Origin of the sequence: Pseudomonas sp. Irchel s3f19 (assembly GCF_900187555.1) — a bacterium.
In the GTDB taxonomy this organism is placed as follows: domain Bacteria; phylum Pseudomonadota; class Gammaproteobacteria; order Pseudomonadales; family Pseudomonadaceae; genus Aquipseudomonas; species Aquipseudomonas capeferrum.
Genome location: NZ_FYDW01000001.1, coordinates 300,570 through 357,552, shown reverse-complemented (window position 1 = coordinate 357,552; position 56,983 = coordinate 300,570). Strand labels below are relative to the sequence as shown.

Genomic DNA, 56,983 nt, shown 5'->3' with positions numbered 1-56,983 from the left:
TCACACATAAGCCACGTTCGCCCAGCCAGGTGATCGTCTGTTCACGCAGGCGGGCGTTTTCGGCCTTGCGTTGGGGGATCAACTGGCGGTCTTGCAGGCTGGCCAGGTCTGCCATCAGCGTGGGGGCAGCGGATAGATTCTGGCCGTTTCAGCAGCGGCGGCTGAGCAATGGCCAGGCTCAGGCCGCACCTGTCATGCCATAGAGTTTGCAGAAGGTCTGCAGTACCAGTAGCTCAGGCTATTCCTTGACCGCGCCGATGCAGATCTGGGCGTCGTTGAAATAAATTTAGGCCTAGTCCACTACATACCACGCTGCCGACCGGTTTATGCGTGAGCAATCGTTCGATGGCCTAGCGTGGTGTCAAACTACCAGTTGGGTTGTTGGGGTTGCACAGGCAGATTAGCCCCGGTGAGCGGTCGGCCGCGAGCATAGCGTCTATGTCGTGAGCGTGGCTGGCGTTCAGGTTGATGCTGTGCACAGTGGTACCACGACCTTCGGCGGCTTGCGCCGTCGCTTCATAAGACGGTTCGGCCACCACCAGGCTGCGCGTCCCGGTAAATACCATCACCGCATGCTGCTGGGCCAGTTTGGAGCCACAGAACCCCTGCTCCTTGTCCAGGCCCATGCTAGCCGGCGAATACATCAATCAGTCGATACAGTGCGTAGTAAGGATAGCATCTGTACAGGCTGATACCCTCGCTCATCGCCTGGCGGGCTGCCGAGTTTGGGGCCAAGGGGCTTTCGTTGTAGTTGATACATACCGGGCGAGGGCTGGCAGCCGTTGGGGTTCACTGGCCCAACTTAGCTAGCCGAGCAGCGGTAGGGACATGCACAGGCCTACCAACGATCGACGTGTCATATCGGTCATGCAGCAACTTCTTTGTTTTCTAAGGTTACAGCAGGGGAAGACCCGTCTGAAAGGGACTTACTAGTGGCAAATAGCCTAGGTGGTGCATCTTGTTGCAGAAAAAAACATCATCGCATGCTAAACCATTTGCCCCCGCCTGCCATGAAGGAAGCACCGGTGAAAGCCATTCGCCTGACCCTTGTTTGCCATGCCCTGACTCAAGCCCAGAAGACCGGGCGCTTGCCCACGCCCAAAGACGGCATGCTGGCGCTGGTGCAGCCGCCTGTGGCAATCGGGCCTGCTATGCAGGTACTGACAGCGCCGGAGCGCCGAGCTTGCGAGACGGCGGCTTGGTTATCGGCGCAGACACAGGCGCGTGTCGAGCCTGCGTTGGCAGATTGCGACTTGGGGCAGTGGCAGGGGCTGTCGCTCAAGCAGTTGCAGGCGCAGAACCCGCAGGCGTTGTCCGAGTGGTTGGATAATCCGCACAGCGCGCCACATGGCGGGGAGTCTTTTGCGCAACTGTGCCAGCGCGTGGCGGCTTGGCTGGCGGCGTTCGACACGCCGGGCGAGTGGCTGGCAGTGACCCACCCTATGGTCATCCGTGCCGTGCTGGTACAGCTGTTGGGGGGCCCGTTGAGCACCCACCAGCGCATCGATGTGCTGCCGCTATCGCGCCTTGAACTCAGCTTTACCGGGCAGTGGCGGCTGCGTCTGGGCGCTTAGCGGCGGCAAGCGTGGTTCAGAACGCCAGCTTGTAGCCGATCAGCAGCAGCATCGCCGCCAGGCACGGGCGCAGCACGCGGTCAGAAATGCGCCCGGTGAGGTGGCTGCCCATGTAGATACCCGGCAGCGAGCCGAGCAGCAGGTAACCCAGCAACGACCAGTCCATGTTGCCCATGCCGGCGTGGCCTAGGCCCGCGACCAGGGTCAGCGGTACCGCATGGGCGATTTCGGTGCCGACCAGGCGGCGGGTGACCAGGAACGGGTACAGCAGGAACAGTGCCACGGTGCCCAAGGCACCGGCGCCGATGGAGGTGAGGGTGACCATGACACCCAGCACCACGCCAGTGAGCACGGTAAGCGTGTTGAGGCTGCGGTCGCTGAGGTGGTAGTGATCACCGGCATGGCGGCTGGCGAAGGCCTGCAGGCGCGACTTGAACAGAATGGCCAGTGCGGTGAGGATCAACACCACCGCCAGGCCCTGTTTGATGATGGCGTTGAGCGCCGAGGTGTCGGTGTGCAGGGTACTGAGGAACCACAGGGTGATGGCGGCGGCGGGTACGCTGCCCAGGCTCAGCAGGCCGGTGATTTTCCAGTCGATGTTCTTGTTGCGGGCATGCACCCAGACGCCACTGGCCTTGGTGATGGCGGCATACAGCAGGTCGGTGCCGACAGCGGTGGCCGGGTTGATGCCAAACCACAAGAGGATAGGGGTCATCAGCGAGCCGCCGCCCACGCCGGTCATGCCGACGATGAAACCTACAACCAGCCCGGCAAGGGTGAAACCGAAAGAACCTACATCCATACGCTACTCGACTGCCCAACTTTGCCCGTTATCGGATGGAAGCCAGCATATAGAATTTTTTATAGCCAAATAGACTTGTTCGTTATTAGGTTATAACCGCGTGGCGTCTGCACAGGTGCGTGAAAGCGCGCCTTAACGGTCTGTCATGACCACCATCACATGCGCATCCCCGCCATCCTCGCTTTCCGACAGATAGATATGCCCCACCTGGCTGTTGAAGTACGCGGTCTCCTGCGGGCCGATGCTGACCGCTTCACCGGTCTCGAACTCGATACGCACACGCCCGCAGATGACCAAGGCGAACTCCTGGCCAGGATGGCGGATAAAATCGTCGAACTGCCCGCGTTCGCGGGCGATGATGCGGGCATAGGCCGGGGTCATGCGGCGCTCGGGGAAGGCGCCGGCAATCGGGTGATAGTGGTAGGTGCCGGTCGCATAGCCCGCAACGGCCGCCAGTGAATCAACCACCACCGTCACCGGTACTGGCGTATCGGCCGTGCCGCTGGCACGAAACAACTGGGCGATATCGACATTCAGGGCGCGGGCGGCGGCGGCCAGTTTTTCGTAACTGACCGAGACTTGGGCGAGCTCCATTTTCGACAACGTCGACACCGGCACGCCGCTGGCTTCGGACAACTGTTTGAGGGTCAGCTGGCGGGCCTTGCGCACCTGGCGCAGGCGCCTGCCTACGGCGGCGCGGTCTAGCAGGGGCAAAGCATCGGGGCGGTCATCGGGCATTCGGTGCACTCGGCATACGGCGTTGGTCGGGCATATTACCTTGGACACTTGCGCATCTCTAAATTCTCATATATTAGAATTCTCATAAATGATAATTATAGGGGCGGGAGCGCGCATGACCACGATCTACGACACCTTGATCATTGGCGCCGGAATCGCCGGCGCCTCGCTGGGCTATCGCCTGGCGGGCCAGCAACGGGTGCTGCTGCTCGAGCGCGAGTCGCAACCGGGCTACCACTCGACGGGGCGCTCGGCCGCGATGTTCATGGAGGCCTACGGGACCCCGCAGATCCAAGCCCTGACCCGCGCCAGCCGCGCGTTCTATGAAGCGCCGCCACAAGGCTTCTGCGAACATCCCCTGCTTGAACCGCGCGGCTGTCTCTATGTCGCCAGCGTCGAGCAACGGCAACTGCTCGAACAGGCCCACGCGCAGAACTTGGCCAACGGCACCGACGTCAGCCTGCTCGACCGCGATGCGGCCCTGGCCCTGGTGCCGAGCTTGCGCGCTGAAGTGCTGGCGGGCGCGGTGCTGGAGCCGGGCGCCATGGACCTGGACGTGCACGCGCTGCACCAGGGTTTTTTGCGCGGCTATCGCGCTGCCGGCGGCGAGCTTCACTGCAATGCCGAGTTGGCCCAGGCCTGCTACCTAGACGGGGTATGGCAGGTGCAACTGAGCGATGGCAGCCATCTCCAGGCACGTCGACTGGTCAATGCCGCCGGTGCCTGGGCCGACCGTGTCGCCGAGCAGTGCGGCGTGGGCGCCATCGGCCTGCAACCGTGCCGGCGCAGCGCCTTTACCTTCCCAGGCCCGGCAGACCAGGACTTCGCCCGCTGGCCGGCGGTGATCGGCGTTGACGAGAGCTTCTACTTCAAGCCCGACGCTGGCCAGCTGCTTGGTTCGCCGGCCAACGCCGACCCGGTCGAACCCCAGGACGCTGCGCCCGAGGAGCTCGATGTGGCACTGGGCATCTACAACATCGAAGCCATGACCACGCTAAGTATCCGCCGCCCGAGCCACAGCTGGGCCGGTTTACGTTCATTCGTAGCCGATGGCGACCTGGTGATCGGTTTCGATGCGCGCAGCCCCGCGTTCTTCTGGCTGGCGGCACAAGGTGGTTATGGCATCCAGTCGGCCGCAGGGGCTTCACGCCTGGCGGCCGACCTGCTGCTCGGTCAGCCGTTGTGCCCTAGCCTTGTCAGCCAGGGGGTGGCGCCCGAGCGCTTGTCCCCGGCACGTTTCCAGCAACCTTGAAAGGAGCTACTCATGAGCAATGACATCCAGCGTTTCCCCAGCAGCTTGCCGTTTCCGTTTTCGCGTGCGGTGAAGGCGGGCGGTTTTCTGTTCCTGTCCGGGCAGGTGCCGATGAGTGCCGGCGGTGAAGTGGTACGGGGGGATATTCAGACCCAGACCCGCGCTGCCTGCGAGCGCATCGGCGAAAGCCTGGCGGCCTGTGGGGCGAATTTCGACCAGGTGGTGAAGGCCACGGTGTGGCTTTCGGACATGAGCCACTTTGCCGGTTTCAACGAGGTTTACAAAGAGTTCTTCGGCGCCGCATTGCCTGTGCGCTCGACGGTGGCCTCGGCATTGGCACTGGGGGTCGATGTAGAAATCGAAGTGCAGGCGTTTATCGGGGAGTGACAGGTCGCCCTGGCAAGGCCGCTTCTATACAGGAATGCGTGGCGCTCAAACACACCTAACAACAATAAATACAGAGGTTCACATGCAAGAGCAGCTGAAAATCGCCGGCGCCTTTGTCGGCGTGATCGTAGGGGCGGGCTTTGCTTCGGGGCGGGAACTGCTGTTGTTCTTTGTCGATTTCGGGGTCTGGGGGTTGGTTGGCGCGATGGTCAGCGCGGTCTTGTTCACCTTCCTCGGCATGGCCCTGGCGGGGTTGGGCAACCGCCAGCGGGCCACTTCGCACAAAGATGTGATCCAGGCCATCTGTGGCCGTCACCTGGGCCTGTTCGTCGATTGGCTGATCACCTTCTTCATGTTCGCCGTCACCGTGGTCATGCTGGCCGGTGGCGGTGCTTTGCTGGAGCAGCAGTTCGGCATCCCGGCATTGACCGGCAGTGTGCTGGTAACGCTCGTGGTGGTGGGCATCGTGTGCCTGGACGTGCGCAAGGTGATCCTGGCCATCGGCGCGATCACCCCGTTGCTGATTCTGGTGGCTTCGGCGATTGCACTGTATGCCGTGTTCACCCGTGAACAGAGTTTCGCCGACCTCGACCACCTGGCCAGCCAGCAGCAGGCAGGCACGCGCCATTGGCTGCTGGGCGCGTTTCTGTATGTGTCCTACAACATCGTTGCCGGTGCGCCGATCCTGGCCATTCTGGGGGGCTCGGCCAAAGGCGAGAAGACGGCGGTGTGGGGTGGCTTGCTGGGGGGGGCGGCGCTGGGCGGCTTGATGCTGGTGATGACCGCCGGGCTGTTGTCACGCCTGGACAGTGTCGCCGACCTGCCGATGCCGATGCTGTCGATCGCTAATGAGGTGTCGCCGGTGTTGGGGGTGGTGATGTGCCTGATCATCTTCGGCATGATCGTCAACACGGCGGTGGGGACGATGTTCTCGTTCCTGTCGCGGCTGTTGCCGGCGGGTACGGCGAAGTTTCGCTGGGGCTCGGTGGTGACCGGGGTTGTGGCGTTCGGCTGCAGCCTGGTGGGGTTCATCAGCTTGGTGGGCGAGGTGTATCCGCTGTTTGGGTACCTGGGGTTTGTGCTGATGGCGGCGGTGTTGGTGGCTTGGGTGCGGCGGGGTAAGGCTGGGAAGGTGGTGGTGGTGGTGTAGGGGGGGCTGCTTTGCAGCCCATCGCGACGCAAGGCCGCTCCTACAGGAGCGGCCTTGCGTTACAGCGGCACTCAGATTCTGAAGCTGCCTACCAGCTGCTTCAAGCGGCCAGCCTGTTGGGCCAGTTGATCGCAGTGCAGCAATGTTTCGTTCAGGTTCTCGACGCCTTGCTGGTTGAGGGCGTTGATCTGGGTAATGTCCAGGTTGAGGCTCTCGACCACGGCGGTCTGTTCTTCGGTGGCAGTGGCCACTGACTGGTTCATGCCATCGATCTCACCGATACGCTGGGTCACGCTGGCCAGGCGCACGCCGGCCTGGTTGGCCACCTGCACGGTCTGCTCGCTGGAGACCTGGCTGGTGTTCATGGTATGCACCGCCTCGCGTGAACCCACCTGCAGGCTGGTGATCATGCGGTGGATTTCTTCGGCCGATTCCTGGGTGCGGTGCGCCAGGTTGCGTACCTCGTCGGCGACCACGGCAAAGCCTCGGCCGGCCTCACCGGCACGGGCTGCCTCGATGGCAGCGTTGAGCGCCAGCAAGTTGGTCTGCTGCGAGATGCCCTTGATCACATCGAGGATCTTGCCGATCTCATCAGTGCTGGCATTGAGCGTTTCGATCTGCGCGCAGGACTCGCTGATGCGCTGCGACAGGGCGGTCATGGCACTGATCGCTTCCTCGACCACTTCGCGGCCGCCATGGGCCTGCTCGCTGGCACCGCTGGCATGCTGCGAGGCGTCGGCCGCGTTGCGGGCGATCTCCTGGGTGGCGGCGCCCAGCTCGTTGATCGCCGCCGCCACGCTGTTGGTGCGCATGCTTTGTTCTTCGGAGCCGGTGATCGAAGCGTTGGAGGCATTGACGACCTTTTCCGACAGGTCATGCACCAGGCGGGTGGCCGAGGACACTTCGCTGATCGAGGCATGGATGCGTTCGACGAAGCGGTTGAACGAGGTGGCCAGTTCGCCGAACTCGTCCTTGTTCTGCACGGCCAGGCGGCGGGTCAGGTCGCCTTCGCCTTCGGCGATGTCGCGCATGGCACGGCCCATGGTGGTCAGCGGTTGCATCAGCACCGGGATCAACAAGCCCAACAGGCCGGCGATGGCCGCTACGGCGATGAGCATGGCGATGATTGCCGACGTGCGGAACTGGTCAAGGGCGGCGTAGGCCTTGTCCTTGTCGATCGACAGGCCGATGTACCACTGTGCGGAAGGCAGGCCGGAAACGGGCGCGAAGGAGATGAGGCGTTCCTGGCCGTTGAGGGTGACATCCTGCATGCCCGACGCGACGCGCAGGCCACTGCCAGGGTAGATGTCTTTGAGGTTTTTCATCACCTGGTCTTTATCGGGGCTGACGATTACCTGGCCATTGCTGTCGGCAAGGAAGGCGTGGCCGATGCCGCCGAAATCGACCGAGTTGATGATCTCTACCAGGGTATCGAGGGTGACGTCACCGCCTACCACGCCGATCAGCTCGCCATTGGCCTTGCTTTTCACAGGGGTGGCAATGGTCACCACCAGGCCGCCGACGGCGCCTTGGTAGGGCGGGGTCAACACGGTTTGCCCGGCGCTCGCCGCGGTGCTGTACCACGGGCGCTGGCGGGGGTCGTAACCGGCGGGCATCTGCGCGTCGGGGCGCTGGGTGAATGCGCCGTTGGACTGGCCCAGGTAGGTGAACAGGAAATTGCGCGTGTAAGAAGGCTGCTCGATAAACCCGGCCAGGGTGTCACCGGCACCTTGCTGGCCGATGTCCTGGGCCAGGTTTTCCAGCACCAGGATGCGCCCGCTCATCCAGTTCTGCACGCTGCTGGCGGTTAGCTCACCGGATTGCTGCACCGAAGACTCGATGTTTTGGCGAATGGTGTTGCGTTGCAGGTAGTCGTTGTAGAGCGTGAACAGGGCAAAAGCCAGGACCACGACGCCGCAGGCGCTGAGCAGGATCTTGTGGCGAAATTTCAGGTTCATGTTTCGAGACCTTGGGCCAATGAGGGGAGGGCGTAGCGCGCTCATGACGCGCTGCGCCCTGTCGATTGGCTATCGGCTTGCGGGCTAAAAAATTGAAACACTTGGCGAAATTTCTTTAGGACGTTTCGACGAACGGCGTTCAACGCATGGACAGCTGCTCAATCAACAAACGCGCCGCCTGCTGCAGCGGCTGCTGCTTGCGCCACAAAAGGTGCACGGGCAACTGCAACTCGTTGCGGGTATTGCGAAAGCCCAGCCGCACCAGACGCCCGGCCGCTAGCAGCGGTGCGATGCGCGAGAGTGGCAGGTCCCCCCAGCCGAGGCCGGCCTCGACCATCTGCAGGGCGACATCGAAGCTGTCGGTGGACCAGTGCGTGGCACCAATCAGTGCGCGCGGGTCGGTCAGCGGCAGGTCGCGGCTGCGCACCAGGATCTGGCGCACGTTGATCAGGTCTTCGAGGTAGTGAACGCGGTCTTCGAGCACGGCCGGGTGCGCGGGTGACAGCGTTGCCACCAGCGATTCCATGCCGATGTGCTGAAAGCCGCGGCGGGCATCCACCTGCAGGCCGGCGAAGGCCACGCAGAGGTCGGCGCGGCCACTGTCGAGCAGGTGCAGGGCGTCTTCCTGCGGGGCGCTGAGCAGTGCGATATCGAGCAGCGGGTAGCGTTCACCAAGCTGGGCGATGGCGGCCAGCAGCGGGCGATGGTCGATGTCCGGGATCACGGCGATGGTCAGGCTGCTCTCAAGCCCTTGGGACAGCTCCAGGGCATGTACTTGCAACAGCCCTAGCTGTTCGGCGATCAGCCTGGCATGGGGCTCCAGGGCCAAGGCTTGGGCGGTCGCGCGGACTTCGCGCGGGCCACGTTCAAACAGGCTGTAGCCGAGCTCTGCCTCCAGGTTGCCGATGGCCATGCTTACCGCCGAGGGCACGCGGTGCAACGCGCGCGCGGCCGCAGAGAACGAGCCGCGATCGAGCACGGCGAGAAACAGCTGGATGTTGTCGCTGGAAAAGTTCATGGCAGCCTCCTGTCAGTTGATCTGACAGCTGCTGACTTTTACTGTCAAGAAGATTGAAGCATTCTCCCGCCCCATCGTTGTTAGTCAAATAGAGGTAAAACGGGGTGCAGGGCGTTAAACGCAAATTGGTCTACGTGACGTTTTATGAATTGATCGGGCTGTGCATGTCGACCCTCGGGCTGGCGTATCTGTCAGACACTGAGGCGTCCCACACCGGGCCACTGGCCGTGATGATCACCACCATCGCCATGCTCTGGAACCTGATCTACAACACGCTGTTCGAGCGCTGGGAGAGCCGCCAGGCCAAGCGCGGGCGCAGCGTGGGGCGGCGTGTGGCACATGCCATCGGGTTTCAGCTGACCTTGGTGGTGTACTTGATTCCGCTGATTGCCTGGTGGCTGGGCATGAGCCTGGTGGAGGCGTTTGTGGTGGACCTGGCATTCATCATTCTGGTGCCGTGCTACACCTTTGCCTACAACTGGGCGTTCGACCGGATTTTCGGCTTGCCCCGCTCAGCGCTGGCCACTGCCTGAGGCCGGTACCGCTAACCGCTACGGCGGCAGGCGTATCAACAGTGGCGTCTGCTTCTGTTCTGCCTGCGGCTCCACGGGCTCCACCGGCCGCGGCGCGCTGGCCAGCAGGTTGTCCTCGACCTGCCCTGACAGGTAATAGACGCCGGCCATCGCCCCGCTCTGGCGGTTTTCCATCAGCTCCTGCCATTCCTGGTTCAGCGCGACATTGAGGATCACCCGCAACTGCTCGACCATCTGCGGTTGCTCACGGTCGTGGGTGATCATGCCGTAGCCTGCCGCCGCCACCGAGATCATCGCCCCGGCCACCTTGCCCACCGCCGAAGCCACGGCGCTGGCAATGCCGCGCGGGGCCAGGGTGGCACCGAGTTTCTCGCTGGCCCGCGTGGCCACCGATGACAGCCCCACGTCGGTCTGCCCAGGCCCTTTGCTGGCTTGCTCGTGCAGATGCTGGCGCATGGCTTGCCAGGCCGGTTGCTGGTCCAGCGACTTGGCGCGCAGCAGTTGATAGAGGCTGGCGTTGCGCGCATCGGGTGGGCCCAGGGCGATGGCGGGTATGCGATTGAGGCGTTGGCTGAGTTGCTCGGGCGGCGCGTTGTAGCGGGCGATGATGGCCGGCAGTTGCTGGCCGAGCAACTGCACATACAGCTCACAGGCACGGTCGCGGATGCCCTCCGGGTTGATCTGCTCGGCCACCGGCTCGATCACCCGCTCGTGGTACTGCTCCTGAAGGTACAGCGCCAGGCGTTTTTGCGCAGGCTCGCGGCCTTCACCGCTGTCGAGCTTGTACCAGGCCACCTTGAGGGTCAGCCATTGCTGGGTCCAATAACCGGTGAACCATGGGATGAACTCACTTTCGGTACGTTGCTGCACCTGGTCCTTCCACACCCGCATGGAGCGCCGGGCATAGTCGTTGGCAGAACCTGCAGCGCCCACCGAGGCATCGATCAGGTCCTGATCGATGCGCTGCCACGTGGCCGGGGTCAGCACCGCGGCAGGTGGCGGGGCAGGCGGACGCTTGCCCGCGCAGCCGCCGAGGGCCAACAGCAGGCAAAGCAGCAGTAACGGCATACGCGAGCTCACGCGGCCGCCTCCCTGGGTAGAGGCTGGGGTGGTTTCTCGAGTATAGGGCGGCCTTGAAAAAAACCTCAGCCCAGGTCGAGTTTGTCTTGCAGCCGGTCAAGATGCTCATGCATCAATGCCAGCGCCGCCGCCGCATCCCCGGCTTCCACCGCATCGATGATCGCCGCATGCTCTTCCCAGGCGCAGTGGTCGCAGCAAGGTGATTCGTAGCGGGCAATGATCAGCGAGGTCATCGGCACCAAACCGTTGAGGAACCGCGCCAGTGGCGCGTTGGCGGCGACCTGCGCGAGCTTCAGGTGAAACTCGCCGCCCAGGCGGATGGCCGCGCAGCGCTCACCACTTTCATGGTGCTGGCGCTCGCGCTCGACCAACAGGCGCAGCTGGCGGATCTGTGCCGGCCGCGCGCGCTGCGCAGCCAGGGTAATCAAGGTGGTTTCGGCCAGGCGCCTGGCACTGAGCACCTGGCGCGCCTGGTCTGGGTCGGGGGCGGCCAGGTGCGCAGTGTGGCTGGGGCGCTGGACCACCACCTGCTGGTCCGACAGGCGGCCGAGCACCCGACGGATCACCGTGCGGCTTACCCCAAAGGCATGCCCCAGGGCTTGCTCGGGCAGCAGGGCGCCGGGTGGCAGGCGCTGTTCGAGGATCGCGTCGAACAGCCGTGGGTAGATCTGGTCGGCCGACAGGCGAGTTTCGCCAGCGACGAGCAGGGCAGGCAGGTGGGGGGCGGCGTGGGCGCTGGCGGTCATGGTCGCTCTCCTGGGGTCAAGGGCGTGGGTGTTCGTCCGGGATGTTCAGCTGGATGCCCATGCGCTGGCCTTCGGCAAGGATGTGCTGACGCATCTGGGCACTGGCCTCGGCGCTGTTGCGTTCGCGGATGGCGCGCACCACGGCATTGCTTTCCTTCAGCCGCGCGGCCAGGTGCTCGGGCGAATTGCGCAGCATGTCGGCGCTTTGCTTGAGGGCATTGCTGGTCTGTTGCACCACGCTCTGGAAGATCGGGTTGGTGGTCAGGGCGAACAGCGCCTCATGCAGCGCGATGTAGGCTTTGACTCCGGCTTCGCTGTCATCGGCGTCCAGTGCTTCGCGCATGTCCATCAGCGTCAGGCGCAGTTGGCCGATGTCGTGGCTGTTGGCCGACTGCGCCACCAGGCCGACGATGAAGGGTTCGAGGGTGTAGCGCAGCTCCAGCACATCGGCCAGGCTGGCCGACGCGCTGGTGTCGATGCCCGGCTCCGGCAGGGCGGCGTCGGCATCCAATACCAGTACGCCTTTACCCGGTAGGGCGCGCACCAGGCCCAGGGTTTCCAGCACGGTGACGGCCTCGCGCAGGCTGGGGCGGCTGATGCCCAGTTGTTCGGCCAGTTCGCGCTGGCCCGGCAGCATGTCGCCAGAACGCCATTGGCCGCGGGCCAGGGCCTGGCGCAGTTTTTCCACCACAGAGGTGACGACGGTTGATGAGCTGATCACGGTTCGCTCCTGGAAGGGCCGGCGTCCAACGCCGGCCTTGTTCGATCAGAATTCCTGTTGATGGGCGTTGGGCTGCTTGCGGGGTGTGTGGGCAAAACCAGGTTTGCCAGCGAGCACGTTCTGCGCGCGTTCCAGGTCGATGTCCTTTTCCCAGCGCGCGATGGCCACGGTGGCCACGCAGTTGCCGATCAGGTTGGTCAGTGCCCGCCCGATCCCCATGAACCAGTCCACGGCCAGCACCAGCACCAGGCCTACTACCGGGATGGCCGGCACAGCGGTCAGGGTGGCGGCGAGGATCACCAACGCCGAGCCTGGGATGCCATGAGCACCCTTGGAAGTCACCAGCGATACCAGCAGGATGGTCAGCAGGTCGGTCATCTCCAGTGGCGTGCCGGTGGCATTGGCGATGAACACGATGGCCAGGGTCAGGTAGATGGAGAAGCCGTCGAGGTTGAACGAGTACCCGGTCGGGATGACCAGGCCGACGGTGGAGCTGCCAATGCCCAGGTGCTCGAGCTTGCGCATGATCTGTGGCAGCACGGCGTCGGACGAGGCGGTACCAAGAACGATGGTCAGTTCTTCGCGCAGGTATTTGATCAGGGGCAGCAGTTTCAGGCCCGACACGCGCATGACAGTGCCCAGCACGACCAGCACGAAGCCGGCGCAGGTCAGGTAGAACAACGCGACCAAGCCACCCAGGTGTTGCAGCGATTCCAGGCCATATTTGCTGGTGGTGAAGGCGATGGCGCCGAACACACCGATCGGCGCCAGGCGCACGATCATGCCCATGATGCGGAAGATCACGTGGCTGAGTTCGTTGATCAGCCGCGAAATGCCCGCCGCCGAGTCGCCCACCAGGTTCAGCGCGCTGCCGAACAGCACCGAGAACAGCAGCACCTGCAGGATGTTGTTGTCAGCGAAGGCACCGACTACCGAGGTCGGGATCAGGTCCATGAAGAACGCGGTGGCACCGTGGATGTGCTGGCCGCGCTCGGCCAGGCCGTTGGCATCGGCGCTGGACAACTGGTCCAAGTGGATGTTGGCGCCGCTGCCGATGCCGCTGCTGAAGGCAAATACCAGGCCGATCACCAAGGCGATGGTGGTCAGCACTTCGAAGTAGATGACCGACTTCAGGCCGATTCGCCCGACCTTCTTGAGGTCGCCCGCACCGGAAATACCACTGACCACGACACAAAATACGATCAGGCCGATGAGCATCTTGATCAGCTTGATGAAGCCGTCGCCGAGGGGTTTGAGTTGCAGGGAGAGGTCGGGGAAGCTGAGGCCGCAGGCAATGCCGAGGGCAAGGCCCAGCACAACTTGCAGGAAGATCGAACGCGAGCACCATTTGAGCATGGGAGTGATCTCTGATCGGTGTCCTTGCTTCGATGCCGCGGGGGTCAAAGAGCGCAGGACTTAATTATTGTGGTCTTACCGGTTTGTTCAGCGCGAGGCCATAAAAGCGCGAAAAATCCTACATTGCAAGGGTTTTTGGCCTTACCGGTCTGACCAGTTATGGTGCAATCGGCCCTGCTAGGCTCTAATTCGGTGCGTTGCCATTTGGTCGGGGCTGCACAGTTCGCCCCAAGAAAGGGAAGAATCAGATCAGGGCTTGGCCAATACCTCGTCCACTGCTGCAATCAGCTTGCCAAGGTCTTTGGGTGGGGCGTTGTGGATGACACCGAACAGGTAGGCGCGCTGCTCCTCTTCGTCGTCCGGTTCGGCGAAGAAGTCCTTGGGTTTGACGCCCAGCACGCCGGCGAACGCCATGAGCGCATCAACGCTGGGGGTATAGGTGCCGGTCTCGAAACGGCTGATAGTCTTGGGGTCGAAGCCGGTTCGCTCGGCGAATTGTGCCTGGGTCAGACCCGCCAGCTTGCGGTAGCGACGCAGGGCAAACCCCAGAGCTGATCTCGTCATCACTTAATTCCCATTTAGAATCAAGAACTTAACGATATCTATCCGCATGGCGCAACGCCATGATTGATCACCTTTGTTGGATTTATGTGATGGATTTCGTAGAATTCGCCACTTGACCGGACAGTCATCATCGAGTCTCCAGTGTCATTCGGCCTCATGCCGGTGTGGCTGGAAGCACATGTGCACATTTGAGCGGATCGATGCGGATCGGTTCCGATGGCCGTCGATGGGCAGAGTGCCGGTTCGTCAGTGAATGGAGTCTCATCGTGCGCCTCAATCTCCCGGTAACCCCGGTCGAGCAACGTTTCCCCTCGGGTCAGCGGCTTATTTCCGCCACCGACACCACCAGCCTGATTACCTACTGCAACCCAGAGTTTGCCGCCATCAGCGGCTACAGCGAGGCCGAACTGATCGGCAGCCCGCACAACCTGGTGCGCCACCCGGACATGCCCGCAGCGGTGTATGCCTTGATGTGGCGTCACCTGAAAGCCGGCAAAAGCTGGATGGGTATCGTCAAGAACCGCTGCCGCAACGGTGACTACTACTGGGTCAATGCCTATGTCACGCCGATCCTTGAAGGGGGCCGGGTCATTGGCTACGAGTCGGTGCGGGTCTGCCCGACCCGCGAGCAGGTGCGCCGTGCCGAAGCATTGTATGCGCGCTTGCGCCAAGGCCAGGCGCCGCTGTCGAACGCCCGCCGCCTGGCCCTGCTGGCCCAGGCCTTGGCGTTGCCACTGCTGGGCGGGGTATTGGCGGTGGGCGCCAACCAGCTCTTGCCGGGCTGGCCAGGGCAGGGCGTGACCCTGGCCTTGTTCGCCGCCTACGGCCTGTGGATGCGCAACGACCTGGGCCGCCAACTGCGGCGGGTGATCCGGGGCGCTGAAGGGACCTTCGCCGACCCGACCGCCGCCTTGACCTACAGCGACTTGCCCGGTGCGGCTGGGCAACTGCAACTGATCCTGATCGGTGAAGAAGCCCGCCTGAAGACCGCGTTGACCCGCCTCAGCGATCTCGCCACGCAGATGGCGGTGGCCGCCCACGATGCCGGGCGGTTGTCGCGCGGCACTGAAACGGCGCTGCTGGAACAGCGCGCCGAAACCGACCTGAGCGCAACCGCCATGACCCAGATGACTGCATCGATCGGTGAGGTGGTCAACCATGTGCAGCTCACCGCAGCCGAGGCGCAAACCGCGCACCTGCTGGCCGAGCAGGGCAGCCGCGTGGCCGACGCCAGCGGCACGGCCATTCGCGCCTTGGCCGGCACGGTGGACCAGATCAATCAGGCGGTCACCCACCTGGCCGGCCAGACCGGTGCCATCGCCGAGGCTGCCGGGATGATCCGTGGCATTGCCGAACAGACCAACCTGCTGGCCCTCAATGCCGCCATCGAGGCCGCCCGTGCCGGCGAGCAGGGCCGCGGCTTTGCCGTGGTAGCCGATGAAGTAAGGGCGTTGGCCGACAAGACCCGGCAGTCGACGTTGCATATCCAGGCCATCATCGACGGCCTGCGCAGCGGCGCCGAGGACGCCGTGGCCATTGCCAGCCAAGGTATCCAGGGTGCCGAACAGGGCGTAGCCCAGGTGCAGGAAGCACAGCAGGCACTGCACGGTATTCGTGCAGCGGTGCAGCGTATCAGTGACATGAGCCAGCAGATGGCCACGGCCTCGCAGCAGCAGTCTGCCGTGGCAGAAGAGGTGTCGCGGCAGATCAACGGTGTGGCGGGTATTGCCCAACACAGCGCCCACAGTGCCAACGCCGCCGCCTCGCGCGGTGCCGAGCTGGAAGAGGTGTGCGCAGGATTACGCGCCCTCGTGGAGCGCTTCAACCGCTAGGGCAGGATGCTTATGGACGATAACTACCGTGCGGCCGTGGACGCGGCCGCGATCTTTTCCGAAACCGACCTGCGTGGCTGCATTACCTATGTCAACCAGCAGTTTTGCAGCATCTCGGGTTACAGCCGGGACGAACTGCTGGGCGCCAACCATCGCATTCTGAACTCCGGCCTGCATGAGCCGGAGTTCTTCGAGGGCATGTGGCGGGCACTGGCCGCCGGCAAGGTGTGGAAGGGCGAGATCTGCAACCGTGCCAAGGACGGTTCGCTGTACTGGGTGGACAGTACCATGGTGCCGCTGGTCGACCCCGCGACTGGGAAGGTACGCAAGTATGTGTCGATACGTTTCGATGTCACCGAGAAGCGCCAGCTGCTGCATACCCTGCAGTGGCGGGTGGGCCACGATGTGCTGACGGGCCTGCCCAACCGCGCCTTCCTGTCCGACTTGCTCAACCAGGCGTTGGCTTTTTCGCGTCGCGAGGACATACCGCTGGCCGTGTGCATGCTCGACCTGGATGGCTTCAAGGCGGTCAACGATGGTTACGGGCATGCCACGGGTGACCTGTTGCTGGTCGAAGTGGCGCAGCGCCTGAAAGGTATCTTGCGCGGTGGGGATGCCGTCGCCCGGTTATCGGGTGACGAGTTCGTGTTGATCCTGCGCAATGTCGGTGACGACCGTCAGCTGGATGCGGCCCTGCGCCGTGTGTTGCGCGCGCTGTCGACCCCGTATGTGGTACGTGAACACACCCTTTCGCTAAGCGCCAGTATCGGCGTCACGCTCTACCCGCTCGACGATGAGGATGCCGATACACTGGTGCGCCACGCTGACCAGGCCATGTACGTGGCCAAGCAGCGGGGGCGCAACCGCTATCACCTGTTCGATGTGTCCCAGGAGCAGGAGCTCAAGGCCACCCACCAGACTGTGGCGCGGGTACGTCGGGCACTGCGCAATAGTGAGCTGTGCCTCCACTACCAGCCCAAGGTCAATTTGCGCAGCGGCCAGGTGCTGGGGTTCGAGGGTTTGTTGCGTTGGCAAAGGCCGGGTCGTGGCCTGGTGCCTCCCGGTGAGTTCCTGCCCTGGGTGGAGCAGACCGACTTGATCATCGAGATTGGCGAATGGGTGATCGACCAGGCGTTGAGCCAGCTGCAGGCCTGGCAACGACTGGGGCAGCCTTGGTCGCTGAGTGTCAACATCGCGGCGCGGCATCTGCAGCGCAATGATTTCGTCGAGCGCCTGGAGCAGTTGCTGGCAGCGCATGCGGGGGTTGACCCGACGCGGCTGGACCTGGAAATCGTCGAGTCGGTGGCCATCGACAACCTGCAGCATGTCAGCCGCTGCCTGGATGCTTGCCGGGCCCTGGGCGTGCGCTTTTCGCTGGACGATTTCGGCACCGGTTATTCGTCGCTCAGCTACCTCAAGCGCTTGCCCACCCAAACCATCAAGATCGACAAGTCATTCGTGCGTGACATCCTTCATGACCAGGACGACCTGGCCCTGACCGGGGCGGTGATCGGGCTGGCGCGGGCGTTTGGCCGCGAGGTGATTGCCGAAGGCCTGGAGAGTGTCGAGCACGGGCGGGTGTTGATGGCGCTGGGCTGTGAGCTGGCGCAGGGCTATTGCATTGCCCGGCCGATGCCGGCGAGCGAGGTGGTGGCGTGGGCGCAAGGCTATCGGCAGCCCGAGGCCTGGCGCGGCGGTTGATGGTTGAGAGGCCGATACAGGCTTACAGGTGGGAGGGTTCCAGCCCCTGTTCGCGCAGGCGTTTGTACAGGGTGGTGCGGCTGATGCCCAGCAAGCGCGCCAGCGCAGAAATGTTGCCGTCGCAGGTGTTCAGCAGGTGGGCCAGGTCAGTGGCGGGCGTTTGCGTCGCTGCGACCTGCGGGCTTGGCGTGAGTGCTCTGGCCTGGGCAAGGAAGCACGCTGAAAAGTGCTCGATGCCGATTGGCTGCGTGCCGGCCAGGGCCAGGGCTACCTGCAGTACGCTGTTGAGTTGGCGCAGGTTGCCCGGCCAGGGATGGTGCAACAACAGTTCAAGGGTGTTGGGGGGTAATTGCCGTGGTTGCCCGGGGGCGAGATGCCGGGCGTGCACCTGCTCGATCAGCGCGCGCCGATCACTGCGTTCGCGCAAGGCCGGCAAGCTGAGGGTCAGCCCGGCTACCCGGTAGTAAAGGTCTTCGCGAAATCGACCGGTACGCACGGCGTCGGCCAGGTCGCGATTGCTCGCCGATACCACGCGGATGTCTACGGTCACTGGCTCGCCGCTGCCCAGGGGCTGAATGCTGCGTGATTGCAGTACGCGCAGCAGTCGGGCCTGGGTCGGCAGTGGCATGTCGCCGATTTCGTCGAGAAACAGAATGCCGTGATCGGCCTTGCGGATCAGCCCGGGGTTGCCCTTGTGATGAGCGCCGGTGAAGGCGCCTTTGTCATAGCCGAACAGCTCCGACTCGACCAGCTCGGCGGGGATTGCCGCGCAGTTGACGGCGATCAGCGGCTGGCCGGCGCGGCTGCTGGCGCGGTGCAGGGCCTCGACGAAGACTTCCTTGCCCACCCCAGTTTCACCCTGGATCAATACCGGGATGTCCTTTTCCAGTAGCAGGCTGGCTTGGTCCAAGGCTTTGCCCAGGCGCGGGTCACCGTGACCGGGTGACGTGGGTGTGGGGCCGTGGCGGGGCGGTTGCCATTGGCAGTGGAAACGGTGGCGGCCGGCCGCCTGCAGGGCAAACGGCTGTTGCTGGGGCTGGGCCAGCAACTGCTGCAAGGGGGTTTGGAACAATTGTTCGAGGTTCTGCCGCAGCGGGTTGCCGCCGAGCAGGCTGTCGGCCCGGTGATTGGCCGCGAGCACCTGGCCGCGCTCATCGCATACCAGCAAGCCCGCCCAAGGGCTGTCGAGGTTGTCGCAGGCGCTGTTGAACAGCAGCTGGGCGTGATGGTCGCCATGCTGCGCCAGGATCAACCGGTTCTCCAGACTCTGGCCCATCATGCGCACCAGGCCGAGCGTCTGGCTGGCGGGCAGGTAGCCGTCGCTGGCCACATCGAGCGCGCCGACCAGTTGCCGCTCGGCATCGAACACCGGCGCAGCGGCGCTGCACAGGTAGCGGTTCTGCTGCAGAAAGTGTTCATCCTGGCCAACGTGGATCGCTTCGGCGCAGACCAGCGCAGTACCCAGGGCATTGGTGCCCACGCCGCGTTCGAGCCAATGGGCGCCTGCGCTGAAACCATGGCGTTGACGCGGGTCGACGAAGCGTTGCGAACCCCAGGTGTCAAGCAGGCAACCACTGGCGTCGGCCAGCATCACCAGGTAGCTGGCGTTGCCCAGCAGGTGTGCATAGTGTGGCAGCACTTCATCACGGGTCAGCCGCAACAGCGCATGGCGCCGCTCCAGCAGGCTGTTCAGTTCGGTTACGGTCAGGCAATCGAAGTCGGGTGCACGCTGAGGTTGCAGGCCATGCTCGCGGCATCGCGCCCAGGACGCCTGGATCAGTTGGGCATGGGGCGAAGCGGATGCGGCCATGGGCCTGTCCTGTGTGTTTGTTGTTATCAGTCGACCGCTGTTCAGTGTCGTCCACGGTTGTTCATTGTCAAACCCACGCCTGTTCAGGTGTTCAGGGCAGGTGTTCAGGTGTGAACGGGCAATGGCAGGCCCTGGCAGGTGAAGGCGCGGGCCAGAGCGATCAGGCAGTGCTGGCACGAAACTGGCTGTGCCCTGCGCACAACAATCAAGAAAAGGCCACGCCATGTCCCTGGTGCTGGAGCAGGTCAGCCGCAGTGTCGACAACCAGGCTTGCATCGTCGATGCGTCCCTGCGTTTCGAGCCGGGGTCGTTCAACGTGCTGCTGGGCCGCACCTTGGCCGGCAAGACCAGCCTGATGCGCCTGATGGCGGGGCTTGACCGACCGGACCGGGGCCGCGTGCTGATGGCCGGCAGCGATGTCACCGGGGTGCCGGTGCGCCAGCGCAACGTGTCGATGGTGTATCAGCAGTTCATCAATTACCCGACCCTGAGCGTGTACGAGAACATCGCTTCACCCCTGCGCCAGGCACGCCTGGCCGAGGCAGAGGTGCGCCGACGGGTACAGGAAACCGCCGAAATGCTGCGCATCGAGGCTTACCTGCAGCGCTTGCCGCTGGAGTTGTCCGGTGGCCAGCAGCAACGCACGGCGATGGCCCGGGCGCTGGTCAAGGATGCTTCGTTGATCCTGTTCGACGAGCCGTTGGTCAACCTCGATTACAAGCTGCGCGAAGGCCTGCGCCAAGAGCTGCGGGCGTTGTTCGCCCAGCGCAACTGCATTGCCGTCTATGCCACCACCGAGCCCAATGAAGCGCTGGCGCTGGGCGGTACCACCACGCTCTTGCACCAGGGGCGCATCGTGCAGAGCGGCCCAACCGCGGCGGTCTATCAGCAGCCCAACAGCGTGCTGGCCGCCGAGCTGTTTTCCGAACCCCCCATCAACCTGATACCCGGGCGCATCGCGGGCAATGAGGTGAGCATGGCGCAGGCGGTGCACTTTGCCCGCAACGCCGACCTGCAACGCCTAGGCGAAGGTGACTACCGCTTTGGTGTGCGCCCCAGCCACATCACCCTGGTGCCGACCCATGACGATGACCTGGAGCTGGCGGTACTGGTGGAGCTGGCCGAGATCAGTGGCTCGGAAACCTTCCTCCATGTGCGCAATGAGCACTGGCGGATGACCCTGCACTTGCCGGGCGTGCACGAGTACCAGGTGGACACGCCGATCCGGGTGTTCATCCCCACGCACAAGCTGTTTGTCTTCGACAATGCCGGGGCCTTGGTACAGGCCCCGGGCCTGCGCCAGGCAAGGCGTCGTTGATGGCCGAGATCCGCCTGCGCCAGCTGGCGCACAGCTACAGCCGCCAGCCGGCCTCGGAGGCAGACTACGCCTTGCACGCGCTGGAGCACGTGTGGGAGCAAGGGGGTGCCTATGCCTTGCTCGGGCCTTCGGGTTGCGGCAAGTCGACCTTGCTCAACATCATCTCGGGGCTGCTTACGCCTTCTCACGGCGAAGTGCTGTTCGACGGCAAGCCGGTCAACGCGCTGTCGCCGCAGGCGCGCAACATTGCCCAGGTGTTCCAGTTTCCGGTGGTGTACGACACCATGACGGTGTTCGACAACCTGGCGTTTCCGTTACGCAACCAGGGGGTGGACGAGGGCAGGGTGCGAGCACGGGTGGAGGAGATCGCCGAGGTGCTCGACCTGTCCGCCGTGCTGAAAAAGAAGGCGCGCAACCTCAGCGCCGATGAGAAGCAGAAAGTCTCGATGGGCCGTGGCCTGGTACGCGAAGACGTCTCGGCGATCCTCTTCGACGAGCCTTTGACGGTGATCGACCCGCACCTGAAGTGGAAGCTGCGGCGCAAGCTCAAGCAGATCCATGAGCAGTTCAACATCACCATGATCTACGTCACCCACGATCAACTGGAGGCCTCGACCTTCGCCGACAAGATCGCGGTGATGCACGCTGGGCGCATCGTCCAGTTCGCAACCCCGCGCGAGTTGTTCGAGCGGCCACGTCATACCTTTGTCGGCTATTTCATTGGCAGCCCGGGCATGAACTTCATCGACGTGCGCGCCGAAGCCGATGGGGTGAGCTTTGGCGGCCTGCACCTGGCATTGCCCGATGGCCTGCGCGAACGTTTGGCGGCAACGGCAGGTGGGCGCCTGCAAGTAGGGATACGGCCGGAGTTCGTGCAGCTCTGGGACACCCCGCTCGACCACGCCTTTGCGGTGCAGGTGCTGGATGTCGAAGACCTGGGCACCTACCGCATCGTCACCTTCACGCTCGGCGGTGCCACGCTTAAGGCGCGCCTGGGCGAGGACCGCCCGCTGCCGGTGGGCCAGGCCTGGGTGAGCCTGCCCAGCCAATGGCTGATGCTCTACGTCGATGATGTACTGCTGGAGGCCGGGCCATGAACAAGGTGCGCAACAACAAGGCCTGGTGGCTGGTGCTGCCGGTGTTCACGCTGGTGGCGTTCAGCGCGGTGGTGCCGATGATGACCGTGGTCAACTATTCGGTGCAGGACATCTTCGATCAGTCCAATCGCTATTTTGTGGGTGCCGACTGGTACCGCCAGGTACTGCGTGACCCTGCCCTGCACGATGCCCTGCTGCGCCAGTTCATCTATTCAGGCTGCGTGCTGCTGATCGAGATTCCGCTGGGGATCGGCATCGCCCTGACGATGCCGACCAAGGGCCGCATGGCGTCGATCTGCTTGATCGTGATGGCCATTCCGCTGCTGATCCCGTGGAACGTGGTCGGCACCATCTGGCAGATCTTCGGCCGTGCCGACATTGGCCTGATGGGCGCCGCGTTGGCCAAGCTCGGGGTCAACTACAACTATGCCAGTGACCCGTTCGACGCCTGGCTCACGGTGTTGGTGATGGATGTCTGGCACTGGACGTCGCTGGTGGCGCTGCTCTGCTATTCGGGCTTGCGGGCCATACCCGATGTCTATTACCAGGCCGCCCGCATCGACCGGGCGTCGGCCTGGGCGGTGTTCCGCCACATCCAGCTGCCGAAGCTCAAGAACGTGCTGCTGATCGCGGTGATGCTGCGTTTCATGGACAGCTTCATGATCTACACCGAGCCGTTCGTGCTGACCGGTGGCGGGCCCGGCAATGCCACCACGTTCCTTAGCCAGACCCTCACGCGCATGGCGGTAGGGCAGTTCGACCTGGGGCCGGCTGCGGCATTTTCGCTGGTGTACTTCCTGATCATCCTGCTGGTGTCGTGGCTGTTCTACACCGCCATGACGCACGCCGACAAGGACTAGGCCATGAGCGCGCGCAAGGCATTGCCCCTGCTGCTGTACTTCTTCTTCCTGCTGGTGCCGATCTACTGGCTGCTGAACATGTCGTTCAAGAGCAACACCGAGATCCTCGGCGGCCTGACCCTGTGGCCACAGGCATTCACGCTCGACAATTACCGGGTGATCTTCACCGACGCCAGCTGGTACAGCGGCTATATCAACTCGCTGTACTACGTGTGCCTGAACACGCTTATTTCGCTGGCGGTGGCGTTGCCGGCGGCCTATGCCTTCTCACGCTATCGCTTTCTTGGCGACCGCCACCTGTTCTTCTGGTTGCTGACCAACCGCATGGCGCCGCCGGCGGTGTTCCTGTTGCCGTTTTTTCAGCTGTATTCCTCGATTGGCCTGTTCGACACGCACATTGCCGTGGCGCTGGCCCATTGCTTGTTCAACGTGCCGCTGGCGGTGTGGATCCTTGAGGGCTTCATGTCGGGGGTGCCGAAGGAGATCGACGAAACGGCTTACATCGACGGTTACAGCTTCCCGCGTTTCTTCGTGAAGATCTTCATCCCGCTGATTGGCTCCGGCATCGGCGTGACGGCGTTTTTCTGCTTCATGTTTTCGTGGGTCGAACTGCTGCTGGCGCGCACCCTCACCTCAGTCAATGCCAAGCCGATCGCGGCGGTGATGACGCGTACCGTTTCGGCTTCCGGTATCGACTGGGGCGTGCTGGCCGCTGCCGGCGTGCTGACCATCTTGCCGGGCATGCTGGTGATCTGGTTTGTCCGCAACCATGTGGCCAAGGGCTTTGCCCTTGGCCGGGTGTAAGGAGGGCAACGCATGGAATGGATGGCCTGGACCCTGCCGACAGCGCTGTTCTTCGCTGCCGTCGGTGTGCTGCTGGTGTGCATGACCCTGCTCGAACTGCGCCACCCCTGTGTGGAGCGGCGCGGCTTTCTGCCGATCGTCACCAGCCGTGGCGACCGGTTGTTCGTTGGCTTGCTGGTCAGCGCCTACCTGCACTTGTTGGTAGTCGGGGTCAGCGACTGGCCGTTGTGGGTGGCCTCGCTGCTGTCGCTGGGCTGGCTCGTGGTGGTGCTGCGTTGGGGCTGAGCGACGGCTCCGGGAATAACTCAATCGGGAGATCACAATGTTCCATGACAATGACAAAAGGCGACATTTGACCCTGGCCGCGTTGCTGGTGCTGGCCAGCGTGCCGGGCGCGGCGTGGGCCGACCAGTACGAGGAAGCGGCATCGCGGTGGATCGGCAGCGAGTTCAAGCCTTCGACCCTGACACCTGAGCAGCAGTTGGCCGAACTCAAGTGGTTCATCAAGGCCGCCGAACCGTTTCGTGGGATGAAGATCAATGTGGTGTCGGAAACCATCACCACCCATGAGTACGAATCCAAGGTGCTGGCCAAGGCCTTCAGTGAGATCACCGGCATCCAGCTGACCCACGACCTGCTGCAGGAAGGTGACGTGGTCGAGAAGCTGCAGACCCAGATGCAATCGGACAAGAACATCTATGACGGCTGGGTCAACGATTCGGACCTGATCGGTACGCATTTTCGCTATGGCAAGGTCGAATCGATCACCGACCTGATGGCCAACGAGGGCAAGGCCTACACTTCGCCGACCCTCGACCTCAAGGATTTCATCGGCATCTCGTTTACCACCGCGCCGGATGGCAAGGTCTACCAGTTGCCTGACCAGCAGTTCGCCAACCTTTACTGGTTCCGTGCCGACTGGTTCGAGCGGCCAGCGCTCAAAGCCAGGTTCAAGGAGAAGTACGGCTATGAGCTGGGCGTGCCGGTGAACTGGTCGGCCTACGAGGACATCGCCCAATTCTTCAGCGAGGACGTCAAGGAAATCGACGGCAAGCGTGTCTATGGCCACATGGACTACGGCAAGAAGGACCCGTCGCTGGGGTGGCGCTTTACCGATGCCTGGTTCTCGATGGCCGGCGGTGGCGACAAGGGCCTGCCCAATGGCCTGCCGGTGGACGAGTGGGGCATCCGCGTGGAGGACTGCCACCCGGTGGGTTCCAGCGTTACCCGCGGCGGTGACACCAATGGCCCGGCGGCCGTGTACGCAACACAGAAGTACGTGGACTGGATGCGCGCCTACGCGCCCAAGGAAGCCCAGGGCATGACCTTCTCCGAGGCAGGCCCGGTGCCGGCGCAGGGCAACATTGCCCAGCAGATCTTCTGGTACACCGCCTTTACCGCCGACATGACCAAGCCCGGGCTGCCGGTGGTCAACGCCGATGGCACGCCGAAGTGGCGCATGGCGCCATCGCCCAAGGGGCCGTACTGGGAGGAGGGGATGAAGCTGGGCTATCAGGACACCGGCTCCTGGACGTTCTTCAAGTCCACCCCCGAGAAGCAGCGCCTGGCTGCCTGGCTGTATGCGCAGTTCGTGACATCCAAGACGGTGTCGCTGAAAAAGACCATCGTCGGTCTGACGCCGATTCGCGAGTCGGACATCAACTCCCAGGCGATGACCGACCTTGCGCCCAAGCTGGGCGGGCTGGTGGAGTTCTACCGCAGCCCGGCACGGGTGCAATGGACGCCCACCGGCACCAACGTGCCTGATTACCCGCGGCTGGCGCAATTGTGGTGGAGCCATATCGCCGAAGTGGCCAGCGGCGAGAAGACCCCGCAGGAGGCGCTGGATGGCCTGGCCCGTGATCAGGACCGGATGATGGAGCGGCTGCAGCGTTCCAATGCCCAGGCAACCTGTGCGCCGAAGCTCAACCCGGAACGGGACGCCCAATACTGGTACGACCAGCCGGGCGCGCCGAAGCCTAAGCTGGCCAACGAAAAGCCCAAGGGCGAGACGGTGAGCTACAACGAGCTGCTGAAGTCGTGGGAGGCGGCGCGCAAGTGATCGGCTAACGACCGCGCAAAGGTCGGTACAGTCAGCCGATAAACCGCAGGCAAAAAAAACGGCACCTGCAATCGGTGCCGTTTTTTATCACGCTTTCTTACTTATGCAGCTCTTCAGCTGCATACAGCGTGTTTTCCAGCAAGCAAGCCCGGGTCATCGGGCCGACGCCACCCGGCACTGGGGTGATCCAGCCCGCGCGTGGCAAGGCAGTCTCGTAGACCACGTCGCCAACCAGCTTGCCATCTTCCTGGCGGTTGATGCCCACGTCGATGACGATGGCGCCTTCCTTGACCCACTCACCCTTGACCAGCCCCGGCTTGCCGGCGGCCACGACCACCAGGTCGGCACGGCCGACGTGGCCGGCCAGGTCTTTGGTGAAGCGGTGGCAGACCGTGACGGTGCAACCGGCCAGCAACAGCTCCATGGCCATGGGGCGGCCGACGATATTGGAGGCGCCGACGATGACCGCGTTCATGCCGTACAGGTCCTGACCGGTGCTTTCGAGCAGGGTCATGATGCCTTTCGGCGTGCAGGGACGCAGCAGCGGAATACGCTGGGCCAGGCGGCCGACGTTGTACGGATGGAAGCCGTCGACATCTTTGTCCGGGCGGATGCGCTCGAGCAGCAGCGAGGCGTCCAGGTGAGCGGGCAGCGGCAGTTGCAGCAGGATGCCGTCGACGGCCGGGTCGTCATTGAGGCGGTCGATCAGCTCGGTCAGGGCTTGCTGCGTGGTTTCGCTGGGCAGGTCGAACGCCTGGGAAATGAAGCCGACCTCTTCACAGTCCTTGCGCTTGTGCGAGACATAGACTTGGGAGGCGGGGTCGGTGCCGACCAGGATCACAGCCAGGCCCGGGGTGCGCAGGCCTTGCTGGCGACGCTCCACGACACGTTGAGCGATCTGCTGGCGCAGGCTGGCGGCGATCGCCTTGCCATCGATTAGGTGTGCAGTCATAGACGCGTGATTAACCATCGAGAAGGAAACAATAAAGAGCGCACATTCTCGCACGACACGGCCCGAGGGCAAAGGCGGGTGGTCGGGCAAATCCCCTAACCCCTTAAATAATTTAAATTTTTTAGAAAAAGATGTTGACGACCTAGCAGCTCGGCTATAACATTCGCCGCACTTGTCGGGCACTGCCTAGCACTGGTTGGCAAAGTCGGGCAGAATGAGTGGTTTGGCAGTTCGCTGTTGAGTCATCGTTCGGTTAGGCTGATCGCTTATGCGCCCGTAGCTCAGCTGGATAGAGCATCCGCCTTCTAAGCGGATGGTCGCAGGTTCGAGTCCTGCCGGGTGCGCCATCAGGCAGCTTAGGCAAGCAAGTAGTTGTACCGCAATATGGTGGGCGTAGCTCAGTTGGTAGAGCGCTGGATTGTGATTCCAGTTGTCGTGGGTTCGATTCCCATCGTCCACCCCATATTTTACAGGGGCGCCTTGATTGTACGATCCGGCGCCTTTGTTTTAAGCGTTACGCGGACGTGGTGAAATTGGTAGACACACTGGATTTAGGTTCCAGCGGCGCAAGCTGTAAGAGTTCGAGTCTCTTCGTCCGCACCATGCTTCTGTAACACCCTGCATTTGTAACATACCGCAAGACCGCAATATGGTGGGCGTAGCTCAGTTGGTAGAGCGCTGGATTGTGATTCCAGTTGTCGTGGGTTCGATTCCCATCGTCCACCCCATATTTTTCGAAGGCGCCTTGATTGTAAAATCAGGCGCCTTTGTTTTGTCTACACCACGCGGGCGTGGTGGGGTGTCGAGAAAAGCCGCTGATTGCGGCTTTTTTTGTGCGCGGCGGAAAAGTGTTTGGCAATCCACCTGATCCCCCTTGTAATCCTCTGGTGGCGCCCCAATAAAAGCTGATAGATTTCAGCCGGTTGAAGCACCGGCCCTGCGGTCGGCAGAGGAAAGACCCCATGATTGCAAAAGAAGCCCGTCAGGCCATGGCGCTGCAGCGCTTCGCCGACGCCAACCCGCAACTGCTCGAAGAAATCCGCGAGCTGGATGCGCAAGAGCAAGCCCAGCAGATCGAATGGGCCTTCGAAGATGCGGCCGAGGAGCAAGGTATAGAACCTTGGGAGCTGGCGCTGCAATTGATCGCTGAAAGCCCGGAGCAGCTGCAGGCCATGCGCCTGGAGACGCACCGCGAGGTCGCTGAGGCGCTGGGCATGGCCTGGGAAGAGTACTGCCAGTTCAATGAAATCGACCCTCAATAAGGAAGGCGAATTCGTTGGCTGCAGTTGTTTGACAAGGTATTTCGGCTGCGGGTCGCCCAAGGTGGCGCGCAGCCTCAAGTGAATCGGGCTCGACGGTACGCCGTACGTGCCCTGCAAGTTAATCGACCGGCGTGGTTTCCCGTCGTCCCGAGTGGGGTGACTTCTGCTGCGCGACTCACTAGAATGCTTGCCCTTGATTCTGGAGTCGGGCTAACGCCGGCTAACGTCTGTGCAACGAGGAATATCCATGCAAGTTTCTGTTGAAAACACTTCCGCTCTCGAGCGCCGCATGACCATCGCCGTCCCGGCCGATCGCGTCGAGACCGAAGTCAACAAGCGTCTGCAGCAGACTGCCCGTCGCGCCAAGGTTGCAGGCTTCCGTCCTGGCAAAGTACCGATGAGCGTGATCCGTCAGCGTTTCGAAGCTGACGCCCGTCAGGAAGTGTTCGGTGATCTGGTCCAGTCTTCCTTCTACGAAGCTGTGGTCGAGCAGAAGCTGAACCCGGCTGGCGCTCCGGCTGTCGAGCCGAAGTCCTTCGAAAAAGGCAAGGACCTGGAATTCGTCGCTATCTTCGAAGTGTTCCCTGAGTTCACCGTTGCCGGCCTCGAGTCGATCAACGTCGAGCGCCTGAGCGCCGAAGTGGCTGACGCCGACCTGGACAACATGCTGGAAGTGCTGCGCAAGCAGAACACCCGCTTCGAAACCGTTGAGCGCGCTGCGCAGAACGACGACCAAGTCAACATCGACTTCGTCGGCAAGGTAGACGGTGAAGTGTTCGCTGGCGGTTCGGCCAAGGGCACTCAGCTGGTGCTGGGCTCCGGCCGCATGATCCCAGGCTTCGAAGATGGCCTGGTAGGCGCCAAGGCTGGCGAAGAGCGCGTTGTCAACGTGACCTTCCCAGAGGACTATCAAAACCTGGACCTGGCCGGCAAGGCCGCCGAGTTCACCATCACCGTCAACAGCGTTTCGGCACCTGCGCTGCCTGAGCTGAACGAAGAATTCTTCGCCCAGTTCGGCATCAAGGAATCGACCCTGGAAGGCTTCCGCACCGAAGTTCGCAAGAACATGGAGCGTGAGTTGCGTCAGGCGATCAAGGCCAAGGTCAAGAACCAGGTCATGGACGGTCTGCTGGCCGCCAACCCGATCGAAGTGCCAAAAGCCCTGCTGGAGAACGAAGTCAACCGTCTGCGCGTGCAGGCTGTTCAACAGTTCGGCGGCAACATCAAGCCTGAGCAACTGCCGGCCGAGCTGTTCACCGAACAAGCCAAGCGCCGTGTGGTCCTGGGCCTGATCGTCGCTGAAGTGGTCAAGCAGTTCGAACTGAAGCCAGACGAAGGCAAGGTTCGCGAGATGATCGAAGAAATGGCCTCGGCTTACCAAGAGCCAGAGCAGGTCATCTCCTGGTACTACAAGAACGACCAGCAACTGAACGAAGTCCGTTCGGTTGTGCTGGAAGAGCAAGTTGTAGATACTGTTCTGCAGAAAGCGACTGTGACCGACAAATCGGTCTCGTACGAAGAAGCCGTAAAACCCGCTGAGGCACCTGCCGAAGCCGAGTAATACGCTACTCTCGTAGGAAACCCCCACAAGCCAGCCTTCGCGCTGGCTTGTGCGTATTCAAGCCATGACTATTTGGGAGTGAGCGCAGGACATGTCCCGCAATTCTTATATTCAGCAGAGCTCTGACATCCAGGCCGCAGGCGGCCTGGTCCCGATGGTTATCGAGCAGTCCGCCCGTGGCGAACGCGCTTACGACATCTACTCGCGTTTGTTGAAGGAGCGAGTGATTTTCCTGGTGGGCCCGGTAGAAGACTACATGGCCAACCTCGTCGTGGCGCAGATGTTGTTCCTCGAAGCGGAAAACCCGGACAAGGATATCCATCTGTACATCAACTCGCCGGGTGGCTCGGTCACCGCTGGCATGTCGATCTACGACACCATGCAGTTCATCAAGCCGGACGTCTCGACCATCTGCATCGGCCAAGCCTGCAGCATGGGCGCCTTCCTGCTGACTGCCGGTGCCAAAGGCAAGCGTCACTGCCTGCCTAACTCGCGTGTGATGATTCACCAGCCGCTGGGCGGCTTCCAGGGCCAGGCTACCGATATCGAGATCCACGCCCAGGAAATCCTCAATATCAAGGCGCGTCTGAACGAGTTGCTGGCCTACCACACTGGCCAGGATCTGGAGACCATCAAGCGCGACACCGAGCGTGACAACTTCATGAGCGCCTCGCGCGCGGCCGAGTACGGCCTGATCGACTCGGTATACGACAAGCGGCAACTGGCCTCCTGATCCCAGGGGCCAGAGCAGGTGGGCGCCGAAAGCGCCTACCTGCGGACTTGAAAAAGCCCGCAATTGCCTTCATCTTGTGTTGCAAGCCTACCGGATTGGATCGATCGAATGACTGACACCCGTAACGGCGAGGACAGCGGCAAATTGCTCTATTGCTCCTTCTGCGGCAAAAGCCAGCACGAAGTGCGCAAATTGATTGCCGGGCCCTCGGTATTTATCTGCGACGAGTGCGTCGACCTGTGCAATGACATCATCCGTGAGGAGGTGCAGGAAGCCCAGGCCGAGAGCAGCGCGCACAAATTGCCTTCGCCGAAAGAAATCAGCGGCATCCTGGACCAGTATGTGATTGGTCAGGAGCGCGCGAAGAAGGTGCTGGCCGTAGCGGTGTACAACCACTACAAGCGCCTTAACCAGCGTGACAAGAAGGGCGACGAAGTCGAACTCGGCAAGAGCAACATCCTGCTCATCGGGCCTACCGGCTCGGGCAAGACCCTGCTCGCCGAAACCCTTGCACGTCTGCTGAACGTACCGTTCACCATTGCTGACGCCACCACCCTGACCGAAGCCGGTTATGTGGGTGAGGACGTCGAGAACATCATTCAGAAACTGCTGCAGAAGTGCGACTACGACGTGGAAAAGGCCCAGATGGGCATTGTCTACATCGACGAAATCGACAAGATTTCGCGCAAGTCGGACAACCCGTCCATCACCCGTGACGTATCGGGCGAAGGCGTGCAGCAGGCGCTGTTGAAACTGATCGAAGGCACCGTTGCTTCGGTTCCGCCGCAAGGTGGGCGCAAGCACCCGCAACAGGAATTCCTGCAGGTTGATACCCGCAATATCCTGTTCATTTGCGGTGGCGCGTTCTCGGGTCTGGAAAAGGTCATCCAGAACCGCTCCACCAAGGGTGGCATTGGTTTCAGCGCAGAAGTACGTAGCAAGGAAGAAGGCAAGAAAGTTGGCGAGTCCCTGCGTGAAGTCGAGCCGGACGACCTGGTCAAGTTTGGCCTGATCCCCGAGTTCGTCGGCCGTCTGCCTGTACTGGCGACGCTCGATGAGCTGGATGAGGCTGCTTTGATGCAGATCCTCACCGAGCCGAAGAACGCGCTGACCAAGCAGTATGCCAAGCTGTTCGAGATGGAAAGCGTCGACCTCGAGTTCCGCAGCGATGCACTCAAGGCCGTTGCTCGCAAGGCCTTGGAGCGCAAAACCGGTGCCCGTGGCCTGCGTTCGATCCTCGAAGGTGTGCTGCTCGACACCATGTACGAGATCCCTTCGCAGAAGGATGTCAGCAAGGTGGTGATCGATGAGAGCGTCATCGAGGGTACTTCGCAGCCGCTGATGATCTACGAGAACAGCGAGCCGCAAGCCAAGGCCGCACCTGACGCCTGATCCAGGCGATAACCAGGTGGTGGTTGCAAGCAAGAAAGAAAGGGGCCTACGGGCCCCTTTCTGCTTTTCCTGCGCAAGCGCTTGTAATTTCCCAGGCGTGCCCCCACATTAGGTCCAAGCATCATTTCCACCGGTTTCCGGCCATAAAGGCCGCTGTAGAGGCGAAATCATGAAGACCACCCTCGACTTGCCTCTTTTGCCATTGCGCGATGTCGTTGTTTACCCGCACATGGTCATCCCGCTGTTCGTGGGGCGCGAAAAATCCATCGAAGCCCTTGAGGCAGCGATGACGGGCGAGAAGCAGATTCTGCTGCTGGCCCAGAAGAACCCGGCCGATGACGATCCAGGCGAAGACGCCCTGTACCGTGTCGGTACCGTTGCCACCGTGTTGCAATTGCTGAAACTGCCCGATGGCACCGTCAAGGTGCTGGTCGAGGGCGAGCAGCGCGGTGCGGTCGAGCGCTTCACCGAAGTAGAAGGGCACATCCGTGCCGAAGTTTCCCTGATCGATGAAGTCGATGCCGCCGAGCGCGAGTCGGAAGTCTTCGTGCGCACGTTGCTGTCGCAATTCGAGCAGTACGTGCAGTTGGGCAAGAAAGTGCCCGCCGAAGTACTGTCGTCGTTGAACAGCATCGAAGAGCCTGGGCGCCTGGTCGATACCATGGCCGCGCACATGGCGCTGAAGATCGAGCAGAAGCAGGAAATCCTCGAGATCGTCGACCTGACGACCCGCGTCGAGCACGTGCTGGCGCTGCTGGATGCCGAGATCGACCTGTTGCAGGTCGAGAAGCGCATCCGTGGTCGGGTCAAAAAGCAAATGGAGCGCAGCCAGCGCGAGTACTACCTGAATGAGCAGATGAAGGCCATTCAGAAAGAGCTCGGTGATGGCGACGAAGGCCACAACGAAGTCGAAGAGCTGAAAAAGCGCATCGAAGCCGCTGGCCTGCCCAAGGATGCCCTGACCAAGGCCCAGGCCGAGCTGAACAAGCTCAAGCAGATGTCGCCGATGTCGGCTGAAGCGACGGTGGTTCGCTCCTACCTCGACTGGCTCGTCCAGGTGCCGTGGAAGGCCCAGAGCAAGGTGCGCCTGGACCTGGCCAAGGCCGAGGAAATCCTTGATGCCGACCACTATGGCCTCGAAGAGGTCAAGGAACGCATCCTTGAATACCTTGCCGTGCAAAAGCGCGTGAAGAAGATCCGCGGCCCGGTGCTGTGCCTGGTCGGCCCGCCTGGCGTCGGTAAGACCTCGCTGGCCGAGTCGATTGCTGCCGCCACCAACCGCAAGTTCGTGCGCATGGCCCTGGGCGGCGTGCGTGACGAGGCCGAGATTCGTGGCCACCGTCGCACCTACATCGGCTCCATGCCGGGCCGTCTGATCCAGAAGATGACCAAGGTGGGCGTGCGCAACCCGCTGTTCCTGCTCGACGAGATCGACAAGATGGGCAGCGACATGCGTGGCGACCCGGCCTCGGCATTGCTCGAAGTACTCGACCCCGAGCAGAACCACAACTTCAACGACCACTACCTGGAAGTCGACTACGACCTCTCGGACGTGATGTTCCTCTGCACCTCCAACTCGATGAACATCCCGCCAGCGTTGCTGGACCGCATGGAAGTCATCCGTCTGCCGGGCTACACCGAAGACGAGAAGATCAACATCGCGGTCAAGTACCTGGTGCCCAAGCAGGTCAAGGCCAACGGCCTGAAGAAGGAAGAGCTCGAGATCGATGTCTCGGCGATCCGCGACATCATCCGTTACTACACCCGCGAAGCCGGCGTGCGGGGCCTGGAGCGGCAGATTGCCAAGGTCTGCCGCAAGGTGGTCAAGGAACATACCGGGCAGAAGCAGGTCAAGGTAAAAGTGTCCAGCGAGCAGCTCGAACACCTGCTGGGCGTGCGCAAGTTCCGTTACGGCCTAGCCGAGCAACAGGACCAGATCGGTCAGGTAACCGGCCTGGCGTGGACCCAGGTGGGTGGCGAATTGCTGACCATCGAGGCGGTGGTGATCCCCGGCAAGGGGCAGCTGATCAAGACCGGTTCCCTGGGCGATGTCATGGTCGAGTCGATCACTGCCGCGCAGACCGTGGTGCGCAGCCGCGCCCGCAGCCTGGGCATCGCAGCTGACTTCCACGAGAAGCATGATGTGCATATCCACATGCCCGAGGGCGCCACGCCCAAGGACGGCCCAAGTGCCGGTATCGGCATGTGCACCGCGCTGGTGTCGGCGCTGACGCAGATTCCGGTACGTGCCGACGTGGCAATGACCGGCGAGATCACCTTGCGTGGTCAGGTCCTGGCCATTGGCGGGTTGAAGGAAAAACTGCTGGCGGCACACCGTGGCGGCATCAAGACGGTGATCATTCCCGAGGAGAATGTTCGCGACCTGAAGGAGATTCCGGAAAATATCAAACAGGATCTTCAGATCAAACCGGTCAAATGGATTGACGAAGTCCTGCAAATTGCGCTGCAATACGCCCCGGAGCCCTTGCCAGATGTGGCTCCGGAGATTGTCGCAAAGGATGAGAAGCGCGACAGCGATGCTAAGGAAAGAATCAGCACGCATTAGTAGTTTTTAGCTGGGGGGCTTTCCTTGACAGTTTTTTCGGGGCCTTGCTATAAAGCGGCACGCTATTGTTATCAGGCCACCCAGCGCACGTTACATACGCTTTTCATTACATACTTAGAAACAAACTCATTAGAGAAATAAGGGGACTTAGAGTGAACAAGTCGGAACTGATTGACGCTATCGCTGCATCGGCTGACATTTCCAAAGCTACCGCAGGTAAGGCTCTGGATGCTGTGATCGACTCCGTAACGGGTGCCCTGAAAGCAGGCGACGACGTCGTTCTGGTTGGCTTCGGTACCTTCTCGGTCAAGGATCGCGCCGAGCGTACTGGCCGTAACCCTCAAACTGGCAAGGCTATCAAGATCGAAGCCGCCAAGGTTCCAGGCTTCAAGGCTGGCAAAGGCCTGAAAGACGCCGTCAACTAAGTCGTCTCTTTCAGCCGGACCCGGCCTGGCCAGGTTCGAGCACGTGAGGCGGGTCGCAAACGTTCCCGCCTGACACGTTTGCTAAGAAAAGGCGCATCCTCGGATGCGCCTTTCTTTTATCAGGATTCTACCCACGCTCCGCGGTTGTCGACGCAGTGGTACAGCCGTTTCTGGGGGACGCATGCTGCAAAATATCAGGGACAATTCACAAGGTTGGATTGCCAAGACCATCATCGGCCTTATCGTCGTGTTGATGGCGTTGACCGGCTTCGAGGCCATTTTCCAGGCTGCCAGCCATAGCCAGGACGCCGCCAAGGTGAACGGCCAGACCATCAGCCAGAACGAGCTAAGCCAGGCGACCGACATGCAGCGCCGCCAGCTGATGCAACAGTTGGGCAAGGATTTCGACCCTGCGCTGCTGGATGACAAGCTGCTGCGTGATGAGGCACTCAAGGGCCTGATCACTCGCAAGCTGCTGTTGCAGGGCGCCGAAGACGCCAAGTTCGCCTTCTCCGAGGCCGCGCTGGATCAAGTGATCCTGCAGACTCCGGAGTTCCAGGTTGACGGCAAGTTCAACGCCGATCGTTTCGACCAGGTCATTCGCCAGATGGGTTATGGCCGCCTGCAATTCCGCGACATGCTTGCCGAGGAAATGCTCATCGGCCAACTGCGTACCGGCCTTGCCGGCAGCAGCTTCGTCACTGACAAGCAGGTCGAGGCGTTCGCGCGCCTGGAGAAGCAGACCCGCGATTTCGCCTCCCTGACCTTCAAGGCCGACCCGGCCGCGGTCAAGGTCAGCGAAGCAGAGGTCAAGGCGCACTACGACCAGCACGCCAAGGAATTCATGTCGCCTGACCAGGTTGTCATCGATTACATCGAGCTGAAGAAGTCGGTGTTCTTTGACCAGGTCAAGGTTAGTGATGACGAGCTCAAGGCCCAGTACGAGAAAGAAATCGCCAACCTCGCCGAACAGCGCCATGCCGCGCACATTCTGATCGAGGTCAACGACAAGGTCACCGACGCCCAGGCCAAGGCCCGTGCCGAAGAGATCGAACAGCGCCTGGCCAAGGGTGAAGACTTTGCCGCACTGGCCAAGGAGTTCTCCCAGGACCCAGGTTCGGCCACTACGGGTGGTGACCTCGGCTTCGCCGGCCCTGGCGTGTACGACCCGGCCTTTGAAGATGCCTTGTACCAGTTGAAAGATGGCCAGGTATCGGCCCCGGTGCGCACCGAGTTCGGTTACCACCTGATCAAGCTGCTGGGTGTCGAGGCGCCGCAAGTACCAAGTTTCGCCAGCCTGAAGGACAAGCTGACCCGTGACTTGAAGACCCCGCTGGTCGAACAGCGCTACGTCGACGCCAGCAAGCAGTTGCAGGATGCCGCTTACGAGGCTTCCGACCTGGCTCAGCCTGCCCAGGACCTGAACCTGAAGGTGCACACCTCCGCCGCGTTCGGCCGTGAGGGTGGCGAAGGTATCACTGCCAACCGTGCGGTGGTTCAGGCGGCGTTCTCGGAGGAAGTGCTGGAGGAGGCTGCCAACAGCACCGCCATCGAGCTCGATCCGGAAACCACCGTGGTGCTGCGCGTCAAGGAGCACCGCAAGCCGGAACAGCTGCCGTTGGAAGCGGTGGCCAAGAACATCAGCGAACACCTGGCCAAGGAGAAGGCGACAGCCGAACTCAAGACCAAGGCGGACAAGCTGATTGCCGGCCTGCGTGATGGCTCCATTGCCGCTGACAGCGTCCATGAGGGTCAGGGCTGGAAAACCTACGAGGCAGTGACCCGTGGTGAGGACGGCATCGACCCGGCCGAGCTGCAGGCAGTGTTCCGCCTGGGCAAGCCGCAGGCCAAGGACAAGCCGGTCTACACCAGTGTGGTGCTGGGCGACGGCAGCCTGGTGGTCTTGCAGCTCAAAGGGGTCAACGAAGGCGCTGCGGCCACCGACGAAGAGAAGCAGCAGATTCGCCGCTACCTCGCTTCGCGTGCCGGCCAGCAGGACTTCGCTGCCTACCGCAAGCAGTTGGAAGCCAATGCTGATATCACCCGTTACTGAGTGATCGTTGCATGACAAGACAGGCCGCGTAATGCGGCCTGTCTTGTTTCTGGCCTGAGCGGCCCTCTACCGCTTCACCCCTTCATAATTATCCAGCGTATCCCGCGCAATCTCCCGACCCAGGGCAATCAGCTCCGGTGCTTTGTAGAACTCGAAGAACCGGCACACGCGCTTGGGTACGTTGATCAGTACATCGGGCGGGTACCCTGCAATCTTGTATTGCGCCAGCGACGTCTGCATCACTTCGAAGCTTTGGTTGATCAGGTCCAGCAGCGACGCAGGCCCCACGTTGTCGATGATGAATGACCCGGTAGCAGACTTGGGTGCCCCTTCACGTTCGGGGGCCGCCGCAGGCTGCTGGCCTTCCGGGTCTGCAGTACCTGCCAGCCACGGGCTGGGCGGCGCCAGCCCTTCGGCGACGATTTCCTGTTCGATACGTATCAGCTCTTCCGCCGGCTTGCGCCGGAAGGGCAGGCGTGAACCCAGCGAGCTGAGCAGCGAATCGAAGCGCATCTTGAATGCCGCCGGGCGTTCGATCACCGGCAACTGGTACTGCTTCTGGTTGGTAGCGTTGAGGTTGACCGCAATGATCAAGTCGCAGTGGCTGGACACCACCGGCACGATCGGCAGCGGGTTGAGAATGCCACCGTCGACCAGCATGCGGTTGCCTTGCATCACCGGTGTGAACAGGCTGGGGATTGCTGCAGACGCGCGCATGGCCTGGTGCAGGCACCCTTCCTGGAACCAGATTTCCTGTTGGTTGGTAAGGTCGGTGGCCACTGCGGTGTAGGGGATGCGCAACTGCTCGATGTTGATCTCGCCGACGATCTTGCGGATCTGGCCGAACACCTTGTCACCGCGGATCGCGCCAAGGCGGAAGCTGACATCGACCAGGCGCAGGACGTCCAGGTAGTCGAGGCTTTCGATCCAGTTGCGATACTCTTCGAGTTTGCCGGCGGCATAGATGCCACCCACCACCGCCCCCATGGAGCAGCCGGCGACGCAGGCGATGTCGTAGCCGCGTCGTTCGATTTCTTCGATCACACCGATGTGTGCATACCCTCGGGCACCCCCCGATCCCAGTACCAGCGCAACGCGTTTACTCATGATTTTCCCTCAGCCTGTGCAACCATGGTTTAACAATGCACCCATTGCTGCCTGTGCTTCAATGTACACCGCGCTGATCTACGCTAAGCAAAGCGCCTTGGCGGGCACTTTTCTATTGCAGGTGCGTCGAACAGCCACTCTTTTCACTTTGAGGAATTACCGATGAAAGCCTGGATCTGCCTTCCACTGATTGCGCTGGCCCTTGCTGGCTGTGCGGGCAAGACGGCCTACCGTGACAGCTGCGCAACCCAGCTGGATGCCGCCTGGAAGGAGCTCGACCTGGCCAAGGCCGAGGGTTTCGCCGGTACTGTCAGTTACTCCAAGGCCTTGTCGCTGCTGACCGGCGCCAAGACCCAGCAGCAGTTCGAGGGGTTTGAAGGTTGCACCAAGAAGGCCGAGAAGGCGCGATTCTACATTCGTGAGTCGCGCGCTGGCCGCTGACCGAGGAGCTTCCCATGTCTGCCATGGTCGATCACGTGGTGTCACAGATACTGGCCTTGCAGGTGCGCCTGCTGGCCTGCCGTGAGCGCCTCGCTGCCGATACCGACAGCGAGGCATTGCATGACCTGCGCATCGCTGTACGGCGTTTGCGCAGCCTTCTGCGGCCGCTGCAGGGGTTGCCGGGGGTCGAACAGCTGGAAGGCGCAGCCAAGGCCCTGGGGGCGTTGACGACGCCGCTGCGTGACCGCGAGGTGCTGGCGGCCGAATTGTCCGGGCGGGGCTTGAATGAGGCGGCGCAGCGACGGCTGGCGGGGCGGGGCAGTACCTTTGCCAGTGTCGCGAGCTGCGCACAGCTGGCCCGTCTGCTGGCGATCGTCGATGCATTTCCGTTGTTCCTGCGCGCGGCTGATCGCGAAGGCCTGGTCGATGCGCTGGCCAAGCGCATCGACAAACGCCTCGGCAAGCAATGGCGCAAGCTGCGCAAGGCATTGGCGGACCCCGCCCATGATCGGCATCGGCTACGGTTGTTGATCAAGCGGGCACGCTATGGCGATGAGGCCTACCCGCAGCTTGAACATGCCGGGAAAAAACTGCAACGTCTGTTGAAGAAGGCACAGAGCGACCTGGGTACGTGGCATGACCGTCTGCAGTGGTTGTTGCAAGCGCGCAAGGACGCCGATCTGGCAGTGTGCACGCTCGATTGGCAGCAGCAGTTGCAGGAGGCCGAGGGCAAATCCGATGTCACGCTGGATGCCTTGCAGGTGGCGTTGAAACAGCGATAGCCCGGCAAATGACCGATATGCGGGCTGAACGGAGCCGAGTGGCTGGTTAGTATGTCCCGACGCAGGGCACGTGAAGGGCGTGCCCCGGATCGCCACGGCACAGGAGCCCACCTGCCATGAACTTCACCCAATTGCTCGAAGCCGTTCGAGCCAACCCTGAATCGGTTTCGGTACCGGCGTCATGGGCCCAGGGCCGCGCGGCCTTCGGTGGGCTCATGGCCGCCATGGTCTATGAAGCGATGCGCCTGAAGCTTGCCGATGATCGGCCTGTGCGCTCTTTGGCGATCAGTTTCGTGGCGCCTGCTGCGGCTGACGTGCCGATCCGTTTCGAGGTCGACGTGCTGCGTGAGGGCAAAGCGGTCAGTACCTTGCTTGGCCGCGCGGTGCAGGAGGGGCAGGTCGTCACCCTGGTGCAGGGCAATTTCGGTGCGGGTCGCTCCTCGGAGGTCGAGGTCCCGGCTAAGGCTGCGGTTGCCATGAAGCCGCTGGAGCAGGCTGCCCCTGAGCTTCCCTACATCAAAGGTGTGACCCCAGAGTTCATGCGCCATGTAGCCCTGCGTTGGGCGGTTGGTGGGCTGCCGTTCAGTGGCAACGATTCGCGGCAGATGGGGGGCTGGGTACGCTTGCGGGACATCGCTGACGAGCCGTTGAACGAGGCTCATCTGCTGGCACTGGTAGATGCCTGGCCGCCCAGCCTGTTGCCGTACCTGAAGCGGCCGGCGGCGGGTAGCACACTGACCTGGACCATCGAATTCATCCAGCCCATACCGCAGTTGTCGACACTGGACTGGTGCCGCTATTGCGTCGAGACCGAGCACGCTCGTGAGGGTTATGGGCATGCCGCCGCCGCGCTGTGGTCCGCAGAGGGCGAGTTGCTGACATTGAGCCGGCAGACGGTGACGGTTTTCGCTTAGCCGTAATGGGCGGCAGGGTCAACGGCGATGCTTGTGCCGCTCGCGCCAGGCACGCCACCAGGCGCCGCTCAGCACAAAGCGTGGAAAGGTGATGAACTGCTCGGTCAGCAGGCGCTGCACGGCGTCTTTGCGGTTGGCGAATGGCTCCGGTTGTTCGGCTTCGAGGCGATGCCCGTGGCGCTGCAGGCCCAGGCCGGCAATCAGGGAGATGACGCCAACGGCGATCTGCCCCAGGTCCAGGGCGAATAGGCCGGACAGCACCAGTAATGCGCCGAGAATGAACAGCGGCACGGCGATCAGGTGCAGTACCAGGTTGGCCGGGTGACGGTGATTATGGTGGTACCCGCGCCATTGCCAGGCGGGCAGGTTGGGTAGGCGTTTGCTCATGGGCAGGTCCTCTCGGTCATGTCCAAAGCTTAGTGCGGCCCCCGGAAGGGGGCCAATCGAGGCTGGCTATCGTGACTGTAAATGGGGGCTATAGCTTGAGCTGGCCTATCACCTTGTTCAGCTCACCGGCCAGCGTCGCCAGTTCGTTGCTGGTGGTGGCCGAGCCGACGGTCTGTTGCACGGTGTGTTCGGTGACGTCGCGGATACTCACCACTGCCCGGTTCATTTCTTCGGCCACCTGGCTCTGCTGTTCGGCAGCCACGGCGATCTGGGTGTTGCTTTCGCGCATCTGCGCGACCGCACCGGTGATCTCGGCCAGCGCTGCACCGGCTGCCTGGGCCTGCCGGACGCAATCGTCAGCCTTGTACGAGCTCTCCTGCATGAACTCGACTGCATCGCGGGTGCCGGACTGAAGCGCCGAGACCATGGTGGTGATTTCGTCCGTGGACGTCTGCACGCGCTTGGCCAAGTTGCGTACCTCATCGGCGACCACTGCGAAGCCGCGGCCCAAGTCACCGGCACGGGCTGCTTCGATGGCGGCATTGAGTGCCAGCAGGTTGGTTTGTTCGGCAATGCTGTGGATCACCCCGACCACGCCATTGATCTTCTGGCTGTCCTCGGCCAGTTGGCGGATCATCTCGGCGGTCTGCTGTACGCCGCTGGACAGCCCGGAAATCGAGTCCTGAACGCGGCTGACGACCTCCTGGCCGCTGCCGGCGAGGGTATCGGCGGTCTGCGACAGGTCGCGTGTGGCGCCGGCATGCTGGGCGATATGGTGCACCGTGGCCGACATCTGGTTGATGGCCGTGGCGGCCTGGTCGGTCTCGCTCTGCTGGCCGAGCATACCGTGGCGTACGTCATTCATGCTCGCCGCCAGGCGTGCGGCGCCGGCGTCGAGCTGTGCGGCAGTGTGGGCCACAGTGCTGACCACGCGGTGATAGGTGCCTTGCATGGCGTTGAAGGCGCCCGCCATCTGGCCGACTTCGTCGCCGCACGCCAGGGGTACGCGTGCCGACAGGTCGCCGGTCTTCTCCACATGGAGCATGACGTCCTTGAGGGTGTTGAGCTGGCTGAGCAGAAAGCGGATCAGCAACTGCGAGGCGCCAAGCATGGCCAGCATCAGTATCAGCACGCACACGGCATAGTTGGTGAAACGTTCGAAGAACACCTGGCGTACGCTCGGCGACTCGGCCAGCACGGCCAGTTGCTGATCGCCGTTGCGCAGCACCTGGGCGCCGCGCAGGGGGTTATCGCCAAGCAGCCAGGCAGCGGGCAGTTCGACCCAGCCCTGGGCATCGCGCAGGGCCTCCAGCGGTTCGCCGGCAAAGGTCGGGGTCTGGCCTGGCAGCCAGGTGATGACATTGGCCTGGCGGGGCAGCGTTTGCCCGAGGGGCCATGCTGCCAACAGCTGGGCCTGTGCCGCCGCTTGGGCCTGGGCGGCGTCCGCACGGGCGCGCTGCTCCAGATGCACGGCGTACAGCACCAGCAAAAGGGTCGTGACAAAGGCCACCGCGTTGACGGCCCAGAATTTGTACTTCAGGGAAATATTGCTAAGCCAGGCACCCATGGGCAGGTCTTCTCTGAGTTGAGCGGAAACAATATTGGCAAGGTGCCATCATTGTGCCTGCGCCTGCCAGAGCCGTTCTTGATATGTATCAAGAAAAAAACCGAGGTGCCTGTATCGACGGGGCCCGATGCAGCCTTAGCTCAGCCGAAAGAATGCCCGTGCCGCCGCGGTGGTATGGGTTGCCGTGTGTTCCATCGACTCGCCCCGGTGCAGCGCCACCTCCCTCAGCACTTCCAGCAGAAACGCCGGTTCGTTACGGCCATTTTTCGGCTTGGGCCTCAGGCTGCGCGGCAGCAGGTAAGGCGCATCGCTCTCCAGCATCAGGCGCCCTCCAGGGATATTACCGACCAGCGGGTGCAGGTGCGTCCCGCGACGTTCGTCACAAATCCAGCCGGTGATGCCGATGTGCAGGTCCAGGTCCAGGTAGGCGAACAACGCCTCGCGCTCGCCGGTGAAGCAATGCACCACAGCGCCGGTCAAGTGGTCCCTGTAGTCCTTGAGGATGGCCAGCAAGCGCGCGCTGGCGTCGCGTTCGTGCAGAAACACAGGCAAGCCCAGTTCGGCAGCGAGTGTCAGCTGTGCCTCCAAGGCCTTTTCCTGCTGAGGGCGAGGGGAGAAGTCGCGGTTGAAGTCCAGGCCGCACTCACCCACTGCGCGCACCCGTTGCTCATTCAACAATTGGCGCAGTTGCCGCTCGCTGCCAGCGTCCCAGGACTTGGCATCGTGGGGGTGGACGCCCGCCGTGGCGAACAGGTGTTCAGCGGCCACATCCAGCTGCTGGCACAGCTCCAGTGCCTGTTCGCTGACCGCAAGGCTGGTGCCGGTCAGCACCATCTGCGCCACGCCAGCCTCGATGGCGCGCTCGACAATGGCGGCCTGCTGGTCGTGGAAACTGCTGTTGGTCAGGTTGACGCCGATATCGATCAGTTGCATGGTGCTACCTCGTGCCGCGGGGCGGCCAGCATAGCAAAATCCGCGTTTCTCGGAAAAATCCAAGAACTTCATGCGGTTGCCGTGGTCTTCTGCCGTCATTTATCACCAGGCGGCCATGCCACATGAGTGCCGCCCACCGACCTCGGACTCGTTTTCGCATGCTGCGATACCTGCTGACCTTCCTGCTGATGCTTGGGCTGACCATGGCCGGTGCTGCCCAGGCGCGCCTGCCGGGGCCGCAGCAGAACATCCCGCCCAGCAAGCTGCGTGACCTGCAGCAGGTTCGGGCGAGCAAGGTGTTGCGGGTGCTGGTCAATCAAAGCCGCAACAGCTCTGGCGAGGTCAAGGGCGAGCCGGTCGGCATCGAATATTACCGCCTGCGTGCGCTCGAGCATTACCTGAATGCCCGCGCAGGTGACGGGCAGCAGATTCAGCTGAAGCTTATCCCTCGGGCCAAGGAGCAGTTGCTGGGTGCGTTGCAGCGCGGCGAGGGCGACCTGGCGGCGCCCGGTGAACTGCTCGACCCGGTGGTGGTGCGCGGTGTCAGCAGCAGCGCGCCGGTGCTGGACCAAGTGCCCTTGTTGCTGGTCGGGCGCAAGGGGGAGCGCAGCTTCAGCCATGTCGAGCAGTTGTCCGGGCGCACCGTGGCCTTGACCAGTGCCAGTGCTGCCGGCCCGGTGATCCAGCAGGTGAACCAGCAGCTGGCCCTGCGCAAGCGCGCGCCGATCAAGGTGGAGTGGGTCGATTCGACCCTGGCGGTGGAGGATGTCTTGGAGATGGTGCAGGCCGGCATCTACCACCTGACCGTGGTAGAGCGCCCGATTGCCCGGCGGTGGGCCAGGGTGATGCCGCGTCTGCGCCTGGACAGCCGTGTGCACCTGGGCTCGCCGCAAGCCATGCGCTGGTATGTAGGGCGCGATGCGCCGCAATTGCTGGCCACGGTCGATCGCTTCCTTCAGGGCTATCGCGCGCCGGACAACCAGGACGCAGCATTCGAGCGTATCTACCGCCGCCAGTACCGGGTACACAACCCCTTGGCGAGCAAGGATCGCCAACGCCTCAGTGCGGTGCGTGCGGTGCTGCAGAAGCATGGCCAGGCGCAGCAGATCGACTGGCTCAACCTGGCGGCGCTGGCTTTCAAGGAGTCGACACTCAACCCCGCTGCGCGCGGCACAGGCGGGGCCCACGGCCTGATGCAGATCACCGCTTCGGCCGCCCAGCGGGTAGGGGTGAGCAATACCGCCACGGTGGACGGCAATGTGCAGGCCAGTGCCCGCTACCTGGCGTTGATCCGGCGCAAGTTCTTTGCCAGCCCACAGATCAACGAGCGCGAGCGCATGGCGTTCGTGCTGGCGGCTTACAACCTGGGGCCCGAGCGGGTCCAGGCGATGCGTGCCGAAGCGCGTCGGCGTGGGCTCAACGGCAACCAGTGGTTTTTCCAAACCGAGCGTATTGCCATGGAGCAGGTCGGCATGGGCCCGGTCAATTTCGTCAACAGCGTCAACAAGTACTTCCTGGCGTTCAACCGCGAGCGTGCCGTGCTGGAGCGGGTGGCCAAGCGCTGAGCAATGCAGCTTGAGGCTTGTAACTTAGCGCTTGTAGCTCTAGCATACCGCCTGCGCCGATTTAAACAGCTACTTGCGGGGCGCAGGAAAGGCCCTCCGGTCATCCGAAATACCGCTAAAGCGCTGGTTCGGTGACGCCTCCCACCGCTGCCCAGCGGGAATCGCGAGGCTGAGAGAAGCGCCATGAGTTGCCCACGTACCAGTGTCTGTTTGAGCCCTTTGCCTGCCAACCAGGCGTCCCGCACACCGCGTATCCTGCTCGGTGGCCAGCATCAACCCACTCTTTTGCGTCACCTTGAAGGGCTTTCGCGTCGTAAAGGCCAGGCCCGTGCCTTTCTCATCCAGTTCAGCGAAACCTGCTGCCACCTTGCGCAGTACGGCAACGACCGTTTCGACCTGGCGGTGATACAGGCGCCGGCCTCTGCCGAGGCCGCCGAAGTCATCGGCCATCTCACCCGCATTGCTCGCCAAGGCCTGATTACCCGCCGTTGAGGAGAGTGCTGTTGAGCACCAATATCATCACCACCGAAGGTCATGAGGCCCTGAAGAAGGAGCTGGATCACCTGTGGCGCGTGTACCGCCCCGAGATCACCCAGAAGGTCGCCTGGGCGGCTTCGCTTGGCGATCGCAGCGAGAATGCCGACCTCGCTGTATCACCCCAACACCCCTACTATTTCGCCCGCACCCCTTGCCACGCCTGGCCTGCCTAAATAGTAGGCCTACTATCTGCGCCCTACTCTTTCGAGTAGTGCAATGTTGCGAAATGCAGCGTCGCTACGGTGCGTGGCAGCCATTTTCGGACGAATTCGGCTTCGATCGGTAATAGCATCGCCTCGCTTTTCATAATTCCACCATCCCCAGCTTCTGAAACCCTCGCATGAAGAGACGAGCCCTTGGCACCCATTCGGTCTGAAATTGACCTTGCCGAGGGAGCTTGGACGTGGAGCAGCTCCGGCCTTTCTGACCCGGGGGAGGCCATCTTCAGTCCGTCAAAAAATCGTCGATGCCGCTGGTGGGATTTCTACTGAGAGAAATTCTGCAGTCCTATCAATCGCCATAGCGACCTTTTTTCGGACGTTTGCGGAAGGTAGATTCGCTTACCAGGCCCAATTCTCCACTTGGAAAGACCCTGCATCCTGGCTCATATTCATGCTGGGTCATTGATGGCTGGTCGCCCCGGCGATCAGTCCAAATGGATCCTCAGCATGCTCAAGGGAGTGGCGCTGTGCCCAACCCCGAAAGAGTCAGGACGCTTTCTATACGACTGCTTCGAAGTGACGCAGAGGTCAATGAAGCACTCAAGGAGGAATTTGCCCCGGGGCGCTCAGCGCAACCGCCTCCAGCGTGGCGACTGGCCCACCATGGAGGGAGCTGAGTTGTTCATCGGGCATATCTATACGAGCAGGCCCGGCTGGATCTCCTTCGTGGAAGAGCAGGCAGGCATCCAGCCTGACAACTGATCGCCGGTGGCGCCGGTGCTGTGCTCTTCCTGTCAGTGAATGACCGTGTCTTCGCGATTTGCTTCGGCCACATTCACATGGCGCTGGAAGAGGAGGCCTTCGAGCGCCAGTTCGGTCTGAAGATTACGCTGAATTCGGTGCCTCGCGATGGCCTGAGAACGCTCGACCTGGCGACCCCGGATGCCGTGACATTCCAGAAAAGGGTTCAGGCGAGTAAAGACAGCGACGTCCAGGACTTTAGTGTGGACGTCCTGCGTGACCTTGCAAGGGTTGCTGGCGGCACACCAGACAGCCTTTCGATCACGTGCAAACTGGTGTCTGACGATCTGCTGGCCAAATGTGAGGAGGTTCTGCAGGTCTACCGCAGCAACACCTACAAGCAGCGCTTCCCGTGGATCGACAGCATGCAGGTTGTCCCGGAAAGAGTCACGCTCACGGCCCTGGATCGAAAGCTATTTGCTGCCTTGAATGAGCTAAGGAAGGGGAGGGACAGCGAGCTTCACATGGCCCCGCCAGAGATTGTCGATTACCAGGAAGGCTGCCTGCTGCACTACAACGGATTCGGCAGTGCTGGTACCGATTTCCACAGCCTGTCGATCGAGGATTACGTCGCAGAGCTTGAGCGCTGCGACTTCAAAGGAACGATAGACGACATCCGGGAGCGTCATTACATCAGGGCCAAGGCGCCAGGCTCAGAGGTCTTCAATACGCAGTGGCGAGTCTACAACTGCTTCACCTTTGAGACTGACACCAAGACGGCGGGTGTCACCAACAGCTACGTGTTGTTCTCAGGGCAGTGGTACTGCGTCGAACGCAATTTCAAGCGGCAAGTGGAGGCACGCTTCCAGTCCATCCCGAGAGTCCAGATCATCGGACCAACAGATTGCCGCAACGAGCGTGAACTCATTGCGCATCTGGTAGACAGCCGGGCTGATCTCGCACCTCCTATTTGGGCCTTATTATGAGGCTTGGAGGTGTCTATGAAACTAGGGGCGATTCATTTTCACCTTGACGGAAACCACGAATTCCATAGGATTCGCAGCCACATCGCTGTGGTTTCTGACAAGGATTGTTGATGCGATACCTCTTTGGCTGCCTCGGCTTGACCCTGGCGCTTCTTCCTGTAACAGCTCTCGCGCAAAGCCCCGATGGACAGTCCGCTACTAGGGCGAGTCTGCTCTCGATTTACAGCCAGGCGGCCATGAACGATGCTGAGCTGGCGGCTGCACGCCATGAGTATCGGGCGCGCACCGAGGCGACCCCTCAAGCTCGTTCGGGGCTACTGCCGAGCATCACTGCCGGAATGGTTAGCGAATCGACCCGGCTCGATAGAGATAGCCCTTCACTCGTTCGCTCGCGCAGTGGCAGTGCTTTTCGTGCAAGCCTCACCCAGCCACTTTTTCGCCTTGATCGCTGGTTTGAGCTCAAGGCTGCCCAGGCAGATGTCGCCCAGGCGGAAATGGAACTCGCAGCCAAGGAGCAGGCGCTTATTCTGAAAGTGGCGGAGGCTTATTTCGAAACCCTTCGCCAACTCGATGCGCTCGCCGCTTCACGTGCTGAGGAATCTGCTCTGCTCGAGCAGCAGGCCCAGGCGCAAGGGCGCCTCGAAGGCGGTGTTGCCAGCATCACCGACGTGCTCGACGCGCAGGCTGCCAATGATCTAGCAAAGGCGAATTCGAAGGTTCTCCAGCGTAACGTCGATGAGGCCTTCGATCTCCTATATCGGCTGACAACATGCGACTATGTTACTATCGACGGCGTAGCCCACTCGATGCCGGTATACCCACCATTCCCTAACGACGCGACGGTATGGGTCGATCTGGCTATCGAGCAAAACCTCAACCTGCTTGCGACTAACCACGCGGTGACCTCCGCTGAAGAGAGGGTTAGGAAGAGCAAGGCAGGGTTTTCACCTACCGTCGATGTAGTTGCCTCTTATCGAAAAGGTGACAACGATAGCTTTGGCTACAACAACCCCTCTGATTTTGGCCGCAGTGATTATCGCGATGATGTCGCGCAGAGCAGCATCGGAATCGAGCTCAACATTCCGCTCTACAGTGGAGGCATGACTCGCTCGCAAGTGCGCCAATCGGTAGAGCTCCTGGCTAAGAGCGAAAATGATCGCGAGAATGCCAGGCGTGAGGTGGTTCTGCTTACCAGAAGCTCACATCGAGCGATCAATGTAGGTGTAGAGCAGATTGCAGCCCGTCTACAGGCGATAAAGTCAGGCCGGATGTCGTTAGAGGCTAACGAGGTTGGCTTGAGGGTCGGAACTCGCAACATGGCCGATGTACTGAATGCCCAGCGGCTACTCTACGCGGCTGTTCGGGATTACAACGATTTCCGGTACGACTACATCATCGACAACTTCAAGCTCAAACAGGCTGCGGGACTTCTGGGTGTAGGTGATCTTGAGGAGTTTTCTGGCTATCTTAAGTCGGATTACGACCCTGATCGCGATTTTCTGCCAACGTTGAGCAGTGATGGAGTGCGCCGGTAGCCTGCTGCTTCAGGCCAGAACCGCTTCTCAAGCACCACCACCGTGATGGCTAAAGTTCGTAAAGAAATACTGTGAACCATTCGCGGTTAAGTGTCTTGCTCTAGTGTGGTGTTTCAGAAGTACCAATGAAAATTTGGTCTACGCTTCATAGAAACCCACTCATCAATAGTTGTGTATCGACATGGGCCGACCAGCAACCGTCATTACTCTTTCTGAAACTGAAAGAGCGGAGCTTCTACGCCGGATAAAGCTCCGCAAAGGCGCCCAGGATGCATCTCTGCGCGCCCAAATAATCCTCGCTTGTGCCGCCGGCGAGTCAGGCAACGACATTGCTCTGCGCCTGGGTACCAGCAAGGATGTGGTCTCACGATGGCGCCAACGTTTCTCTAAACTGGGATTGCTGGGGTTGAATGATGAACCGCGCTCCGGTCGTCCGGGCACCATTTCGGATGAACAAGTTCAGCAAGTGGTCAATCAGGTATTGCAAGGTAAGCCCGACGACTCCAGCCACTGGAGTACGCGCCGTATGAGCCGCGAGACGGGCCTTTCTCCAGCCAGCATCATGCGCATTTGGCACGCGTTCGGAATCAAGCCGCATCTGGAAAAGACCTTCAAACTTGCCACAGATCCGTTGTTTGTCGACAAGGTTCACGACATTGTTGGTCTGTATTTGAATCCGCCCGAAAGGGCGCTGGTGCTGTGCCTTGATGAGAAGAGCCAGATTCAGGCCTTGAACCGTATACAGCCTGGATTACCGCTTTCACCAGGCAGTCCCGCAACTCGCACGCACGATTACAAACGCCATGGAACAACCTCTCTATTCGTCGCTCTGGATGTGGCAACAGGTGAAGTCATTGGCCGGTTGAAACGCCAGCATCGCAGCACTGAGTTCCTCGCCTTTCTGAAAGAAATCGATGCATCAGTTCCTGATGACATGCCGATTCATCTGATAATGGATAACTATGCCAGGCACAAGACCGACAAGGTCAGAGCGTGGCTTGCTGCGCGTCCACGCTACAACATCCACTTCACGCCGACTTCTGCCTCCTGGCTGAATTTGGTCGAGCGCTTTTTCTCAACGTTGAGCGAGAAGTGGATCAAGCGACAGGCGCACGTCAGTGTCAAAGATCTCGAAGCTTCGATTGAGCACTACTTGGAGATCTACAACCAGAACCCGAAACCGTTCCGGTGGCACAAAAAAGCAGAGGACATCCTCGCCTCGGTAGCTCGTGCAGCACGAGCGTTGGGCGCGTGATTTTATCATTGGTACTTCTGAAACACCACGCTAGGTGGCAAACGCTCTAATATACAGCATCCGTCGCGGTAATATTTTTGACTTTTTTGGTGTTCGCCATCTTGTTCTGCTGGCGGTACCAAGTAAAATTCCGCCAAGCCATGGCGCTTCGACATGGCACATGCACGGATGCACAAATGCTGAACGACTCAGCTACCACCGGGCCAGCCCCTGAGCTGGATACAGGCCTTGCCTGCTTGGTTATGTTGGCGCGTTTTCATAACGTTGCTGCTTCTCCTGAACAACTCACTCACGAATATGCCGAAGATGGCCGACTGTTTGGTCGCCCTGAAATCTTGCTGGCTGCGAAAAAGTTTGGGCTCCAAGTCAAGTCCGCGCGTAGCTCGTTTTCGCGACTGACGCAGACGCCATTGCCGGCCATCGCGGTCGATACCGATGGTCGCTTTTTCATCATTGCCCGGATGGATGAAGGCAAGGCGTTGATCCATGATCCCTGCGCGCAGCGTCCTGAGGTGGTAGCTCAGGAAGAACTCGAGGCTCGCTGGACAGGGGATCTGCTGCTGATTCGCTCCGAGGCCTCGATGGCTGGGGAGCTTTCGCGCTTCGACTTCACCTGGTTCATTCCTGCGATCGTCAAATACCGCAAGCTGTTGGGGGAGGTGCTGCTCGTCTCCTTCGTGCTGCAGATCTTCGCCTTGCTGACGCCGCTGTTCTTCCAGGTCGTCATGGACAAAGTGCTGGTGCACCGCGGCTTGACAACCCTGGACGTGATTGCCATCGGCCTGCTCGGCATCATGATTTTTGAAACATTGCTGTCAGGCTTACGAAGCTATGTCTTCGCCCACACGGCCAGCCGAATCGATGTGGAGCTCGGATCAAGATTATTTCGTCATCTGGTCACACTGCCCTTGTCTTACTTCCAGGCACGCAGGGTGGGGGACTCGGTCGCCCGGGTTCGCGAGCTGGAGAACATCCGCAGCTTCCTGACCGGTAACGCGATCACGCTGGTGCTGGATGTATTATTCTCGGTGGCGTTTATCGCCGTGATGTTCATGTACAGCGACTGGCTGACTCTGGTGGTCATCCTGTCGCTGCCGCTGTATTTCATCGTCTCCTTGCTGATTACTCCGGTGCTGCGGGCGCGGTTAAACGAGAGCTTTACCCGTGGCGCGGAAAATCAGGCGTTCCTGGTGGAAACCGTCCACGGTATCGACACCCTCAAATCCATGGCCGTCGAGCCGCAGGTCAACCGCAAGTGGGATAACCAGCTTGCCGGCTATGTGGCCGCAAGCTTCAAGACCCAGAACCTGTCGAACCTGGCTAACGAAAGTGTCGGCCTGATTGGCAAGCTGGTGACGGTAGCAACACTATGGCTGGGCGCTCGACTGGTAATTGATGGGCAGTTGAGCGTGGGCCAACTGATCGCTTTCAACATGCTGGCCGGGCGGGTGTCGCAACCGATTATGCGCCTCGCTCAGCTATGGACAAATTTCCAGCAAACCGGCGTCTCGGTGCAGCGCCTCGGTGACATTTTCAACACACGGACAGAAATGTCTCAGTCCTCGCGCAGTGCGTTACCTCCGCTTAAAGGCGATATCGAGTTCGACCAAGTGCAGTTTCGCTACCGGCCAGACGGCCCCGAAGTGTTTCGCGGAGTCAGCATGAGGATCCAGGCCGGCGAAGTGATCGGCGTCGTGGGTCGATCGGGCTCGGGCAAGAGTACGCTGACACGTCTATTGCAGCGGCTTTACACCCCAGAGCGGGGGCGTGTGCTGGTCGATGGTATGGATCTCGCGTTGGCAGATGTGTCGTCGCTGCGTCGACAGATTGGCGTGGTGCTTCAAGACAATATGCTGTTCGCCCGCAGCATCCGGGAAAACATCGCACTGACCGATCCTGGTGCACCTATCGAGGTCGTGATGCAGGCAGCCAAGATGGCAGGGGCCCATGACTTTATCCTCGAATTGCCGGAAGGCTACGACACCGTTGTCGGTGAGCACGGCGCATCGCTGTCGGGTGGTCAAAGGCAGCGTGTGGCCATCGCCCGAGCCCTGATCGGCAACCCGCGCATCCTGATTTTCGACGAAGCCACGAGTGCCCTCGATTACGAATCCGAGCGCGTCATTCAGCAGAACATGCAGACCATCTGTAAGGGGCGGACGGTGATCATTATTGCCCACCGGCTTTCTGCTGTGCGCGATGCAAACCGCATCGTTGTCATGGATCGCGGCCAGATCGTAGAGCAGGGTAGCCATTCGGAGTTGCTGACTCACCAGGCAGGCCACTACTCCCGCCTACATCGGTTGCAGCAGGGGGACGTGGCATGAGCAGTTGTCTAGGGTCGTGCGTACTGCCGTTGGCAAAGGAGCAATGCGATGAGCGCTAAACGGGAGTTACTCAATCGATACCGCCGTGCCTGGCGACACTCATGGCGCGCCCGCAAGGCAATGGTTGCGCCGCCTCGGCTAAGTCACGAAGTTCAGTTTCTGCCCGCTGCTCTGGCGTTGCAGGAAAAGCCCGTCCATCCGGCGCCACGTTATATCCAGTGGACGATCATGCTCTTCGCGGCGCTCGCGTTGATCTGGGCCTGTGTCGGCGAGATCGATGTCGTGGCCACGGCGACAGGCAAGATAGTGCCAAGCGGTAAGACCAAGGTCATCCAGCCCAATGAGGTGGCCGTCGTGAAGGCCATTTATGTGCACGATGGCCAGCAAGTGAAGGCGGGCGAGCTGCTTGTTGAACTCGATAGCCAGATCACTGGAGCGGAGGTGGAAAGACTTCACAGTGAGCTGCTCGGCGTTCAGGTCGATAGCGCCCGGGCCCGCCTGCTCTTGCAGGCAATAAAGGACAAGGCCGAGCCAGCATTGGTTTCCGGCATAATTCCGAACGCCACACCCGCGCAGCAAGAAAGCCTGCAGCGATGGGTGCAAGGTCAGTATCTCGAACTGCGTGCCGCCCTTGACCAAAGCGATGCCCAGATCGAGCAGCGAGAGGCTGAAATACGCTCCATCCGAGCCTCCATCACCGCACTCAGTAAAACGCTCCCTATCTCACGTGAGCTGGCAGCTGACTACCGTGGCCTGCTCGACAAGCAATTTGTCGCCAAACACGCCTATCTGGAGAAAGAGCAGATTCTTCTGGATCAGGAGCGTGAGCTGGCCCAACAAAAAGCACGAATCAGCGAGCTGAAAGCCGCTTTGAAAGCCGCGCAACAGCAACGCACAGGTGTCTTGGCTCAGACGCGCAGGGCGATGCTCGATCTGCAGAATGATGCGGACGTCCGCGCTGCAGGCCTCACTCAAGAACTTAGGAAAGCAGAGCAACGAAATCGACTTACGCAGCTTACGGCCCCTGTAGATGGGACTGTCCAACAACTGGCGATCCATACCCAAGGCGGCGTTGTAACTCAGGCCCAACCGCTGATGGTGATTGTCCCAAGCGATCAGGCGGTGGAGGTTGATGCGAAGCTGGAGAACAAGGACGTCGGTTTCGTACGCCCTGGTCAGGCCGTAGAAGTGAAGATCGAGACTTTTAACTTTACAAAATACGGTGTGATAGATGGGACTGTAGTGAGCGTATCCAGTGATGCGATTGAGGATGAAAAGTTTGGATTGGTTTATAGCGTGCGGATACAACTGAATAAAAATATGATTCTGGTTGGCGAAAACCTGATTGCATTATCGCCGGGCATGGCTGTTACGGCTGAATTGAAGACCGATAAGAGAAAGGTGATTGACTACTTCTTGAGCCCGCTCAAGCAGCATGCAGCAGAAAGTCTGGATGAACGCTAGATATCGCCAATACGTAAGGTGTGAATCAATCGACTCATCTGGCGTCGATACCGTCCCGCTAGAGCCATTTCGCTAAGGTTTTAATCATTTGTCGATTTGTAGTTTGGCACACGGGTCGCGAAGGGGTATAAGCCTGCTCCACGTATTAAAATTTCGTTGGGCGGGTAGTGTAATCATAAGGATATGTATCGCGGCGCTGTAGAGTGGCCTCCTAGTAATCGTAAGTCTATCGATGTGTAGTGATTATGGTTGATATTTTCTGATCAAGCTCTACGGCCTTATAGTGGGAAATTAAGTAGGAAATGCGGGGTTGGTGTATTGGTTCAGGGGCTGTTGGAAGTTCCTCGTTGGTGGCAAAAAGGAGTAGGTATGGAATATATTGTTGGTGCAATAGTTGAGTATTTGTTTTTCAGGCTAGGTCGATGGTGCCTCCGGATAATTACTGTCGGGAGAGTAAATGGCGATAATCCGCATCACTTTTATTTGATCTCTCTGTTTGGATTTCTTATTACCTGTTTGTTGTTGCTTATAATTGTCCTTGTGGTTTCGTTATGAGTTTGCCTAAAAGTGCTGAAAGAATAATCGTCAACGCCTTTTTGAATGGTTCGGTAGGGGCCAAGTTCATTGGGGTGGGCGCGTTTGTGCACTCAGAGCCTTTGGGTGGTTATATTGATCCTGATAGTATAGAGAACTATAAATATAATCCGAGTGATGGAAATTGGTATGCGGCGCCTCCTCCTTACCCAGGCGCTCGCTGGAGGGAGAAGGCTACTCATGATAAAAAAATAGAATTAGATGCGCGTAGGGATCTATATATACAGCACAATGAAATAGAAGGCCGTTCTCTCGATGATCCTGATATAAAGGCGGATCCAAGCTTAGTCCGCATCGCGTTGGCGATTGTGAAGGATCTTGCTGTCGATGGTCATTTGAAAAATCTTGTCTCCAGAATCAATATTCAGGAAAATGAACTCTACAGGTCTGCCCTTAACTTTATTTTGCGTCGCGACCCTCTCGCTCTGGATCTCGATGGAGATGGGATAGAAACAGTTTCTGCTAATTCTGGTATTGTCTTCGACTTTAATGGTGATGGTCTTAAGACGGGAACAGGATGGGTCAAGGGTGACGATGGTTTTTTGGTATTAGATCGCGACGGTAACGGCAGTATCGATAACGGCAATGAGCTGTTCGGCGTAGATACCATCAAGGCTAATGGTAATAAGGCTACAGATGGCTTTGACGCTCTGAGCGATCTAGATAGTAATTCTGACAGTGTATTCGACGCTCAAGATGAACAATTTTCTAATGTTCGTGTATGGCAGGATCAAAACCAGGATGGTATTGCGCAGACGATTGAGCTGAAGAGTCTTGCCGAGCATGATATTACCGCGATCAACTTGGGTTTCAACGCTGTCAGGCATGACACCAACGGTAACCTGATTCGTGCGGTGGGAACTTTTGTCCGTGCAGATGGCAGCGAGGGGGCACTTAACGGAAATCAGAGCTTGGCCGCAAACTTGGATCTTGCTACTAACCCGTTCTACCGTGAATACACCGATACCGTTCCGCTTCACGGTAGCGTTGAAGTTTTACCAAATATGGGTGGTTCTGGCTCAGTACGTGACCTACAAGAAGCTGCCATGCTAAACGAAGGATTACGCTCTGTACTAACGCAGTATAGTCGGGCCGCTACACGTGCTGAGCAACTATCCAAGATTGATAAGCTCCTTGCTGAGTGGGCAAGTACCAGTAACTTCAGAACTTTCGATCAGCTTGTTGGTGATCTCAACTTCACGCGCGGTCTCGAAGGTATCGAATTTGAGTTTAGCTACTCTTGGGAAAAGCCGGAGAGCGCCTTCGAATTTTCGACTGGGTCAAGTTCTGGCGGTGGTGGTAGCGGTAATATTAGCGGGGCGCCCACGGCTGAGGGTGACACAGGCCCTACACCTGAGCAGTTGGCAAAAAAAACGCTGCTGGAGAAAATTAAGGTTCTTGAGGTTTTTAATGGTCAGAGCTTCTTTGGTTTTACTAAGCAGGAAACTCCAACTAAAGATGGGGGTGTTTCTATTTCGGTTGGTTTCTCGTTAGGATCAACTACGCGCAGCTCAAGTGGGTCACTCGGTTTGATGCCTTCGGGAACTCGCGCTATTTATATAACTGAGGAGGACTTAGCGCTTGGTCCTGGTCAGATAGAGCTGCTCAATAATGCATATGAAGTACTGGTTAAGTCTGTTTACAATGGGCTGCTGTTACAAGCTCGATTGAAGTCGTATGTTGACTCCGTTGAGCTCGAGTTTAGTGAAGCTGGCCTAAGTCTTAATTATGAAGGCCTAGTACAGCGGTTAGTTGATGTCGGTGCAGCTGATCCGGTTAGGGCTATTATCGACAGTGGAGATTTGCGACAAGCGATGCCCAACGGCCCAGATTACTCAAAATTAGGCTCTTTAACTGAATATTGGCTTGAACAGTTATCTAACAGCCAAATGCAGTCTTTAACGCAACAGCTTGGCGGGCAAGTGCTACAGAATGGAGAGGATTCTGGCACCTTGACTGGCGGAGTCGGAGTGGATTTTCTTTTAGGGCGCGGCGGTAACGATACACTCAATTCCGGTGCTGGTGATGACTTCCTTAGTGGCGGTGCAGGCAACAACAGCCTTAATGGTGGCAACGGAAACGACCTCCTGCTGGGGGGGGAGGGTAATGACAATTTGAAAGGGGGCGCCGGTGACGACATATTGTATGGTGGTACCGGCAACGACTATCTTTACGGCAGTAACGGCAACGACCTGGTGTTGGGCGGTGAGGGGGCTGATCAGCTATACGGTGATGCCGGTGATGACCTCCTCGATGGCGGTGCTGGTAATGACGCACTGAATGGTGGTGCTGGCAGTGATATCTACCGGTTCGCCCGTGGTTGGGGCCAGGACACGATCAACAACTACGACCAGAGCACCGGCAAGACCGATGCGATCGAGTTCAGCGACGTAGCGTCGGGCGATGTCACCGTGAGCCGCTCGACTACCGACTTGATCCTGAGCCTGAAAGGCAGCACTGATCGGGTTACTATCAGCAACTACTTCCGCGACGATGGCACCAGTGCCTACAAGCTGGAAGAGATCCGCTTCGCCGACGGCAAGTCTTGGAGCATCGAGCAGGTCAAGACCCTGGTGCTGACCGGGACTGATGGCAATGACACGGTGAGAGGTTTTGCAACCGATGACGTGATGGATGGCGGTTCGGGTAACGACTACCTGTATGGCGAAAACGGCAACGACACCCTCAAAGGTGGAGCCGGCAACGATGTCCTGTACGGCGGCAACGGCAACGACCTGGTATTGGGCGGTGAGGGGGCTGATCAGCTATACGGTGATGCCGGTGATGACCTCCTCGATGGCGGTGCTGGTAATGACGCACTGAATGGTGGTGCTGGCAGTGATATCTACCGGTTCGCCCGTGGTTGGGGCCAGGACACGATCAACAACTACGACCAGAGCACCGGCAAGACCGATGCGATCGAGTTCAGCGACGTAGCGTCGGGCGATGTCACCGTGAGCCGCTCGACTACCGACTTGATCCTGAGCCTGAAAGGCAGCACTGATCGGGTTACTATCAGCAACTACTTCCGCGACGATGGCACCAGTGCCTACAAGCTGGAAGAGATCCGCTTCGCCGACGGCAAGTCTTGGAGCATCGAGCAGGTCAAGACCCTGGTGCTGACCGGGACTGATGGCAATGACACGGTGAGAGGTTTTGCAACCGATGACGTGATGGATGGCGGTTCGGGTAACGACTACCTGTATGGCGAAAACGGCAACGACACCTTCAAAGGTGGAGCCGGCAACGATGTCCTGTACGGCGGCAACGGCAACGACCTGGTATTGGGCGGTGAGGGGGCTGATCAGTTATACGGTGATGCCGGTGATGACCTCCTCGATGGCGGTGCTGGTAATGACGCACTGAATGGTGGTGCTGGG

At 60.6% G+C, this 56,983-nt stretch carries 48 protein-coding genes, 4 tRNA genes and 2 pseudogenes; 37 read left to right on the top strand and 17 right to left on the bottom strand.

What is annotated here, in order from left to right:
* Positions 1-350 precede the first annotated feature (350 nt).
* On the bottom strand, positions 351-644 hold the full coding sequence (locus CKW22_RS01645; protein WP_143500685.1) for an aminotransferase class I/II-fold pyridoxal phosphate-dependent enzyme: 294 nt from the start codon (positions 642-644) through the stop codon (positions 351-353).
* A 381-nt stretch (positions 645-1,025) separates the two neighbouring features.
* Here CKW22_RS01645 and CKW22_RS01640 point away from each other — a divergent pair, with 381 nt between their 5' ends.
* The gene (locus CKW22_RS01640; protein ID WP_095063668.1) at positions 1,026-1,574 is read left to right on the top strand and encodes a histidine phosphatase family protein; all 549 of its coding nucleotides are present in this window, start codon (positions 1,026-1,028) and stop codon (positions 1,572-1,574) included.
* A gap of 16 nt (positions 1,575-1,590) precedes the next feature.
* Here CKW22_RS01640 and CKW22_RS01635 read toward each other — a convergent pair whose 3' ends face one another.
* Together CKW22_RS01635 and CKW22_RS01630 are read right to left on the bottom strand one after the other, a co-directional pair.
* Complete coding sequence (locus CKW22_RS01635; RefSeq protein ID WP_033699141.1) at positions 1,591-2,376, bottom strand: sulfite exporter TauE/SafE family protein; 786 nt, start codon at positions 2,374-2,376, stop codon at positions 1,591-1,593.
* Positions 2,377-2,508: 132 nt separating this feature from the next.
* Complete coding sequence (locus CKW22_RS01630; protein WP_095063667.1) at positions 2,509-3,114, bottom strand: helix-turn-helix domain-containing protein; 606 nt, start codon at positions 3,112-3,114, stop codon at positions 2,509-2,511.
* Between the two features lie 115 nt (positions 3,115-3,229).
* Between CKW22_RS01630 and CKW22_RS01625 the strand changes: the two genes are divergently transcribed.
* The 3 genes from CKW22_RS01625 (at position 3,230) to CKW22_RS01615 (ending at position 5,903) form a co-directional block, all read left to right on the top strand.
* Positions 3,230-4,366, top strand: coding sequence for an FAD-binding oxidoreductase (locus CKW22_RS01625; RefSeq protein ID WP_095063666.1), 1,137 nt, complete (start codon positions 3,230-3,232; stop codon positions 4,364-4,366).
* Positions 4,367-4,378: 12 nt separating this feature from the next.
* Positions 4,379-4,753 carry a RidA family protein gene (locus tag CKW22_RS01620; RefSeq protein ID WP_033699138.1) on the top strand — a complete coding sequence of 125 codons (375 nt, stop codon included), beginning with the start codon at positions 4,379-4,381 and terminating at the stop codon, positions 4,751-4,753.
* Positions 4,754-4,835: 82 nt separating this feature from the next.
* The gene (locus CKW22_RS01615; RefSeq protein ID WP_047581188.1) at positions 4,836-5,903 is read left to right on the top strand and encodes a membrane protein; all 1,068 of its coding nucleotides are present in this window, start codon (positions 4,836-4,838) and stop codon (positions 5,901-5,903) included.
* Between the two features lie 71 nt (positions 5,904-5,974).
* On the opposite strand, the gene mcpA is transcribed toward CKW22_RS01615, so the two are convergent.
* Positions 5,975-7,861, bottom strand: coding sequence for a methyl-accepting chemotaxis protein McpA (gene mcpA / locus CKW22_RS01610; RefSeq protein WP_047581186.1), 1,887 nt, complete (start codon positions 7,859-7,861; stop codon positions 5,975-5,977).
* 139 nt (positions 7,862-8,000) lie between these two features.
* Positions 8,001-8,879 (bottom strand): LysR family transcriptional regulator, encoded by an 879-nt coding sequence (locus tag CKW22_RS01605; protein WP_033699134.1) that lies wholly within the window; start codon positions 8,877-8,879, stop codon positions 8,001-8,003.
* 104 nt (positions 8,880-8,983) lie between these two features.
* Between CKW22_RS01605 and CKW22_RS01600 the strand changes: the two genes are divergently transcribed.
* The gene (locus CKW22_RS01600) at positions 8,984-9,412 is read left to right on the top strand and encodes a PACE efflux transporter (RefSeq protein WP_033699132.1); all 429 of its coding nucleotides are present in this window, start codon (positions 8,984-8,986) and stop codon (positions 9,410-9,412) included.
* An 18-nt stretch (positions 9,413-9,430) separates the two neighbouring features.
* Here the strand turns inward: CKW22_RS01600 and CKW22_RS01595 are convergent, their stop codons facing one another.
* From CKW22_RS01595 to CKW22_RS01575, 5 genes are all read right to left on the bottom strand, one after another.
* Positions 9,431-10,480, bottom strand: a complete 1,050-nt coding sequence (locus CKW22_RS01595; RefSeq protein ID WP_371856384.1) for a hypothetical protein — start codon at positions 10,478-10,480, stop codon at positions 9,431-9,433.
* Between the two features lie 77 nt (positions 10,481-10,557).
* Positions 10,558-11,238: a GntR family transcriptional regulator gene (locus tag CKW22_RS01590; protein WP_033699129.1), complete on the bottom strand. Its 681-nt coding sequence runs from the start codon at positions 11,236-11,238 to the stop codon at positions 10,558-10,560.
* 16 nt (positions 11,239-11,254) lie between these two features.
* Complete coding sequence (locus CKW22_RS01585) at positions 11,255-11,959, bottom strand: FadR/GntR family transcriptional regulator (RefSeq protein ID WP_033699128.1); 705 nt, start codon at positions 11,957-11,959, stop codon at positions 11,255-11,257.
* A gap of 45 nt (positions 11,960-12,004) precedes the next feature.
* Positions 12,005-13,315 carry a C4-dicarboxylate transporter DctA gene (locus tag CKW22_RS01580; protein WP_033699127.1) on the bottom strand — a complete coding sequence of 437 codons (1,311 nt, stop codon included), beginning with the start codon at positions 13,313-13,315 and terminating at the stop codon, positions 12,005-12,007.
* Positions 13,316-13,564: 249 nt separating this feature from the next.
* A complete protein-coding gene (locus tag CKW22_RS01575; protein WP_033699126.1) occupies positions 13,565-13,879 on the bottom strand; it encodes a helix-turn-helix domain-containing protein in 315 nt (104 codons plus the stop codon).
* A 200-nt stretch (positions 13,880-14,079) separates the two neighbouring features.
* Here CKW22_RS01575 and CKW22_RS28060 point away from each other — a divergent pair.
* The 3 genes and pseudogenes from CKW22_RS28060 to CKW22_RS01565 form a co-directional block, all read left to right on the top strand.
* Positions 14,080-14,475: pseudogene (locus CKW22_RS28060) on the top strand (PAS domain-containing protein); the annotation flags it as partial.
* A gap of 237 nt (positions 14,476-14,712) precedes the next feature.
* Positions 14,713-15,711, top strand: coding sequence for a methyl-accepting chemotaxis protein (locus CKW22_RS28055; RefSeq protein ID WP_371856383.1), 999 nt, complete (start codon positions 14,713-14,715; stop codon positions 15,709-15,711).
* Between the two features lie 12 nt (positions 15,712-15,723).
* Complete coding sequence (locus CKW22_RS01565) at positions 15,724-17,412, top strand: bifunctional diguanylate cyclase/phosphodiesterase (protein ID WP_033699123.1); 1,689 nt, start codon at positions 15,724-15,726, stop codon at positions 17,410-17,412.
* A gap of 22 nt (positions 17,413-17,434) precedes the next feature.
* Here the strand turns inward: CKW22_RS01565 and CKW22_RS01560 are convergent, their stop codons facing one another.
* Entirely contained in the window at positions 17,435-19,222 is a 1,788-nt protein-coding gene (locus CKW22_RS01560) for a sigma-54-dependent Fis family transcriptional regulator (protein ID WP_033699122.1), read from the bottom strand.
* A 223-nt stretch (positions 19,223-19,445) separates the two neighbouring features.
* Between CKW22_RS01560 and CKW22_RS01555 the strand changes: the two genes are divergently transcribed.
* The 6 genes from CKW22_RS01555 to CKW22_RS01530 are packed head-to-tail and all read left to right on the top strand — an operon-like array spanning position 19,446 to position 25,363.
* Entirely contained in the window at positions 19,446-20,540 is a 1,095-nt protein-coding gene (locus CKW22_RS01555; protein WP_033699120.1) for an ABC transporter ATP-binding protein, read from the top strand.
* Positions 20,540-21,637, top strand: a complete 1,098-nt coding sequence (locus CKW22_RS01550) for an ABC transporter ATP-binding protein (protein WP_095063664.1) — start codon at positions 20,540-20,542, stop codon at positions 21,635-21,637. The genes CKW22_RS01555 and CKW22_RS01550 overlap by 1 nt, the downstream gene beginning before the upstream one ends.
* The gene (locus tag CKW22_RS01545; protein ID WP_095063663.1) at positions 21,634-22,497 is read left to right on the top strand and encodes a carbohydrate ABC transporter permease; all 864 of its coding nucleotides are present in this window, start codon (positions 21,634-21,636) and stop codon (positions 22,495-22,497) included. The genes CKW22_RS01550 and CKW22_RS01545 overlap by 4 nt, the downstream gene beginning before the upstream one ends.
* 3 nt (positions 22,498-22,500) lie before the next feature.
* Positions 22,501-23,301, top strand: coding sequence for a carbohydrate ABC transporter permease (locus CKW22_RS01540; protein ID WP_033699115.1), 801 nt, complete (start codon positions 22,501-22,503; stop codon positions 23,299-23,301).
* Between the two features lie 12 nt (positions 23,302-23,313).
* Positions 23,314-23,586 carry a DUF2160 domain-containing protein gene (locus tag CKW22_RS01535; RefSeq protein WP_047581170.1) on the top strand — a complete coding sequence of 91 codons (273 nt, stop codon included), beginning with the start codon at positions 23,314-23,316 and terminating at the stop codon, positions 23,584-23,586.
* A 37-nt stretch (positions 23,587-23,623) separates the two neighbouring features.
* Positions 23,624-25,363 carry an ABC transporter substrate-binding protein gene (locus tag CKW22_RS01530; RefSeq protein ID WP_095063662.1) on the top strand — a complete coding sequence of 580 codons (1,740 nt, stop codon included), beginning with the start codon at positions 23,624-23,626 and terminating at the stop codon, positions 25,361-25,363.
* Positions 25,364-25,460: 97 nt separating this feature from the next.
* Here CKW22_RS01530 and folD read toward each other — a convergent pair whose 3' ends face one another.
* Positions 25,461-26,315, bottom strand: coding sequence for a bifunctional methylenetetrahydrofolate dehydrogenase/methenyltetrahydrofolate cyclohydrolase FolD (gene folD, locus CKW22_RS01525; RefSeq protein WP_095063661.1), 855 nt, complete (start codon positions 26,313-26,315; stop codon positions 25,461-25,463).
* A gap of 270 nt (positions 26,316-26,585) precedes the next feature.
* Between folD and CKW22_RS01520 the strand changes: the two genes are divergently transcribed.
* From CKW22_RS01520 to CKW22_RS01470, 11 genes are all read left to right on the top strand, one after another.
* A tRNA-Arg gene (locus CKW22_RS01520) sits at positions 26,586-26,662 on the top strand.
* Positions 26,663-26,702: 40 nt separating this feature from the next.
* Positions 26,703-26,778, top strand: a tRNA-His gene (locus CKW22_RS01515).
* 55 nt (positions 26,779-26,833) lie between these two features.
* Positions 26,834-26,918: transfer RNA gene (locus CKW22_RS01510), tRNA-Leu, on the top strand.
* 49 nt (positions 26,919-26,967) lie between these two features.
* Positions 26,968-27,043: transfer RNA gene (locus CKW22_RS01505), tRNA-His, on the top strand.
* A 234-nt stretch (positions 27,044-27,277) separates the two neighbouring features.
* Positions 27,278-27,577: a DUF6388 family protein gene (locus CKW22_RS01500; RefSeq protein WP_095063660.1), complete on the top strand. Its 300-nt coding sequence runs from the start codon at positions 27,278-27,280 to the stop codon at positions 27,575-27,577.
* Between the two features lie 247 nt (positions 27,578-27,824).
* On the top strand, positions 27,825-29,138 hold the full coding sequence (tig, locus tag CKW22_RS01495; protein WP_033699108.1) for a trigger factor: 1,314 nt from the start codon (positions 27,825-27,827) through the stop codon (positions 29,136-29,138).
* Between the two features lie 91 nt (positions 29,139-29,229).
* Positions 29,230-29,871 carry an ATP-dependent Clp endopeptidase proteolytic subunit ClpP gene (gene clpP / locus CKW22_RS01490; protein ID WP_027593952.1) on the top strand — a complete coding sequence of 214 codons (642 nt, stop codon included), beginning with the start codon at positions 29,230-29,232 and terminating at the stop codon, positions 29,869-29,871.
* A gap of 108 nt (positions 29,872-29,979) precedes the next feature.
* The gene (gene clpX, locus CKW22_RS01485) at positions 29,980-31,263 is read left to right on the top strand and encodes an ATP-dependent Clp protease ATP-binding subunit ClpX (protein ID WP_033699106.1); all 1,284 of its coding nucleotides are present in this window, start codon (positions 29,980-29,982) and stop codon (positions 31,261-31,263) included.
* 169 nt (positions 31,264-31,432) lie between these two features.
* Positions 31,433-33,829 carry an endopeptidase La gene (lon, locus tag CKW22_RS01480; protein ID WP_033699105.1) on the top strand — a complete coding sequence of 799 codons (2,397 nt, stop codon included), beginning with the start codon at positions 31,433-31,435 and terminating at the stop codon, positions 33,827-33,829.
* 152 nt (positions 33,830-33,981) lie between these two features.
* The gene (locus CKW22_RS01475; RefSeq protein WP_016485887.1) at positions 33,982-34,254 is read left to right on the top strand and encodes an HU family DNA-binding protein; all 273 of its coding nucleotides are present in this window, start codon (positions 33,982-33,984) and stop codon (positions 34,252-34,254) included.
* A 181-nt stretch (positions 34,255-34,435) separates the two neighbouring features.
* The gene (locus CKW22_RS01470; RefSeq protein WP_033699103.1) at positions 34,436-36,307 is read left to right on the top strand and encodes a SurA N-terminal domain-containing protein; all 1,872 of its coding nucleotides are present in this window, start codon (positions 34,436-34,438) and stop codon (positions 36,305-36,307) included.
* 66 nt (positions 36,308-36,373) lie between these two features.
* Here CKW22_RS01470 and CKW22_RS01465 read toward each other — a convergent pair whose 3' ends face one another.
* Positions 36,374-37,414: a patatin-like phospholipase family protein gene (locus CKW22_RS01465; protein WP_033699102.1), complete on the bottom strand. Its 1,041-nt coding sequence runs from the start codon at positions 37,412-37,414 to the stop codon at positions 36,374-36,376.
* A gap of 162 nt (positions 37,415-37,576) precedes the next feature.
* Here CKW22_RS01465 and CKW22_RS01460 point away from each other — a divergent pair, with 162 nt between their 5' ends.
* The 3 genes from CKW22_RS01460 to CKW22_RS01450 all read left to right on the top strand — a co-directional run bounded on the left by CKW22_RS01460 (position 37,577) and on the right by CKW22_RS01450 (position 39,551).
* Positions 37,577-37,855 (top strand): hypothetical protein, encoded by a 279-nt coding sequence (locus tag CKW22_RS01460; RefSeq protein ID WP_027593946.1) that lies wholly within the window; start codon positions 37,577-37,579, stop codon positions 37,853-37,855.
* 14 nt (positions 37,856-37,869) lie between these two features.
* Complete coding sequence (locus CKW22_RS01455; protein WP_095063659.1) at positions 37,870-38,637, top strand: CHAD domain-containing protein; 768 nt, start codon at positions 37,870-37,872, stop codon at positions 38,635-38,637.
* Between the two features lie 116 nt (positions 38,638-38,753).
* Positions 38,754-39,551 (top strand): acyl-CoA thioesterase II, encoded by a 798-nt coding sequence (locus tag CKW22_RS01450; protein WP_095063658.1) that lies wholly within the window; start codon positions 38,754-38,756, stop codon positions 39,549-39,551.
* 18 nt (positions 39,552-39,569) lie between these two features.
* On the opposite strand, the gene CKW22_RS01445 is transcribed toward CKW22_RS01450, so the two are convergent.
* The 4 genes from CKW22_RS01445 to CKW22_RS01435 form a co-directional block, all read right to left on the bottom strand.
* Complete coding sequence (locus CKW22_RS01445) at positions 39,570-39,938, bottom strand: Mpo1-like protein (protein ID WP_095063657.1); 369 nt, start codon at positions 39,936-39,938, stop codon at positions 39,570-39,572.
* An 88-nt stretch (positions 39,939-40,026) separates the two neighbouring features.
* A complete protein-coding gene (locus CKW22_RS01440; protein ID WP_095063656.1) occupies positions 40,027-41,505 on the bottom strand; it encodes a methyl-accepting chemotaxis protein in 1,479 nt (492 codons plus the stop codon).
* Positions 41,506-41,553: 48 nt separating this feature from the next.
* A complete protein-coding gene (gene gvpC / locus CKW22_RS28050; RefSeq protein ID WP_143500703.1) occupies positions 41,554-41,634 on the bottom strand; it encodes a gas vesicle protein GvpC in 81 nt (26 codons plus the stop codon).
* A 6-nt stretch (positions 41,635-41,640) separates the two neighbouring features.
* A complete protein-coding gene (locus CKW22_RS01435) occupies positions 41,641-42,438 on the bottom strand; it encodes a TatD family hydrolase (RefSeq protein WP_095063655.1) in 798 nt (265 codons plus the stop codon).
* 158 nt (positions 42,439-42,596) lie between these two features.
* Between CKW22_RS01435 and CKW22_RS01430 the strand changes: the two genes are divergently transcribed.
* The 9 genes and pseudogenes from CKW22_RS01430 to CKW22_RS01385 form a co-directional block, all read left to right on the top strand.
* The gene (locus CKW22_RS01430) at positions 42,597-44,003 is read left to right on the top strand and encodes a transglycosylase SLT domain-containing protein (RefSeq protein WP_095063654.1); all 1,407 of its coding nucleotides are present in this window, start codon (positions 42,597-42,599) and stop codon (positions 44,001-44,003) included.
* A gap of 183 nt (positions 44,004-44,186) precedes the next feature.
* Complete coding sequence (locus CKW22_RS01425; RefSeq protein WP_095063653.1) at positions 44,187-44,495, top strand: hypothetical protein; 309 nt, start codon at positions 44,187-44,189, stop codon at positions 44,493-44,495.
* 11 nt (positions 44,496-44,506) lie between these two features.
* Positions 44,507-44,647, top strand: a pseudogene (gene greB, locus CKW22_RS01420) (transcription elongation factor GreB); the annotation flags it as partial.
* Between the two features lie 836 nt (positions 44,648-45,483).
* Positions 45,484-46,428, top strand: a complete 945-nt coding sequence (locus CKW22_RS01410) for a TIGR04141 family sporadically distributed protein (protein WP_160015149.1) — start codon at positions 45,484-45,486, stop codon at positions 46,426-46,428.
* Between the two features lie 110 nt (positions 46,429-46,538).
* Entirely contained in the window at positions 46,539-47,963 is a 1,425-nt protein-coding gene (locus tag CKW22_RS01405) for a TolC family outer membrane protein (RefSeq protein ID WP_095063649.1), read from the top strand.
* A gap of 181 nt (positions 47,964-48,144) precedes the next feature.
* Positions 48,145-49,218 (top strand): IS630 family transposase, encoded by a 1,074-nt coding sequence (locus tag CKW22_RS01400; RefSeq protein ID WP_095063648.1) that lies wholly within the window; start codon positions 48,145-48,147, stop codon positions 49,216-49,218.
* A gap of 176 nt (positions 49,219-49,394) precedes the next feature.
* Positions 49,395-51,545 carry a type I secretion system permease/ATPase gene (locus CKW22_RS01395; protein ID WP_095063647.1) on the top strand — a complete coding sequence of 717 codons (2,151 nt, stop codon included), beginning with the start codon at positions 49,395-49,397 and terminating at the stop codon, positions 51,543-51,545.
* A 48-nt stretch (positions 51,546-51,593) separates the two neighbouring features.
* A complete protein-coding gene (locus CKW22_RS01390; protein ID WP_095063646.1) occupies positions 51,594-53,009 on the top strand; it encodes an HlyD family type I secretion periplasmic adaptor subunit in 1,416 nt (471 codons plus the stop codon).
* Positions 53,010-53,560: 551 nt separating this feature from the next.
* The coding region (locus tag CKW22_RS01385; protein ID WP_143500701.1) for a calcium-binding protein at positions 53,561-56,983 on the top strand (3,423 nt) is incomplete at its 3' end.

Bases quoted from the DNA above. Each gene is read 5' to 3' on its own strand.
- CKW22_RS01645 (WP_143500685.1), bottom strand. From the start codon at position 644: ATGTATTCGCCGGCTAGCATGGGCCTGGACAAGGAGCAGGGGTTCTGT.
- CKW22_RS01635 (WP_033699141.1), bottom strand. From the start codon at position 2,376: ATGGATGTAGGTTCTTTCGGTTTCACCCTTGCCGGGCTGGTTGTAGGT.
- CKW22_RS01630 (WP_095063667.1), bottom strand. From the start codon at position 3,114: ATGCCCGATGACCGCCCCGATGCTTTGCCCCTGCTAGACCGCGCCGCC.
- CKW22_RS01625 (WP_095063666.1), top strand. From the start codon at position 3,230: ATGACCACGATCTACGACACCTTGATCATTGGCGCCGGAATCGCCGGC.
- CKW22_RS01620 (WP_033699138.1), top strand. From the start codon at position 4,379: ATGAGCAATGACATCCAGCGTTTCCCCAGCAGCTTGCCGTTTCCGTTT.
- CKW22_RS01615 (WP_047581188.1), top strand. From the start codon at position 4,836: ATGCAAGAGCAGCTGAAAATCGCCGGCGCCTTTGTCGGCGTGATCGTA.
- mcpA (WP_047581186.1), bottom strand. From the start codon at position 7,861: ATGAACCTGAAATTTCGCCACAAGATCCTGCTCAGCGCCTGCGGCGTC.
- CKW22_RS01605 (WP_033699134.1), bottom strand. From the start codon at position 8,879: ATGAACTTTTCCAGCGACAACATCCAGCTGTTTCTCGCCGTGCTCGAT.
- CKW22_RS01595 (WP_371856384.1), bottom strand. From the start codon at position 10,480: ATGCCGTTACTGCTGCTTTGCCTGCTGTTGGCCCTCGGCGGCTGCGCG.
- CKW22_RS01590 (WP_033699129.1), bottom strand. From the start codon at position 11,238: ATGACCGCCAGCGCCCACGCCGCCCCCCACCTGCCTGCCCTGCTCGTC.
- CKW22_RS01580 (WP_033699127.1), bottom strand. From the start codon at position 13,315: ATGCTCAAATGGTGCTCGCGTTCGATCTTCCTGCAAGTTGTGCTGGGC.
- CKW22_RS01575 (WP_033699126.1), bottom strand. From the start codon at position 13,879: ATGACGAGATCAGCTCTGGGGTTTGCCCTGCGTCGCTACCGCAAGCTG.
- CKW22_RS28055 (WP_371856383.1), top strand. From the start codon at position 14,713: ATGCGCAACGACCTGGGCCGCCAACTGCGGCGGGTGATCCGGGGCGCT.
- CKW22_RS01565 (WP_033699123.1), top strand. From the start codon at position 15,724: ATGGACGATAACTACCGTGCGGCCGTGGACGCGGCCGCGATCTTTTCC.
- CKW22_RS01560 (WP_033699122.1), bottom strand. From the start codon at position 19,222: ATGGCCGCATCCGCTTCGCCCCATGCCCAACTGATCCAGGCGTCCTGG.
- CKW22_RS01555 (WP_033699120.1), top strand. From the start codon at position 19,446: ATGTCCCTGGTGCTGGAGCAGGTCAGCCGCAGTGTCGACAACCAGGCT.
- CKW22_RS01550 (WP_095063664.1), top strand. From the start codon at position 20,540: ATGGCCGAGATCCGCCTGCGCCAGCTGGCGCACAGCTACAGCCGCCAG.
- CKW22_RS01545 (WP_095063663.1), top strand. From the start codon at position 21,634: ATGAACAAGGTGCGCAACAACAAGGCCTGGTGGCTGGTGCTGCCGGTG.
- CKW22_RS01540 (WP_033699115.1), top strand. From the start codon at position 22,501: ATGAGCGCGCGCAAGGCATTGCCCCTGCTGCTGTACTTCTTCTTCCTG.
- CKW22_RS01535 (WP_047581170.1), top strand. From the start codon at position 23,314: ATGGAATGGATGGCCTGGACCCTGCCGACAGCGCTGTTCTTCGCTGCC.
- CKW22_RS01530 (WP_095063662.1), top strand. From the start codon at position 23,624: ATGTTCCATGACAATGACAAAAGGCGACATTTGACCCTGGCCGCGTTG.
- folD (WP_095063661.1), bottom strand. From the start codon at position 26,315: ATGACTGCACACCTAATCGATGGCAAGGCGATCGCCGCCAGCCTGCGC.
- CKW22_RS01500 (WP_095063660.1), top strand. From the start codon at position 27,278: ATGATTGCAAAAGAAGCCCGTCAGGCCATGGCGCTGCAGCGCTTCGCC.
- tig (WP_033699108.1), top strand. From the start codon at position 27,825: ATGCAAGTTTCTGTTGAAAACACTTCCGCTCTCGAGCGCCGCATGACC.
- clpP (WP_027593952.1), top strand. From the start codon at position 29,230: ATGTCCCGCAATTCTTATATTCAGCAGAGCTCTGACATCCAGGCCGCA.
- clpX (WP_033699106.1), top strand. From the start codon at position 29,980: ATGACTGACACCCGTAACGGCGAGGACAGCGGCAAATTGCTCTATTGC.
- lon (WP_033699105.1), top strand. From the start codon at position 31,433: ATGAAGACCACCCTCGACTTGCCTCTTTTGCCATTGCGCGATGTCGTT.
- CKW22_RS01470 (WP_033699103.1), top strand. From the start codon at position 34,436: ATGCTGCAAAATATCAGGGACAATTCACAAGGTTGGATTGCCAAGACC.
- CKW22_RS01465 (WP_033699102.1), bottom strand. From the start codon at position 37,414: ATGAGTAAACGCGTTGCGCTGGTACTGGGATCGGGGGGTGCCCGAGGG.
- CKW22_RS01460 (WP_027593946.1), top strand. From the start codon at position 37,577: ATGAAAGCCTGGATCTGCCTTCCACTGATTGCGCTGGCCCTTGCTGGC.
- CKW22_RS01455 (WP_095063659.1), top strand. From the start codon at position 37,870: ATGTCTGCCATGGTCGATCACGTGGTGTCACAGATACTGGCCTTGCAG.
- CKW22_RS01450 (WP_095063658.1), top strand. From the start codon at position 38,754: ATGAACTTCACCCAATTGCTCGAAGCCGTTCGAGCCAACCCTGAATCG.
- CKW22_RS01445 (WP_095063657.1), bottom strand. From the start codon at position 39,938: ATGAGCAAACGCCTACCCAACCTGCCCGCCTGGCAATGGCGCGGGTAC.
- CKW22_RS01440 (WP_095063656.1), bottom strand. From the start codon at position 41,505: ATGGGTGCCTGGCTTAGCAATATTTCCCTGAAGTACAAATTCTGGGCC.
- CKW22_RS01435 (WP_095063655.1), bottom strand. From the start codon at position 42,438: ATGCAACTGATCGATATCGGCGTCAACCTGACCAACAGCAGTTTCCAC.
- CKW22_RS01430 (WP_095063654.1), top strand. From the start codon at position 42,597: ATGCTGCGATACCTGCTGACCTTCCTGCTGATGCTTGGGCTGACCATG.
- CKW22_RS01425 (WP_095063653.1), top strand. From the start codon at position 44,187: ATGAGTTGCCCACGTACCAGTGTCTGTTTGAGCCCTTTGCCTGCCAAC.
- CKW22_RS01405 (WP_095063649.1), top strand. From the start codon at position 46,539: ATGCGATACCTCTTTGGCTGCCTCGGCTTGACCCTGGCGCTTCTTCCT.
- CKW22_RS01400 (WP_095063648.1), top strand. From the start codon at position 48,145: ATGGGCCGACCAGCAACCGTCATTACTCTTTCTGAAACTGAAAGAGCG.
- CKW22_RS01395 (WP_095063647.1), top strand. From the start codon at position 49,395: ATGCTGAACGACTCAGCTACCACCGGGCCAGCCCCTGAGCTGGATACA.
- CKW22_RS01390 (WP_095063646.1), top strand. From the start codon at position 51,594: ATGAGCGCTAAACGGGAGTTACTCAATCGATACCGCCGTGCCTGGCGA.